Below are 57,671 nucleotides of genomic sequence, written 5' to 3' on the forward strand. Positions count from 1 at the left end.
AATGCTGCTACAGCTATCCGTTTTCTTCCCTGATCGTGTTGGGCAGCACCTTCGGTAGGGGGCGGAGCTCCCTTGCCTTGACAACATCAATAATACGTTTACACAAAATTCTTGACAGACCCTGAAAATAAGAGACAAAATGTAGATTTTTTATATAATCTACATTTTGCCTCTTATTGTATGGTAGACACTACAAAATTCAGGTAGATTACAAGAACATATAACCATTCCAGAACCGCGAAAAACACGGTTTTTTTGTTTGTTATATATAGGTGTAAGTTTTCAAATGAAAACAAGACGGTGTCTGTACCATAATGATATTACGCTCAGGCGACGAAGCAGCGATTATCCAAAAGCTACATTAATAGTCGTCCGCACTAACTTATAAATCAGGGTGAAATAAATGATCGTATAAGGTGTATGACACTATTGTGCAGCGACACAACAATGCTTAAATAAAATGAGCGACACAAGTCTGCTTAACTTTACTTTCTTAATCTAAAAACTTTATTTCCCTTAGCTTTATTCAAGTATAGTTGTGTCTCGGCTTAGGCTATATCTGCATTCTATTCTTACTTCATGTAAAGGAACCGTATACGATTCGCCTAAATCGCGTTCACTTGGTTTAAACCTTTAGCAGCAGATGATGATAACCAACTTCATATATTCAAGGTCATGATTTTCCAGCTTTTAGTTCAGATACAGGGTTTTAAACATAACTAGAAGTTATTTCTGATAACAACGGCTCCGATTGGAACTTCCCCAATTTGTCTTCCATACGGCAGGTATAACCAGTCTGTCTTTACAGCAGCGGCAGTAGCCGGCCATTCCCTCATGTACACCGCGAGACTCGCATCCGATTTGAAAAGAAGCAGCACATGCACAATTGTTATCATCGTGACGAAGGCATTATTCAGAAGGGAACAAATCCCTATCTGCAAGATTAACCGCTGGGAACCGTACCATAAATGACAGAGCGGATAGGATGGTTGATTGAATATTACCTTCACTTTTCGCCGAAAATAGAAAATAAAAACTTATTATCAAAAAGGAGGGAATCAATGAGACTCATTCTTATCTTGTTGATCGCGGCGATCTTCTCATCTCCCATACCAACATTAGCTGCCGCTGAGGATTTAACTGGTGCCGCGAAGAGGATTTTACAAAAGTTGGAAGAAGAAAGCGGGGATAAATTCTTAATCAATTGGAATCAAAATACGAACACCCCATCCTTGCTTACAGGCCATTTATCAAAACCGTCAAAGCATTCACCCCAGTGGATTGCTTTTGAGTTCTTGGATAAAACAAAGTCGCTATACGGCTTGAAGAATCCAAAAAACGTTATGCAAGTAACGGAGGTTAGCGAAAGCTCTGACAACACCATACAAGTAAGACTTCAACATTTTTTGTATAATACTCCTGTTTGGAAAGATGAGCTGGTTATTCAAATCAATAAACAGGGAATCATCCGCCGCGTCACGGGCAGTGTGTACCCTGATTTAGAGAAAAAGACGTTTAACCGTCCAAAGCACGCTATCTTCTCTAAAAAGAAAGCCATTCAAATTGCATTATCTTTCGCGGAAGCGGATAATGCGCAACTCGAAGAACCCGAAGTAGACATGTATTATTTACCCTCACGCCCGGGTATTCCTTTGATTTATGTGGTGAATTTGAAAAGCCGGGAATCAGATAAAGAATATCAAAAAATTTTTATCCACGCTCTTACTGGGCGGGTCTTGGAACAACAATAAAAGAAGAGGGAGAGCCGCGAAACCGGTTCTCCCTCTTTACATGTCCAAGCTAATGAAAAACGGCTACTCTACCCATTTTACACTCTGCAATAGGTGCTGCTTCATCAGTTCGAGTATAAAATCATAGTAGTAATCCCTGCGAACAATAACCCGATATTCATGATTGGCATAGATGTAAAACAAAACGTCTGTATACACTTGGTTATCTTCAAATACCCTCTGCACCTTCTTTATCCTGTCAAGGTAAGGCTCTTCCTGAAGAATGTGAATACGAAATTCCATGTCAATTCCATTCTCAATCTCATTAAATTGAATTACATTGTGGTCATATTCGTATTTGAGCATTTTGCCCCAATCCTTTCGAAATTTATATTAAATAACGCAAGTATACATAGATACTTGATAAAACGATTGAGAGCAGCATCAAAGGAAAGCCGTATTTTAAAAATTGGACGAATTTAATCGGATAACCTTCTTTTCCAGCCATGCCTGCTACAATGAGGTTGGCACTCGCTCCAATAAGCGTACCATTGCCCCCCAAGCATGCTCCAAGCGCTAGACTCCACCATAACGGCTCCAGATTGCTGACACCCATATTACCCATTTCTTGAATCATTGGAATCATCGTCGCTACAAACGGAATATTGTCTAAAAAGGCGGATGCAATGGCGCTTAACCACAGTATCAGCATGGAGGTCGCGACCGGCTCCCCTCCAGTCAGTTCGATAGCTTGCGCAGCCAGCTTGGCGATCACATCTGTTTCAATAAGTCCGGATACCAAGACGAACAAACCGACGAAGAAAAATATCGTTGTCCATTCAACCTTGGAGAAAGCCTCTTCCATCATATGCTCTCCGGTAAGCAGCAGCAGGAGAAAGGCGCCAGCCAATGCGACTGTTGCCGATTCCAGATGCAACAGCTGATGTGTAAAGAACCCTAAAATCGTCAATCCCAACACAATCAAGCACTTGCGCAAGAGCATACGATCCGTAATAAGTTGGCTTTCATCCATCTTCATAATGCTTTGTTTCAAATCATCCGTTGTTTGAATTTTTTTGCGGAATAGAAAAATGAAAATAGGCACATAAATGGCCATCACCAAAACCGCTAGCGGTGCTAAATTGATGATAAAATCCATAAAGGATAATTCTTTGACTGCGCTCCCGATCATGATATTCGGCGGGTCGCCAATCAGTGTTGCGGTACCCCCTACGTTAGAAGCAATGATCTGAGTAATAAGAAAAGGTATAGGATTCACACGAAGCTGCCGCGTAATGCTGAAGGTCACGGGTACCATGAGAAGTACGGTGGTGACATTATCCAGAAAAGCTGAACCCACAGCTGTAATGAGTGCTAATGAGATCAGAATTCGAGTAGGCTCTCCCTTAGCTCTCTTGGCTGCGACAATAGCAATGTATTTAAACAGTCCTGTTTCAGCCGTAATGCCTACTATAATCATCATGCCGACAAGAAGCCCAAGCGTATTAAAGTCAATGTGATGCAGTGCAGTCTCCTGGTCTACAATTCCGAGTACAACCATTAATGTCCCGCCGATCATGGCTACGATCGTACGGTGGATTTTCTCTGCAATGATAAACCCATAAATGACGAGAAAGATACCGATTGCTAAAATTGCCTGCTGTTCCATGAAACCCTCCTGAAAGTGAATATTATTTTATGATTCCCTAAAAATGCGGATTATTATGAAGTTATTCCTTTCGGAGGGCAAAAAAAGCAAAGAGAAGCCCACCGATGGCAGGCTCCTCCGATAATCCATTTATGTCATTTGATATAATTATACTTATATCTCTAGCAACTGTAAATGTCCTGGGGTGAACTGCATAAGTCATGCATGATCAAGAGAAGGAGAGCGGCGAACTGTTTTTATAATACACGTAGCCGCTCAAGGAACCTAAAGTATATATATACGCAGCTGAAAGCAAGTAAGTAGGATAGGGAGGTATAGCCGATATTCCAGCCGTTCCCGTACGATACTTTACCGACCAGTATTCCAATATACTCAAGTATCGTCGTACACAGAATGAATAAGAATAAAATGAGCGCTGTTTTTTTTCGATGTAAAAGGATCATCCAAATCATATAGCTTCCAAGTACCGGGTAAAGGCCGATGTTAAGCGGCAGCGCCGATACGTTTTCATCATCAGGTATAAGCGGCGTAAAGTCCCAAAATTTTAATTGAAAGCCGAATGCGTTAATGACAAAAGATAGAACAGCTCCGACCGGAGAGATCAGCAGCAATATTTTAGGGTTTTTTCGGGCCAGATAGAGCGCGAGGAGCCAAGGAATAATGAAACCGAAGAAAACATTTATTAGCATCTCAGGCATCTCAGAATCCTTTCCTATTCATTTTTTTATTAGGGTTCCCGTTGCTGCAAGCAGCATACGCTTTTCAAAATAAAACCAGGATGTTGTACGCAAAAAACGTCCTGGTTCTTTTTGCACGAAAAAAAAGAACGGCAACAGGCCGTCCTTTTTTTTGGGGATATATGAAAGTGAAAATATGAGCCGTTACACTGGTACGTAAAGTTTTAAAACCTATTTGCTTGCTGTTCCGACCAATCGCCGATAACAGGAAGCTTGGACAGCTTGCCTTGCAGCGTAAGCAGCATAAGCCCAATCCACAAAATGAAGCTGACTGGAGCAAGCAGCAAACCGAGGAGCCAGCCGATGAGGGGGATAAAGCCAAACAAAATATTCAGTACGATGAGCGCTACAGATACGACGACCGATTGAACGGCGTGCAGTTTAACGAAGCGGCTTCTTTTCTCCAATATAAGGAATATAATGCCAGTTACAAAACCTCCCAAGTAACAAAGCAAGCCTGCTACTTTAGGGTCTAAGCCGGTCGAAGAGCCGTCCGGCTGCAAGGATGGAGGTTGAATCACAAGTTTCACCCTTTCTATTTAACATATGCTTGCAATGATTGTATTCGTCATCAGATAGCAGTAGACCTTTTTCATTAATAATTAATATATCAAAAATTGGTATGAATAATTTGTAAGAGATTTGTAACCTGTTTCGACAAATGATCGTCTAAACTGTAAAGATATGATTATATTAGAATCGAGAAGCAATTGAAGCAAACTTATAACCCTATCGATGGACGGGAGCCTGTTCTGATTAGTACAATAGATAAGAAGCAGGATCCATTCTCCGTACTGCTTCTTGGTTTTGACCAGCGAGGTAAGGAAATTGCGCTCAGATACGATAATTTATACGGTCGTTCGTCCGAAAGACGGTGATCTTCTGATGGAGAAAGCGAAGCAAATGAATCAATGGTCCAAGATTCCGGAGCTTATAGATATTATGGGTGATAATTTTAGTTTTACAGCCACTCGCTGCTTGGCAATGGACATCGCTTGAAGAGCGGTGGCGCGTGGTACTATTTTGCCGATGAAGAGGATTTGGTGAAGGTGCAGACAATGATAAAGAGAAGCCAATAGGGAATGGAAAGAGCAAATGGAACGGAGTTGTTTGGGAAAAATGAATGTTGCGTTTTTTTTATTGCCGAAGCAGGATGTCATCTGTTTAACCCAGGATGCAACATTAAGACAGACGCTTGAACGAATGGAATACCATCGTTATACGGCAGTGCCTATCATAAATGATGATGGCGGTTATGCAGGCACCGTTACGGAAGGCGATTTGCTATGGTATATCAAAAATCATACTGACCTTACGCTTGAGCAGACCAATAAAGTGAAGCTTGCCGATGTGCCGCTGCGAATGAATAATAAGACGGTGCAAATCGATGCCAATATGGATGATCTGATTTCACTGGCGAAGGTGCAAAATTTCGTGCCCGTTGTCGACGATATGAACCGGTTTATCGGGATCGTACGCAGGAGTGAAATTATCGATTACTGCCAGAAAATCATTACAGAGCAGTATAATGTGCTGCAGGATAAATAACGAACGGAGGCGATGCCGGATCGGGACGTGGTATTATTTTCAAAGTGAGTGGGGCAACATAATAAAAAGTAAAGGCGGAATGGGCTTGTTGTTCCGTCTTTTTGTTTTTTGCAGAAGCCGTGAAGCGGGTGCTGCATCCTTAAGGGAGCCAATGGGAATATGAGTGATAAGTGCAGCTTTTATGCTATAATGAGTTGTAAAAGTTTCGTAAGAAACCAGATTAAATAATCAAGAGGTGAACGGTTTGAAAACCGGCTTGAAACCAGTGCTGTGGAGCTGTACGGCACTTCTTTTATTATTGTCCCTTCTAGTGCCGCTCTTGAACGTCATAACCATGCTGCTGATTATGGTGCCGTATGTCGTACTGTATGCGACCTTGCCGTCAAAGTCGTTTGTGCTGCATCTGCTTCCAGTATGGGTGCTGGCGTTCATTATCGGCGGGCCGGCCACGCTCATTATTGGGTTGTTTTTCTTAATACCTTCTATTGTGATGGGCCATTTGTACATGAAGCAAGCGACCGCCTCGAGGGTTATTCGGACGGTCGGCGTTGTGGTTCTCGCTCAATTGATGCTTGAGCTGCTTATTTTCGAGGTATTCTTGGATATTTCACTCATTAGAGAATTGAGTACATTTGTACGGTCAACGGTCGAGGAAATGATGGCACAGAGCTATCTTCCTGCGGAATGGGACTCGGGGCTAACGGATATGGTTATTCATACCATGATTAACTCAATCCCCGTTACCTTTATTTTGATTGCGTTTGGTCTTACGGTTATTACGCAATTCGTAGCCCGCAGAGCCGTTAAGTGGAGCGGGGGACCGGATGTGCCGAGGTTTACCCGTGCAAGGGAGTGGCGCCTGCCTCGTTTGCTCGTTATTTTGTACTTGATTGCTTATGTCATTGAGCTGTTTTCTTCGACAGCAACGAGCGATTCTTATTTTGCAGTGGCGTTAATGAACTTGGTTCCTCTGCTTAGTTTTGTTTTTGCGTTTCAGGCTGTCGGATTTTTCTACTTCCTTGCCCATCAGCGAGGGTGGAACAAAGCGGTGCCGGTTCTGATTGCGATTCCGGTGCTTTTGATCCCGCCGCTAAGCTTAATTGGCGTGCTGGATACCGCTTTCCCAATCCGCAAGTCGTTTACGAAACCATAGCACAGGAGCGGATCTGAAATGCCGAAGTTTTTGGTTACACGTTGGCACGGAATGCATCAGATATGGTCTTTCGTATTGATGGTGCTCATGTCGGTGGCGCTTGCCTGGTTCGAGTGGCTGCTCGGGCTGCTCGGGCTGCTGCTGACCGGCGGCGTTTTGTTTTATATGGTAATGGCGGAAAGAGCGTTCCGCAAAGACCTTAAATCGTATTTGGGCACGTTATCCTATCGGGTCAAAAAGGTTGGCAACGATGTCATAAGCGAGCTTCCTTTTGGAATTATTTTATATAATGAAGATCGAATAGTAGAGTGGCACAATCCTTATATTGCAGGCGTGGTGGAGCGGGAAACGGTTATCGGAGTGCCGCTTGCGGAGCTTTTTCCGTCTTTGCAGCAGGTGAAAGAACGGGAGGGTACCATCGAAGCGACGGTTGGTTCCCAAGTTTACCAGCTGATCTTCAAGCCGAAGGAACGGATTCTGTACGTCAAAAATATTACCGATCTCTGGCAGCTTGGCCGCAAATACGATGATGAGAAGCTCGTCCTTGGCGTCGTCATGATCGATAACCTTGAGGAAGTGACGCAAGGCTTGGACGATCACCAACGCAGTTCGATGCTGGCGAAGGTCACGACGGAAATTACCGAATGGGCGCAAAAATTTCATATTTATTTGAAGAGACTCACGTCTGACCGCTTTCTGCTGGTGACGGATCAGCGAACGCTGAAGCAGCTTGAGCAGTCCCGCTTTGTTGTGCTCGACGAGGTAAGGGAGATTACCGGCGATCACAAAATTCCGGTCACGCTCAGCATCGGCTTCGCAGCGGGGGCCGAGAACATTATCGAGCTTGGCCAATGGGCGCATACGAGCCTTGATATAGCGCTCGGACGAGGCGGCGACCAGGCATCCGTTAAGGTTGGCAGCCGGCAATCGTTCTACGGAGGCAAGTCGAATGCGGTGGAGAAGCGGACGCGCGTCCGTGCACGTGTTGTCGCTCATGCGCTGAGAGATCTGATACGCGAGAGCCATAATGTTGTTATTATGGGACACAAAATGCCCGACATGGATGCAATCGGGGCAGCTATCGGCGTGATGAAGGCAGCGCAGCTGTTTGGCAAAGAGGCCTATATCGTGCTCGAGGGCGTCAACCCGGCGATCCAGAAAATGATGGAGCTCATCCGGGAAGACGAAAGGCTGTCTAAGCGGTTTGTATCGCCTGAGCAGGCTTTGGCGCTAATAACGCCTCAGACGCTTGCCGTGGTCGTCGACACGCATAAGGTATCCATGGTGAAGGAGCCTAAGCTGCTTTCGCTAACGGATCGTATCGTCGTTGTCGATCATCATCGCCGCAGCGAGGAATTTATCGCGAATGCGATTTTGGTGTATATGGAGCCTTACGCCTCATCGACATGTGAGCTGGTAACCGAGCTGCTGCAATACATCCATGACCGCGTCGTTCTTGATGTAAGGGAATCAACGGCATTGCTTGCCGGCATCACAGTAGATACGAAGAGCTTCTCGCTTCGTACCGGAGCGCGGACGTTTGAGGCTGCATCGTTCCTCCGCCGCAACGGCGCAGATTCGATGATGATTCAGCGGATGCTGAAAGAGGATCTGGAGGAGTACGTGCGCAAAGCGGAAATTATTAAGCATGCCGAGGTGCTCCATGAGCATGTGGCCATTGCAGTAACCGAAAGCGGTCGTAAATATTCGCAGCTGCTTATCGCGCAGTCGGCGGATACGCTGCTGAATATGACGGATATACTCGCTTCCTTCGTTATTGGGGAGCGTTCTGACGGACTTATCGGCATTAGCGCTCGTTCGCTGGGCCATATGAACGTACAGGTAGTGATGGAGCGAATGGGCGGAGGCGGGCATTTGACGAATGCTGCCGCTCAGCTTGAAGGATCAGTAGTGGAAGTAGCGGAACGTCTGAAGCGGGTTTTGGACGAAATTGAAACGGAAGAGGGGTTATTTGAATGAAAGTAATCTTTTTGAAAGATGTTAAAGGACAAGGAAAGAAAGGTCAAGTGAAGGATCTTTCTGAAGGGTACGTACGTAATTTTCTATTGCCGCAAGGGCTGGCGAAGCTGGCATCGGACGGCAACCTGAAGACGCTTGAGGTTCAGAATGCATCTGAGCAGAAGCGCAAGGAGCAGGAAAAGGTGGATGCGCAGGAGCTCGGCAAGAAGCTGGAAGAGTTGACCGTCGTTATTAAGACAAAAGCGGGCGAAGGCGGAAGGCTGTTCGGCGCTATTACGAGCAAGCAAATCGGCGAGGCGCTGGCAGCGCAAGGCATTAAGATCGACAAACGCAAAATCGAGCTTGAAGATCCAATTCGCACTTTAGGTGTCACGCAGGTTGCCGTGAAGCTTCACCCTGAAGTAAAAGCGAAGCTGAGTGTACAGGCGTCTGAAGAATAGAAGACCGTTCTATGCTTACGAAGCAGAATTCTACGAAAACCTTATTATATGCTTAATACGAAAACCATTAAGGAGGGAGGACCCATGAGTACAGAGCTGATGTTTGACCGTGTTCCACCGCAAAACTTAGAAGCTGAACAGGCTGTCATCGGAGCGATATTGCTGCAAGCGGAAGCGCTTATTACAGCGATGGAGCGGGTGCGCAGCGAAGACTTCTATAGCGGCCCTCACAGACAAATTTACGAGGCGATGGTCGAGATCGCCGAGAACAACCAGCCGGTTGACCTCGTGACCTTAACCGCGCATTTGCAGGACCAGCAAGTACTTGAAGAAATAGGCGGCGTCAGTTATTTGGCGAGGCTGGCCAATTCGGTGCCGACAGCGGCAAACGTTGATTACTACGCGCAAATCGTTGAAGAGAAATCGATGCTGCGGCGACTTATCCGAACGGCAACCAACATCGTATCTGATGGTTATGCGAACTCGGAGGATGTTGGCGTCCTGCTCGGCGATGCGGAGAAAAAAATTCTCGAAATTTCGAATCGCCGCTCAGGCAGCGGGTTTATATCCATTCGGGACGTATTGATGGAGGTATTCGAGAAGGTCGAGCAACTGTATGCGGACAAGGGAGGCACGACGGGTATTCCGTCCGGCTTTACGGATCTGGACCGGATGACGGCCGGCTTCCAGCGGAGTGACCTTATCATCGTCGCAGCCCGTCCTTCGGTAGGTAAAACAGCGTTCGCGCTCAATATCGCACAAAATGTCGGCGTTCGCGCCCGCGAGACCGTCGCCATCTTCAGTCTGGAGATGTCAGCGGCGCAGCTGGTACAGCGTATGATCTGCGCTGAAGCTAATGTAGATGCGCAGCGCATGCGGACAGGCCATTTGGAGGGCGACGACTGGGAGAAGCTGACGATGGCGATTGGTTCATTGTCGGAAGCGCAAATCTTCATTGATGACACGCCAGGTATTACAGTGGCCGAGATTCGTGCCAAATGCCGTCGATTGAAAAAGGAAAAAGGTCTCGGCATGATTCTGATCGACTATTTGCAGCTGATTTCCGGCCGCGGCAAAGCAGGCGAGAACCGGCAGCAAGAGGTATCCGAAATTTCGCGGACTTTGAAGCAAATCGCGCGTGAGCTCGAGGTTCCGGTAATTGCGCTCTCGCAGCTCAGCCGGGGTGTTGAGCAGCGGCAGGACAAGCGGCCGATGATGTCCGACCTTAGGGAATCAGGCTCGATCGAGCAAGATGCCGATATCGTCTCGTTCTTGTACCGTGACGATTACTACGATAAAGAATCAGAGAAGAAAGATATTATCGAGATCATTATCGCCAAGCAGCGTAACGGACCGGTAGGTACGGTAGAGCTGGTCTTTCTGAAAAAATATAATAAATTCGTTAGTATCGACCGCACTCATCAGGATCCAATGCAGGCATCATGAATTCCCGAACAATTGCATGGGGAGCTATGCAATTGTTCGTTTTTAGTTTGACTTCTCAGGGATGGACTGATACACTATTAATGCTGTCTTTTGACTTGCATCACGAAGCCTCTAAATGAAGGTAATATCGTGCCGCAGCATCCAGACGGTAATTTTCGGTGCTTATAAACACCGGACGGGGGTATAATTATGTCTACGGTAGTTGTTGTTGGTACACAGTGGGGAGACGAAGGTAAAGGCAAAATCACTGATTACTTGGCAGAGGGAGCCGACGTCGTCGCTCGTTACCAAGGAGGAAACAATGCCGGACACACGATCCTTATTGATAACAAAAAATACAAATTAACGATGATTCCATCGGGTATTTTCAATCATAATAAAACCTGCGTCATCGGCAACGGAATGGTTATTAATCCGGAAGCGCTGATCGAGGAAATTAACTATATTCATGATAACGGCTTCTCGACTGCTAATTTGAAAATTAGCGATCGCGCGCACGTCATTATGCCGTACCACCTTGTGCTTGACGGTCTTGAGGAAGATCGTAAAGGCGATAACAAAATCGGTACAACACGTAAAGGGATCGGCCCTTGCTACATGGATAAAGCGGCACGTAACGGTATCCGCATCGCCGATTTGATGGATGCAGAGGGATTCGAAGCAAGAGTCCGCAGCATTATCGTCGAGAAAAACCAACTGATTGAGCAAGTATACGGCGGAGAGCATCTTGATGCTGACCAAATCGTCCGAGATTATCTTGGCTATGCAGAAACACTTCGTCCGTACGTAACCGATACGTCTGTTGTATTGAACGATGCAATCGATGCGGGTCAGAAGGTATTGTTCGAAGGCGCTCAAGGCGTTATGCTGGATATCGACCAAGGAACTTACCCGTATGTTACGTCCTCCAACCCGTCGGCTGGCGGCGTATGTATCGGTTCGGGCGTTGGTCCTTCAAAAATCAAACAGGTTATCGGCGTTGCTAAAGCGTACACGACCCGCGTAGGCGATGGTCCGTTCCCAACAGAGCAAGATAACGAAATCGGCCAATTGATTCGTGATAAAGGCCATGAATACGGAACGGTAACAGGCCGTCCGCGCCGCGTCGGCTGGTTCGATACGGTTGTAGTACGTCATGCGCGCCGCGTTAGCGGAATTACTGGTCTTTCCCTTAACTCGCTAGACGTTCTGACAGGCCTTGAAACGGTGAAGATTTGCACAGGCTACAAATTGCGCGGCGAGGTTATCGAAATTTACCCGGCAAGCTTGAAATTGGTATCCGAGTGCGAAGCGATCTACGAGGAGCTTCCAGGCTGGTCGGAGGACATCTCCGGCGCAAAAACGCTTGAGGATCTTCCAGTAAACACGCTTAATTACTTAAACCGCGTATCTGAGCTTACAGGCATTCCGATCGCGATTTTCTCGGTAGGCCGCAACCGCGAGCAAACGAATCCGGTTCGTCCTATCTACGAGTAAAATATTTCTTTAAGAAGGGTGGCCCCAGGCCATCCTTTTTTTGCGTTAAATCCGGTTCAAATATCTGATCTCGACCTAAATCTCTAACAAGCAGCTTGCGCATAGTAATCCTAAAACATGCGGAAATTGGGAATATAATGAAAATAAGAGAATGTCCGTCCCTAATGTTGACCATAATGATAGGTAACAGACGATGGATACCGCAGCTAATAGATAGAGTAATCTTTTAGCTGCTGTGCGAAGGGATGGTGCGATCATGTTAAAAAAGATCGGGTGGCTGGCAAAGCTGGTTGCGGCAGGGCTGATTTTAAGCTTTTTATCGATATGGACGACAGGGTATATTGTAACTAGCTATGTTGAGACTATATTAAAACAGTTCAATTTGCCGATTGAAGTACCGCCGATGGCGATGTCCGGCGTGTGGGGGAAGCTCTGGGGAGCAGATCCGCCGGTAACGACGGATACGGCAGGGAAAGAAGACACGGGCGGCTCTAGCGGGGAAGCGCCGGAGACCCCTGAGGGCGAGAATGGACAGGGAGAGCCTCCAGAATCGGTAGATGCCTTTAGTCAAGAAACCGATCCTCCGCTTACGGATATTGGAATTGGCGGCGGCACGCAGGCGAGCGGCGGCGCTGTGCAGGAAGGCGGAGAGGTGCAGGAGGGAACGGCCGGCGCGGATAATACCGAAACGGCGATGACGACAGAGGATTTGACTGAAGTAAAGGAGCAAATGAGTGACAAGGACAAGGATGAGCTGTTCGGTCTCTTAATGACCAAATTGCCCCAAGAATCATGGCAAACCATCTCTCAATATGTTGAAAACGGTCTGACGGAGCAAGAGCTGACAGCGATTCAACAAATCATGGCACAGCATCTCGACAAGACCGAATACGGGCAAATGATGAATATTCTGAAAAAATATTAATATAGTGAATGTAGTGTAAAGGTTGCCCCAATTGTTGGGCATATGTTAAAGTATTAGGCGAGTGATCCGACAGGATCATTCGTCTTTTTTCTACGTCGGAAGTAGGGAAAAATAATAGAATAAGCGCGAAAAGGAGACAATCATGACCGATTTCAGGGAAAAAGGTCGGATAAAGAAGGTATGGAATCAAGCGATTCAAAACTTTCGACATAGCCGATCGCAACACTTGAATGGCAAGACACAGCAACAATTCGCAAGTGAAAAGGCAAACACGCCATTTTGGCGGAAGAAGCCGGTTCAGCTAGCGGGCGGGGCGCTCGTACTCCTCACTGTAGCCGGATTTAGCGGAATCCAATATGTCCAAGCAAACACAGTCGAATTTTATAACGTATATATGAATGGAACAGCTGTTGGTACCGTAAGTAATCCAAATGATGTAGAGCAGCTTGTTCTGTTAAAGACAGAAGAAGTTCAACAAGCTAACCCGGGTATTAATATGGTGCTTGATACGGGAACGATTACATACGAAGCCGATACAGCTTTCAAAGGAACGCTTGAAACGGATGTTACTTTGGATAAGCTTGAAGGAATGTTTGTCTCTCATGCGGTTGGCGTCGAAGTGAAGGTTGACGGTAAAGTAATCGGCATCGTGAAAGACCAGAAGACGGCAGACGACATTTTATTGCGCGTACAAAGCAAGTTTGCGCCTAAGCTTGCAGCTGCAAAGAAGGATTCAAAGGAAGTAAAATCGCTTTCATTCGATGCAAGCGAGGCGGCTGCGCCGGAGCTTAAGCCTGAGGCGGCAACCAAGGTGCCCGGGCGTGAGGTGACGGAGGTGGCGTTCATCGAGGCCGTCATAACGGAGAATATTGATACCGATCCGCAGAAGATTATGGAAGCGGAAGCCATTTACAAGATGCTTGTTCAAGGCAGCATTCAACCGACGAAATATACGGTACATGAAGGCGATTGCGTAGGCTGTATCGCACAGAAATTTGATATTTCTCCTCAAGTTATCTATGAGAACAACAGATGGATTGAAGACGATAAGCTAACAATTGGTGATGTGCTTGATTTAACAGTGCTCCAACCGGAGTTGACGGTGAAGACGGTTGAGAACTTGGTTGAGGTCGAATCGATCGAGCCGCCAGTTGAAGTGAAGAAAAATGCAGACATGCGTGTCGGCGAGTCGAAGACGATCTCGGAAGGAACGGCAGGCTCTAAGCGTTTGACGTATCGGATTGTGAAGAAGAACGGTTACGTTGTTTCCGAGGAGCTCCTTACGAAGGAAGTCATTAAGGAAGCTGCTCCAAAAATCGTTGTGCGAGGCACCAAGGTTGTTTTGGGTGAAGGATCAGGCAACTTTGCAATGCCGGTTTCCGGAAGCACATTGACCAGCAAATTCGGCCCGCGCTGGGGCAGGATGCATACAGGCATTGACATGACAGGCAATAAAAGCATTCTTTCCTCAGATGCCGGCGTTGTTGAGTTTGTAGGCAACAGGAACGGAACGGGCAAAACCATTATTATTAATCATAAAAATGGATACAAAACGTTATACGGTCATCTGAACTCCTATAATGTAAGCGAGGGAGACATTGTGGAAAAAGGTGATAGAATAGGTATTATGGGCAACACTGGTCATTCGACAGGCGTTCATTTACATTTTGAAATACTTAAAAACGGCGTCGCTCAAAACCCGTTAAAGTACTTATAACTTATACCCAAATTAGTTCAAGGAGAACCACTCTCGCAATCGGCGGAGCGGTCCTCCTTTTTTATTTGCCGCATAGCTGAACGTTACAGGAAAATCCTTGCTAACATGAGTGAAGTTTCATTGTGAAGTCAGGGATAACGTGTGTTAAAATAGAAGTTATTACAAAGGACAAGCGACGGGCGGGTGTAGCGATGCACGGAAAAATATTAGTGGTCGATGACGAACAGCCGATAGCGGATATTATAAAGTTTAACTTGGAGAAGGAAGGGCATCAGGTTATATGCGCCTTTGATGGCGGCGAAGCGGTACGGCTGGCTTTCGAGGAGCAGCCGGATCTCATTTTGCTGGATTTGATGCTGCCCGTAAAAGATGGTATGGACGTATGCCGCGAGGTACGAACCAGGCTGCAAATGCCGATCATCATGCTTACAGCCAAGGATACCGAAATCGATAAGGTGCTTGGGCTGGAGCTTGGCGCCGATGATTATGTGACGAAGCCGTTCAGCACGCGGGAGCTGCTGGCGCGGGTGAAGGCGCATTTGCGGAGGCAGCAGAAGCCCGCAGAAGCAAGCGGCGGCGACAATGCCGGCGCTGCAGACGGATCGGCCGGACAGGAGCAGCAGGGATTCAAGCTGTTTAACTTATTTATTGATACGGATATGTACGTGGTATACAAGGATGGCGAACCGCTTGATCTGACGCATCGCGAATATGAGCTCGTCTATTATATGGCCCGCAACAGCGGCAAGGTGATGACGCGCGAGCATTTGCTGCAGGCGGTGTGGGGATTCGAATATTTCGGGGACGTGCGGACGGTCGACGTGACGATTCGCAGGCTTCGTGAGAAAATCGAGGATGATCCAAGCCGTCCCGAGTACATTATGACCCGGCGGGGACTCGGCTACATGATGCGCAACTCCAAGTCTGGGGGCTTCGGCCTAGGATGAAGGGCAAAAGCTTCTTTCGCACGATCCAGGTCAAGCTCGTCATTATTTATTTGCTGCTCATATTGGTGGCGATGCAGCTAATCGGCGTTTATTTTATAAGCACCGTCAAAAACTCGTTAATCGATAGCTTCACGAACAATTTGAAGGAGCAAGCCGATATTTTGTCCAAGTTTGCCGCTCCCAGCTTGGCAGCTAAGCCCGATACCGAGGGAGATTCCGCGGAGAGCACGACGGAGGACCTCAGTCTGGTCGTTCGCAACCTGTTCAGTATTAGCGGTGCCGAGGTGCAGGTGCTGGACTCGAACGGCAAGGTGGTAGCGACCTCTGTTCAGGGCAATCAGTCGTATATCGGCAAGAAGAACAAATCGCTTGCGGTAAGTAGGGCGCTTCAGAACATTACCGATAATGAACAAGAAATTATAGATGAAGACAATACGCGCAAAAAAATGATTGCGCAGCCGGTGACGATTAACGACAACAAGGTTGTTGGCGTCGTGTATGTCGTAGCTTCTATGAACGAGTTGTATGAGACGGTGAACCGGGTCAATCAGATCTTTTTCTCGGGGACATTAATCGCTCTGGGACTTACCGGAGTGCTCGGCATATTGCTAGCCCATACGATCACTAATCCGATACAGGGACTGACGAAGCAAGCAGAAGCAGTCGCGCAAGGAAAGTTTGATCTTCAGGTGCCGGTGCTTGGCGATGATGAGATTGGCAGCTTGAGCATGGCGTTCAACGATATGACGATCCGGCTCAAGGAAGCGTTATCGGTTAATGAGGAAGAGAATGAGAAGCTTGCCTCGATTCTCTCTAATATGAGCGACGGCGTAGTTGCGGCAGACGAGAACGGAAAGGTAATCGTATGGAACAGAAGGGCGCTTGAGCTGCTTGACGTACGCACCTGCGAAGGTTTCGTCTTGTCCGAGCTTTTCGATTTATCGGAGCAGCGTTTGGACGAACTGCAGCAAGGACGGGGACAGACCCTGCTCATTGAGCGCAATTTCGATGAGAACGAGATTAGCGATAGCAACGAAGGTCTCTTGCGGGCAACCTTTACGCCGATTCATCGCCGCGACAAGGGGATTACCGGCACGATTGCGGTGCTGCAGGATGTAACGGAACAGGAGAAGCTGGAGCAATCGCGTCGTCAGTTTGTCGCGAATGTTTCGCATGAGCTTCGGACGCCGCTTACGACAATTAAGAGTTATGCTGAAGCGCTTAATGACGGCGCGCTCGAAGAGCGGGAGCTGTCGGAGCGGTTTGTTGGCGTCATTCGAAATGAAACCGAGCGGATGATTAGGCTCGTTACCGATCTGCTGCATTTGTCGCGTCTGGATTCGAATCAAGCGCCGCTGCGGCGGCGGCAGACCAACGTGCACGACATGCTGGACGAGGTAGCCGACCGGTTTTCGTTCCAGCTTAGACAGAAGTCGATCAAGGCGTCGGTTTGGGTTGAGCACGGGCTTCAATCCGCTTGGCTCGACCGCGATCAAATCGATCAAGTGCTTGATAATTTATTCTCCAATGCAATCAAATATACGCTGGACGGCGGAAAGATTGAACTAACGGCGAGGAAGCCGGCCGATTCGGCATTGCTGGCGATCAGCGTAAAGGATACCGGAATCGGTATTCCGAAGAAGGATCTTAACCGTATTTTTGACCGCTTCTATCGGGTGGATAAGGCCCGCTCGCGCAATATGGGGGGCACGGGACTCGGGCTTTCGATTGCCCGGGAAATTGTAAAGGCGCATGGCGGCACGATTTCACTGCATTCGGAGCTCAATGAGGGAACGACTGTTACATTCACCCTCCCATTGCTGGAAGAGGGAGGTGAGTCGTGATGAAGGAAAAAATTAAAACGACTGCGCTTATCGTACTTGTGGCGCTCAGCCTTCTGCAAAGCTATTTGCTTGCCTACAGCATGCCGGGCCTTGGCGCAACGGTAAGAAGCGATCAGGATTATGTCAATGCAGAGCCGATGGGGCCTGCGACAAGCGTGGAGAGCGTTATTTTTCCGGAGGAGCTCATCATTCATATGGGCGGCAACAAGCATACCATTATTTATCCGGGCACGCAGTTCTATGAAATGATTCTGAATCAGCGCATTCAGGGCAGAGAGTTCAAAGGCTTCCAGCGGAGCCCGGCAGGCGTGCTGAATTGGGAGGAGATCCGGGAGAACGACATCGGGATCGAGCTGCGTTTCGAGAACGGCATTCCGGTGGAGCTGCTGCAAAAGCTGCTTAAGCTGGAAGGCGATCTGCTGTTTCTGAATGAGACGATAGATCGGATTTGGATATTTAAGACGTCGGGTACGGAGGAGATCCGAACCTTCTTCTTTAGTGCGGATGGCCAAATGGCGTATGAGTCGGTACGCGCGGATCTAACGGTTCGCGACGTGCAGGATTATGTAGGCTTCGGCCAATACCAGCCTGTATATACGATGACGGATGACGGTCTGTATATTCCGGCTGCACCGCTTCAGTCGACGGAAATGGTGTACTCCTATGAGACCTATTTGCCTGATTTGATGCAGCGGAGCTTGTTCTTCGATCCGAGCACGACAAGGGCATTTGAGGATCGAAGCGGCTCGCAAATTTTTACCGATGGCAAGCGGGGCTTGCAAGTGGAGCAAAACGGCAAGTGGATTAGCTATACCGATCCGAGCGCGCCGCAAATTACGGAAAACCTGCTTAGCGATAACGTGTACGCCTCGGTAGACTTTGTGAATCAGCATGGGGGCTGGGACGGCGTGCACCGGTTTGTGAACGATTTGCCGGGAGGCGAGGGCAAGTATTTAAGGTTTAAACAATACGTGGGTCAGTATCCCGTCATTGAGACGCCGCCGTTCCGGTACGGATATATGAAGCTGACGCTTCAGCAAGGTGTCGTAACCGAATATTCAAGATCGCTTATTACGTTAGGTCCAAAATCGGAATCACGTCGTGTAAGGTGGTTAACCGGCGGCGAGACGCTGCAGAAAAGTCTCAAAAAATATGCAAGACGCAGCGAAGTAAAGGCTTTGTTCCCGGCGCTGCAAGCAGTGCCGGTAGATGACAAGCTGCTGCGGTTCAATCCGGTATGGGCTGTCCGCCTGATGGATGGTACGGAAGAAATGCTGGCAGAAGCTTATCCTAGCGGATACGAGCCTCCCGAGCAGCAGACGAATGCTGAGGAGCAAGGAGCGGTTGAAGGCAATGTAACTGGGCCTTCTGCAACGGCAGCAGGCGGGGCAGGAGCAGCCAGCTTGGCTGCTGGCGGCTCGAATCAGCTGCCTATAGGCAATGTCTTGTAATATGCGATAGTATGGACGGTTGGAGGTGATGGCGAGTGGATTGGGGACGTGCGAAAAACGTACTTATTATTTCGTTTTTGCTGCTTAATATTTTGCTTGGGTATCAGCTATGGCTGGATATTAGGGAACAGCTGAATATTAACGTGAATACGGCAGAGCTGCCTCAGGATAAGGTGCTGCTCATGCAGCAGAAGCGTATTTCGTTAGAAGCCAATCTGCCGCTTGAAACGCCGGACCTAGGAGACTTGCAGTATTTGCTTCACTCCGACAGCCGTAAAAATGCGGAGCCTGTCACACTCGATAAACCGGTGGACAGTACCATCATCTATTCAAAAGCGCAATTAGTAAAGACGCTCGGGAGCCGAATACCCGAGCTTGATCAATATGAATTCGATTTGCTGAACAGCAGCGTGGACAAGTTCGTCTTATATCGTGTGGTAGAAGGACGCCCCATGTTCGATGTGAAGCTGACGCTGTATATTAGCAATCAAAAAATAACTTCCTTTCTGCAGGACCGGGTAGAACTGCTCGGGTCTGGCGAAGCGAAGCAGGTGCTGCCGGCTGCGAAGGCAGTGGCGAGCTTGATTGAGACCTATTTGCCGGATGGAGCCGTCATCTCCGATATTCAGCTTGGCTTCAAAGGTCAAATTTTCGATTCGGAGAAGCAAGTGTCGGCGCCGTCATGGCGTGTTATGCTGGAAAACGGCCAGCTGTTTTATGTGCATGCGATAAGCGGCGAGGTTGCAACGGATGAAAAGCAAGGGGAAGCGGCAGCGAACGGTTTACGTTAACGGGAGCGGGAGAAGGGACAGGAAAGAGCGATTATGGGACTGCGATTTACAGTATTGGGAAGCGGCTCGACCGGCAATGCGACGATCGTGCAGGGAAACGAGAAGACAGTGATTGTCGACGCGGGAATGAGCGCAAAGAAGCTGGATGAGCTAATGCGTGAGCGGGGAGTGTCGGGCCATCAATTGGATGCGCTGTTCGTCACGCATGAGCATTCCGATCATATTAAAGGCTTGGGCGCTTTCGCCCGCAAGTATGATTTGACTATTTATGCGAATGAGGCAACATGGGGCGCAATGGAAAGACATGTCGGCACGATTGCCGCAGAGAAGCGAGTGTTTATGGAAACAGGTGAAGAGGTCGCCTTCGGGTCATTGGTCGTACAATCGTACCCGATCTCGCACGATGCGGCGGAGCCGGTGGGATACTGCTTCGTAGAGAATGGCGAGAAGCTGAGTCTGGCCACAGATCTTGGGTATGTAAGCGAGAAGGTCAAGCGTCAAATCATTGATTCGGATGTGCTCGTGCTGGAAGCCAATCACGATACCGAGATGCTGCGCATGGGTCGATACCCGTGGAATACGAAGCGTCGTATCCTAAGCGATGTCGGCCATTTATCGAATGTGGCAGCGGGCGAAGCATTGATAGAGCTTATGACGGACCGAACGAAACGTGTCTATTTGGCTCATTTGAGCCTTGATCATAATCTTATGGATTTAGCGATGCTGACCGTAAACAGTATATTAGAGGATCACGGACTATTTTATAAGAAAGAGGAGCACCCGCTGCGTGCAACGTACCACGATAAGCCTACGCCATGGGATGAAGTGAAGCGGAAATAAGCGATTCCAGCTGGGCATCGAGCGCAACGGCTTTGGCGCTTAGCTCTTCTCTCGTTATGATGCCTTTATCTATTAAAATTTCTAACATGGCGCTTAAGGTAAGAACGGTACGGTAGTGGTCATCCTTCAAATCTGCCAGCTTAGCGGCAAGCTGTACATGCTCCCAAGCGGCGGACGTTTTGGCTTTCATAGCAGCATCTCTCCTTTGGCGGGACGGCTCATGAAAATAAATACTAATATTTCGTGTGCGCATCGACCGAATCTATTATTATTTTAGTCAATTCTTCCGAAAACATTCCTAGATTGAAAAAATAGTCTTGATGCCCATGGCATCGAGAGGAGCGACCGTAATGAGCCTATTCGACGACGATTTTTATTCGACCAAAGTATCCAAGCGCGCTGCTCGCGAGAGTAGAAAAGAAAACTATGCTTTTCCATATCGGAGCGGTGGACGAAAGTGGTCCAATGTCCGCATCGCATTCGTATCCTCTTTTACGAGCGCGGTTGCCGCAACGCTGTTGTTTGGCGTCGTTTTTGGCGTAGGCAGCGGTGTAGACGGTGGAGGAGGAGCCATAGCGACAGCAGGCGAAGTTCAGGCGGTTGACCCGCTCGAGCGTCCCATACAAGCTTCCGCGAAAGTAAGGCCGGCCGTCGTAAGCATTATTAATCAGCAGATGTTTTCACTCGGCATCGGCGGTGATAGTGAAGAAGCGCTGCCGGATGACGCGGAAGAAAAGGGGACGCTGCGTGAAGCGGGCGTCGGATCAGGCGTCATTATTAGCAAAAAGGACGGCAAAGCCATTATTGTTACGAATTATCATGTAATCGATCAGGCGCAAGCGGTGAAGGTCGTTCTGATGAACGGAGAGACGCGCGACGCCAGCGTTGTCGGTATGGATCAAATTACGGATCTTGCCGTGCTGGAGATCGATGCCAAAGGAATTGATGTTGTCGCGGAAATTGGCGATTCGTCTGCGCTTCGCCCCGCCGAATATATTATTGCGATCGGCAATCCGTTGGGGCTTGGAGAGTCCGTTACAACGGGAAGCGTGAGCAAAATAAAACAAATCGTGCCGGTATCGCTGAACCAGGATGGCGTGTACGATTGGGAGCAAGAGGTTATTCAGATCGATGCATCGATTAACCAAGGCAACAGCGGCGGACCGTTAATTGATTTGAACGGACGCGTCGTCGGCATTAACAGCATGAAAATTGCCGATCTCGGCGTTGAAGGGATTGGCTTTGCGATTCCGATCAACCTGGCCATGCCGATTGTGGAGAGCCTGATCAAGCTTGGCCATGTGCCGCGTCCTTATCTGGGCGTATACACGATGGACTTGGAGCAGTATTGGGAGCAGCAGGGCTTTGAGGATGCGTTCGGCAGTACTGGCGAAGGCGGAGCGCTGCCGGATGCAGAAGGCAATGCTTCTGGTGAAGACGCTGAGGCAGTAGTTCCTGAAGGCGGTGAGCCGCTTAAGCTGCCGGACGAGATTTATGACGGCGTAATCGTGCTGGAAGCGGCTGGTCCAGCTAAGGATGCGGGGCTGCTGTTCAACGATGTGATCGTTAAGCTTGACCGCCAGTCGATCGGCAGCACGATGGAGCTGCGTAAATACTTATACAGCCAGAAGAAGATCGGTGACGAGATTGAAATTAGCTATTACCGGGATGGGGAACTGAAGGTGGCGCATTTCGAGCTTGGCGAGAAGGAAGACGTGGAATAGCATTGATGAAACCGATGCGCTAAAATGGGGAATCATTTTAGAGCATCGGTTTTTTTGTTGGATTTTAGGGAGAGCTAAGTGTAGAGTTATGCGGAATTTGTCGGCTTCACATGGAGAGGCGTTTTCTGATATGCTGTGTATAGATAAATTGGACAGACTGGTAAGACGAATATAGAACGTAAGACAAGAGAGTGACGCAGCGAAGCAGAAAAGACGACCTGGAATACAATCAACTAGGGATAGGAAGCGTGCAGACGATGTATTGTGTGTGTAAAGAACATATGGAGACGGCATTGGACCGATTTGTGGATGAGTATGAAGATGCGCCGGATGTAGTGGATTTGAAAGAGACGCAATTTGCCGATTGGGATCCTCCGCGCAAATGCGATTTTTGTGATGAGCCGGCTACTTTTTTGGTTGTTTAGGGCGAAACGGAAGAACGGATATTTTTTTGGTAATGTTCAGTGAAACGAAGAACGAAGGTATTATTCAGTAGTGTACATTGAGACAAAAGAATGAAGGTATTATTCGGTAATGTAAAGTGAGACAAGAGAATGAAGATTTTATTCGGTAGTGTACAGTGAGACAAAAGAATGAAGATATTATCGGTAATGTGCAGTGAGACAAAAGAATGAAGATTTAGAGGGATATGTAGGGTGTTCATATCCGAAAAGCGGATCTGACTGAAGGAAATATCCGAGACTATAAAGGGACGTGTAAGGCATGCATATACAGATAGCTGCCGTAGGCAAGCTGAAGGAAAAGTATTTGGTGATGGGCATAGCGGAATATGCCAAGCGGTTAGGGCCTTACGTGAAGCTCACGCTCACGGAAGTGCCCGATGAGAAGGCGCCGGAGACGATGAGTCCGGCGGAGGAAGCGATTGTGCGCGAGCGAGAGGGCGAGAGGCTTCTGGCGCAGCTGAAGCCTGATGCGCACGTTGTCGCGCTCGCGCTGGAAGGCGAGCTCTGGTCAAGCGAGGATCTCGCGGGCCAGCTCGATAAATTAGCCACGTATGGGCGCAGCCACGTGGCTTTTGTTATTGGCGGGAGCACGGGTCTTGCTCCCGCTGTGCTTAAGCGCGCCCAGCAGAAGCTGAGCTTTGGGCGCATGACCTTGCCGCACCAGCTGATGCGTCTGGTGCTGGTGGAGCAGATTTATCGGGCTGTGAAGATAAATCGGGGGGAACCCTACCACAAGTAAAAACACAAACAACAACTATTCCACTTCGATCGCTTTTACTGTTTCCCCCTCAATTAATACGGGCTGGTAGTAGGTGTTGGTGGGTAAGTCTTTTTTGCCTTGTAAATTTTTAATGACCCAGTCCGCTGCATCGCGTCCCATTTGTTCTTGGGGGTGCGACAGCGTCGTTAGTTGGATATTCGCGTTTTTGGCGATATAGGAATTGTCCTGACCAATAATGGATAGCTCGTCCGGAATGGAGATTCCCAGTTTTCTGCATACATGTACGACTTCCAAGCCTACCTCGTCGTTGTAACACACAAGCGCAGTCAATTCATCCCGATTGTCGTTCAGATACACTTCCAAGTTAGCGGACATGTCCGGCTTCGTCTCCGTATCGAAAGAAAGCACATGCTCGTGCTGGAACCGTAATTTGGCTTCCCCAAGAGCCTTAATAAATCCTTTCATTCTAAACTTCCCTTGCAAATCATCCATCTTCGCGATGATGCCGATTTGGGTATGTCCTTTGGCAATTAGCTCCCGGGTTGCGAGATAGCTGGACTGCACGTCATCCAGACAGAAGAAAGGAACTTCCAACTCTTCATAATAGGCATTGATCATCGCGAAAGGAACTTCCTGCTCCTTAAAAGACAGGTAGTAGGCGATATTGGGGTTGTATACATTGCTTCTGGTAGGCTCTATAATCAGTCCATCCACGCCGTAGGATAGCATCATTTCCAACGCCTTTTTTTCCTGGGAGATATCATTATTTGTACTGGCTAACAGCAAGGAATAGTTATCTTCATTTAATCGGCTTTCAATGCCGCGGATAATGGAGGGGAAGATGTAATCCGAGATATAGGTCGTGATGACGCCGATCGTTTTATTCATGGTTTTTGCACCCGTTCTGGACCGATATTGGCTGCTGACGTAGGTGCCGGATCCCCTCTCGCTTCGCAGGAACCCCTCATTCGATAACTCCAGAATAGCCTTTCGAACCGTTTGCCGGCTAACGTTGTAGCTCTCCTGCAAAACGTACTCCGAAGGGATTTTCTCGCCTGCTTTGTACGTTCCAGAGAGGATATAACTTTTGATATCTTCAATAATGAGCCGATACTTTGGCTTCATGCAATCCACTTCTTTCATCGTTGTTCGAAAAAGTTGTACGTACACATTTTAGCATGAATTGCATGAAATGCAAATGTAATGACATCATTTGCGATTTCAACGGTACAAGTTTTATGCTTTTCCATAGGAAAATACCATGATCAGACGAATAAGGACGGTACAGTAACTTATGTTGGTATAACTATTAGACTATATTGACAAATGTACGTACAGAAAATATACTAAGGCTGTCAGTAAGAGAAAGCGCCTTCTTTCTACCACATCAGAAAGTTTAATTTCTTTGCAGCGATAAAACGCAAAGTAGATATTTCTGATTGGCTATAGAAACTTCCGCTTAAACGCGGTCGAACATCCTTGAAGTACTCCGATAGGAGTTTTTCTCATCGAAATTTTCCGGTTGTCTCATCAAGTGACCGATCCGATGGGAAGCAGCTAGTATAGGAATCGTAATCGGTTGGGTTAAATCACGAAATTATATCGCGATATGAGCGAATTAATTTCTGTGCAACCCGCGAACAGAGAGGGGATATATGTGATCATGAGTTATGTAGACTTGAAAGAAGCGATAACCAAGGGTGAAACTTCGCTGGGTATCGAATTCGGATCTACGCGGATCAAAGCGGTGTTGATCGATCGTCGTTTCGAGACCATCGCATCGGGAAGCTTTGAGTGGGAAAATCTGTTGAAAGACGGATATTGGACGTACAACCAGGAGGATATTATTAAAGGCCTCCAAACCGCTTATCGTGAAATGAAGCAGGAAGTGGAACGGAATTACGGAGTCACCCTCCGGACCGTCGGTTCGATCGGGTTTTCCGCTATGATGCACGGTTATATGGCATTCGACAGCACGGGTGAACTACTAGTTCCGTTTCGGACTTGGCGCAATGCAACGACCGGCGCGGCAGCAAGGGAATTAACGGACTTGTTCCAGTTTAATATTCCCGAGCGCTGGAGTATCGCCCATTTGTACCAAGCGATATTAAACCAAGAGGAGCATGTGCCTCGCATTGATTTCGTAACGACGCTGGCGGGATATATCCACTGGCTGCTGACCGGCAATAAAGTGATTGGCATCGGAGATGCTTCCGGCATCTTCCCTATAGATGAGTCAACCCATAATTACCATCCAACGATGGTCAAGCAATTCGATGAATTAATCGCGGCCAAAGGCTATCCGTGGAAGCTTGAGGATCTTCTTCCCAAAGTGCATCTCTCCGGCGTGCAAGCTAGCGAGCTAACGGTGGCGGGAGCCGCCATTCTGGACCCGGCTGGGGATCTGCAGTCCGGCATTCCGCTATGTCCTCCGGAAGGCGATGCCGGCACAGGTATGGTTGCCACGAATAGCGTCAGGAAGCGTACGGGAAACATTTCCGTGGGCACTTCCGTTTTTGCGATGATTGTATTGGAGAAAGAATTATCCAAGGTTTACCCAGAGATCGATATGGTCACGACGCCGAACGGCAGTCCGGTCGGCATGGTGCATGCCAACAACTGCTCCAGCGATCTTAACGCCTGGATGGGATTGTTCCGTGAATTCTCCGAAGCCTTGGGATACGGCGTAGATTCCGGCAAATTGTTCAGCGTGCTGTTGAATAAGGCATTGGAAGCCGACCCGGATGGAGGCGGATTGCTTAGCTACGGTTATCTCTCGGGCGAGAATATTACGGGAATCGACAAAGGGCGGCCGTTGTTCGTTCGCTCGCCTGAAAGCAACTTTAATCTGGCTAATTTCATGCGTACGCACTTATTCACTGCTTTCGGAGCATTGAAGCTCGGAATGGACATTTTGACCGAAAACGAACATGTAGCCATTGACAGCATTTTGGCTCATGGCGGCCTATTCAAGACTCCTGTCGTCGGACAAAAAATGTTAGCCGCCGCGCTGAACGTACCGATCTCGGTTATGTCCACGGCCGGCGAAGGCGGAGCATGGGGCATGGCGCTTCTGGCTTCTTACATGACGGGCAAGGATCAAGAACAGAGCTTGGAGGACTTCCTCGAGCAGAAAGTGTTTAAAGATGCCGAAGGACAGGAGATTGCTCCGGATGGAGCGGATGTCAAAGGGTTCCAAGCATTCATCAAACGATACCAAGCAGGGCTCGCTATCGAACAAGCCGCTGTAGACCATCTGCTAGAGAACGGGAGGGACTAACGTTGTTAGAACAACTGAAAGAAGAGGTATATCAAGCGAATCTGGATTTGCCGAAGCACGGACTCGTGAAATTCACTTGGGGCAATGCGAGTGCCATCGATCGGGAAAACGGCCTGTTCGTGATCAAACCGAGCGGAGTCAGCTATGAGAAGATGAAACCGAGCGACATGGTCGTTGTGGATCTTGACGGCAAGGTGGTCGAGGGAGAGATGAGACCTTCCTCCGATACCGCGACTCACGCCGTGTTGTACAAACACTATCCGCAAATCGGCGGCATCGTGCATACCCACTCGACCTGGGCAACCATCTGGGCGCAAGCGGGACTCGATGTACCCGTCATGGGAACGACGCATGCGGACACCTTCTATGGCGCCGTGCCTTGCGCACGGTTCTTGAACCAAGAGGAGGTTGACCGGGGATACGAAGCGGAGACGGGTCACGTTATTATCGAAACGTTCGAGAAGCTCGGATTGGATGTCATGGCGATCCCGGCCGTCCTGCTCCAGGGACATGCGCCTTTCACTTGGGGGAAAGACGTGAAGTCGGCGGTCGTGAACAGCGTCGTGCTGGAGGAAGTGTGCAAAATGAATCTATATGCGCGGCAATTGAACCATTTTGCCAAAGAACTGCCTCAAGGCATTCTGGATAAGCACTATCTTCGGAAGCACGGGAAAGATGCCTACTACGGGCAGAAGTAATAGCCTTACCTATTATTAATTACAGAAAAGAGGATGATCAAGATGTCAGTAACAGCAGCTAAACAGTTTTGGTTCGTCGTAGGTTCGCAACATCTGTACGGGGAAGAAGCGCTGGCTGAAGTGAAAGCTCACGCGCAGACGATGACCGATGCCTTGAATAATAGCGGTGTGCTCCCTTATCCGCTTGTCTTGCAGGACCTGGCTGTCAGCGCGGATAAAATTACAAGCATCATGAAAGAGGTCAACTATCGCGATGAAGTGGCGGGTGTCATCACGTGGATGCATACGTTCTCGCCTGCGAAAATGTGGATTCGCGGTACGAAATTGCTGCAGAAGCCTCTGCTTCATTTGGCAACCCAGTTCAATGAAAGCATTCCTTGGGCAACGATCGACATGGACTTCATGAACCTAAACCAAGCCGCTCACGGCGACCGCGAATACGGCTTCATCAATGCCCGTCTGAAAAAACAAAACAAAATCGTCGTAGGCTACTGGGAACGTCCGGAAGTGCAGCAGCAGATTGCGGATTGGATGGACGTAGCGGTTGCCTATAACGAAAGCTTCAATATCAAAGTCGCCCGTTTCGGCGACAACATGCGCAATGTTGGCGTAACGGAAGGGGACAAGGTCGAGGCCCAAATTCAATTCGGATGGACCGTGGACTACTTCGGCATCGGCGACCTTGTGCAATACGTGAATGCCGTTACGGAGCAGGAAATCGACGATCTGATGGGCCAGTATGCGGAGCTCTACGAATTCGATTACGGCACGAACAGCAAAGAAGCCTGGGAAGCCAGCGTCAGAGTACAAGCAAGCTATGAAATCGCCCTCAAACGTTTCTTCGACGAGAAAGGTTATAATGCCTTCACGACGAACTTCGAAGATTTGCATGGAATGAAACAGCTTCCTGGTCTTGCCGTACAACGTCTGATGGCGCAAGGCTACGGCTTTGCCGGCGAGGGCGACTGGAAGACGGCCGCACTCGATCGCTTGCTGAAAGTGATGAGCCGCAATCAAAACACGGGCTTTATGGAGGATTACACCTACGAGATGGCGGCTGGTCAGGAAGCCATTCTGCAATCCCATATGCTCGAGGTAGATCCGTCCTTGGCAAGCAACAAGCCGAAAATCATTGTTTCCCCGCTCGGAATCGGCGATCGCGAAGATCCGGCGCGTCTGGTATTCGACGGCAAAGCCGGCGAAGGCGTCGTCGTATCCATGGCTGATTTCGGCACTCATTATAAATTGCTGATCAACGAGGTTTCCGCATTCGAGCCGACGGTTCCGGCTCCTAATCTTCCTGTCGCTCGCGTGCTGTGGACGGTGAAGCCGAACTTCCAGGATGGAGTGAAAGCTTGGATCGAGAATGGCGGCGGCCATCATACCGTCGTTTCCTTGAACCTGACGACAGACCAAATCGTAACCTACGCCAAGCTGGTTAACTTGGAATACGTCGTCATTAAGTAATCCATAAATAAGGTAAAAAGAAGGCGGACTCGGGACAATCGTGGAGTTCAGCATCTGATGGCGGATCCCGAAAAGGAGAAGCTGAACAGGGGGACGTCGCCGCTTCCTTGAGCAAAATGTAAAAACCGTTTCTTTGGTAAATGGGTGATTCCGTTTACCAAGAAACGGTTTCTTTTTTTATACAGATGTAAATCCCTTTATCAAAATGTAATGTGTGACGAGTATAAACTTGGTACTACGTTACAACTTCTCTACTCGGCAACCGATAATCTGTCTGGTGTCGTCACTGAGAAAATGACTGTTACCGGTCCGAACGCAACCTCTGAAAACATAGTAGTAAACGGAACTGACTTTACGTTTGACAAGCCTGGTGTTTACAACGTTACCGTCATCGCAACAAATGCTGCGGGGCTAAGCACCACGATCCAAAAACAGTTCGTTGTCTACATCCCGGTTACCGTTGAAGTGAAACCCAACGTTATCAAAGGCAACAAGGGCGTGTTCACAGTCCATGTTGGTCTGCCGGAAGGTTTCAACAGCAAAGACTTCAACCTGAACACAGCAACACTTAATGGCGTGAAGGCGCTGACCAGCAACTCTGGATATTACAACCAAGCTAAACTTGGCCAGTTCAAGTTCGAACGTTCCGATTTTACTTGGACAACATCCGATGTGACAATTGAGTTCCGCTGCTACATCAACGGCTATCTGGTAGTCGGTCAAACCACCGTTAAAGTTCATCAATAAGGCTTCAATCAAAATCCCTCTGCAGTTTTGCAGAGGGATTTTGACTGTTCTGCTTCGTCCAATGGTTAATTATCCATATTCATCAGTTTTTTCTGGTCAACCGGACTTCCGCAAGCAAAAGCATTCACACAAATAGAATGGTTAAAAGTAATTATACGGAATTGAAATATTTTGCAATCGAAAAAACAACCTCGTAGCTGTAAAATATGGTAGAACAGACTCTCAGGTTAGTGTTCTTTGCGGAGCGGGCTGCAAACAAATCATATATTGGGGGATAAAATTGAATCTTTTAGCCGCTTATATCAAATTAAATATGAAAATCATGTTTCAATATCGAAAATCTTTTCTTCTGTCGGCGCTTATTCATCCTATGGAATTGATCGTAGGGGCCGTCATCTTTACGAGTGTATACGCTTTCGGCAATTTGGAGTCGATCCATGGGTACAGCCTTGCACAGATCGTGTGGTATATAGGCGGCATGCAAATTGTGGGTACTATTATATGGAATTTTGCGGCTGGAAGACTATCAAACCAAATTCTTGACGGTTCGTTATCTATTCACCTGTTGAAGCCTACCTCTGTTTTTATGTTCGAGCTGGCAAACGCCGTAGCCCTGAGAATAGTCGGCATTTTGTTTGAGTTTTTCCCGATACTGATTATTCAAATCCTATTATTTTATCCGAACTTCATCACGATTGGATCGACTTTGAAGTTTGTTCTTTGCGTGTTTCTTTCCTTCTTTCTTTTTTTTCTGCTGAATTTTTCCGTCGGTATGACGGCGTTCTATATGAAAAATAACAGCTCCATGATTGCTTTAATAACAATCTTGACCGCATTTGCCGGAGGAACCATTATTCCGATCGAATTTCTTCCGGACTGGCTGCAGCGGTTGTCGGAGTTTCTCCCGTTTCGATACTTGTACTACGAGCCGCTGCAATTTTTCCTGAACCGGGAGGCCGCAGGCGGGTGGGGATATTTCATAAATGTAATAGGAATGCAGCTGCTATGGATCGGTGTATTTTTCCTCGGCATCAAACTTGTCTGGCCGAAAGTCATTAAGCGCTATTGTGCTGTCGGGGGGTGAAAAAAATTGTTTAGCAAGCTGCCAGGACTACTCTATCTGTTCTATTGTAATTGCAAGCTTAGCCTCGATCGGGATATGGCGTACCGTGCCGATTTTTTTCTGAATCTGCTTATATCGCTCGTGTTTACCAGTATGGGCCCGATTGTGCAGTATTTGATTTTTACGCAAACGAACGGTTATCCCGGCTGGAATACGGATCAAATTCTTCTCTTTCAAGGGATTCTTCTTTTGTCGATGGGCTTTAATAATACCGTCCTGAGCGAAGTCAGGGGAAAAGCCGTTGATATTATGCGTAACGGCGACTTTGACCGCTATCTGATCAAGCCGTTTCCAGCTATCGGATTGCTGCTTGTCGGCGGTTTTTCATTAAAGCACGTTGGATCTTTGATTGCCGGAACAGTCATAACGACCTATATGCTCGTCAAAATGCATTTGACGCCGAGTTTTTTGGATATTGTTCTTTTTCTATGGTTCATCGCAGCCGCAGTATTTGTCTACATGGGATTGACGATTATCTTTTGCGGACTAGTTATCGTATTGATTCAGATGGGCAGGCTCGGTGATTTTTTCAACAATGTATTGCGGTTTGCCGGATATCCGACCGAAATATATTCCGGGTTGTTCCGAACCGCCTTCGTGACGCTACTGCCGCTGGCCGTTCTGGCTTATTTCCCCACGCAAGCATTGCTGCACCGGCTAGATTGGAACATGGTTTGGGGCAGTTTCGGAGCGTTGTTGATCTTCGTTCTGAGCCTTAAGTTTTGGAACCGCTGTATTCACAAGTATACAAGTGCAGGGGGGTAATAGGATGAGCGACCAAATCATCGAAGTATCAGGGCTGAACAAGATGTTCAAGGTCCCGCAAAAGGACGAAGAAGGGCTGTTATCCTCCGTCAAATCGTTATTTCATCGAAAGTATAAGCATATACAAGCGGTCAATGGGATCCATCTTCACGTCAAAAAAGGGGAAATCCGTGGTTTAATTGGACCGAACGGTGCGGGCAAATCGACAACCATCAAGGTGTTGACCGGAATTCTGCATCCCACTGGGGGCAGCGTTAACGTGATGGGGCATGTCCCGTGGCTTGAAAGAGAGACTTACGTTAAGAAGATCGGTGCATTATTTGGCCAGAAGACGCAGTTATGGTGGGACGTTCCGGCTTTTGATACATTTGCACTCCACAAAGTGATGTATAAAATCGACGATAGAACCTACCGCAAAACGATTGACGAATTCAAAGAAATTCTCGGGTTGGCCGACATTATCAACCGGCCGGTCCGGCAGTTATCACTGGGAGAAAGAATGAAGTGCGAGCTGGTCTGTGCGATGCTGCACGAGCCGGAACTGATATTCCTAGACGAACCGACGATCGGTCTCGATATTTTGGCCAAAGAGGCGATTCGAACGTTTATCAAACAGATCAATAAAGAAAGAGGAACGACGTTTATTGTAACAACTCATGACATGAGCGACATTGAAGATCTTTGTCATCGGGTCACGGTCATTAATCATGGAACCGTCGTATTTGATGATGCCATCGAACAGATGAAAATGTTTTTCTCCGATAGGAAAATCATCGACATCCGGTTATCCAGGATGATTGAAGAGCGGACACTGGCACAGTACCAAGTCAATTCATTTAACGGCATTACCGCCAGTTTAGAACTTGATCTGACGAAGAGTGATCTGCAGTCGGAAATCGCGGAAATATTCCGTCTCTTCCCGGTGCATGACATCAATGTCAACAACATCCCAATCGAGCAAGTGATAAAGGAGATCTACGGCAGAAAAGCTGTATGAAGTAATAAAAAGTGTTCCATTTTGATGAGATTCCCGGTTAACATCGTGATTTCGCAGGATGAAAATTTGTGCTTCGGGCATGTTAAGGAAAAGACATCGAGGGAGTGCATCATGATGGCAAGAAGAAAGAGAAGATATGCGGTGCCAGGGGTAGAACAGGGAATGCAGGCTTTCAAAGCAGATGTCATGAAGCGCGAAGGATATGCTGTTGATCCGAATCGACCGGATGATGTAAAATACGAAGTAGCTAAGGAGCTTGGTGTACCTTTGCAGCCAGGTGACAATGGCGGTCTGACGACGGAATCGGTGGGCCATGTCGGCGGAAAAATTGGCGGCACCATGGTTCGGGAAATGATCCGTCTCGCCCAAGAGCAAATAGCGAACAGGGAGCAACCATAAAGTCTTCTAAAATAGTGGTATCAGCTAGAAATTGAAGAAATTCAAGAAATGGATCACATTTCCCGCGTTTAATCGTAGAAATTTAAAGGGCACACTGAATGCACTTATTCAGTGTGTCTTTTAAATTTTGCGCAATAAATAGTGGTAAAGCGTAGATTTGAAATAACTTTCTATTCTACAATTTTTCATCAATCATTCAGAATAGATGAACAGCACTAAAAAGGGGGTAAATATATTGAAGCAATGGTCAAGCGAAATTGAGATAAACACTCCGATTGAACATGTATGGTCGTATTTTGATGGTTCGTTAGAACAGATGCAAAAGATTATGCCTCAAGTGGTGGAGAATAAACCTGTCACCATTACTAAAGAAGTTGTCGGCAGTATATACCGGCAAAAGTATAAAGAAGGCAAACGTATCGAGGAATATGATGTCCATACACTAGAATATTCAAATAACTTGAACGATAAGAAATTGAAGATTGGATTTACGTTGGCAAACTGCTTTGAGATCACAGCTTTATATGAATTGCATCGAGTAAATGATCAGAAAACAAAGCTAAGATACACAGCAACCAATAAAGCATTGAAGTGGTATGTGAAGCTGTTTATGATATTTGCTACTGAAAAGGTCGTTGTTACATTTCTAGAGAAAGTAAAGAAGGTCGCTGAATCAGAGGCTAAAACCGGCTTGTGAAAGCAGGAAATCCGTTCTGCTCAAGGCCACCCGAATGAGGGTGACCTTCCATTTTGCCCTAAAGAAATTACGCTGAACTAGATTATCAAGCGGAACTCTGGAATAAGATTCTATTGTTCTCGCACCAAATCTTCCATTCGGCACGCGGGTTATTTTGCAGGTCTTTCTGAATAGGGATGAATGGCTGCAGATTATTATAAGGATGCTTCTGCCTGATCGGTAAGGCGGTGGCTACCGTTTGTTTCCCAATCATACGCGCTACAAACGAATAGATTAAAACAAGACATGCTGTTACCTTATCAAGCTGTTTGATAGTGGCTCGTTTGATTCCCATTATAAAATTCCAGAATAAGAAGAAAATTGTTTTCATTTTTTCATTCCTCCCAATTGAATATTGGTTAACCGCGTTATACCAACAACAAATCACAATCTATGCCATGTTATATGACAATTAGAGCTATCTAACCCGTAAGAATAACGTTAAGCAGAGTTCTGGAATAACATTCTATTATTCTCGCACCAAATCTGCCATTCGGTACGCGGGTTACGGTTTGGGCTTTTCTGTATGGGGATGAATGGCTGCAGCGTCTCATTATTCTTTGGCATATCCGGCAAGACGGATAACGATTGCTTCTCAATCAAGTACGCTTCAAACGAATAGACTATGCCAAGACATGCTGGTTTACCTTTATCGGTCTGTTTTGCCATATCCCGTTTGACTACCATCATAAGATTTAATATGAAGAATAAAATAGCTTCCATTCTTCCATTCCCCCCAACTTAGTATTAAGAGTTAACTAGATTATAGCAAGCTTGTAATAGATTTTCTGTCGAGTTATAAACCAGGTACATAAAAATATTTAGACAAAAATCTTTGTCCGAATGTCGGCCCTGGAGCAAGTCTGATTCCTTTCAAAAGGTGACAGATAATAGGAGGAAACAGCTTGATATTATTGACTTTCAAATGTTTCGTGAACGGTAAACAATGATGCGCTGGACGTTAATAGCTTGGAATGGCTTGAAGCATTTAAAACAAAAATCGAGATCATGATGTAATAATGTGTTGTAGCATTATGTTGGAAAAAGAGTGCAGGAAATTCCGATGGTCGTTTGAAAATGGACTCTCCTCAGGTGAGCTCTTACGAGTTTCTTTGGTCAAAGAACGACGCGTTATTTGGAGGGGGGCTTTTGCTTACGAAAAGCAAAAGCCCCTCCGCCTGTTTGGCGGAAGGGGCAAGTTCAAAAAAATGCTTTTACCGGAGATGATAATAACGGTTTACAAATTTGGATGAATATTAAATACGAGGCTAAACGGGATGCAAGTGTGTTTATCTCAAGTCAAGCAATAAATAAGAATCTTATGGAGATCTACGTCCCGCGTTTGACGGACTTAAAGATCCTTTTTGCGGAAAGCGCGAACGCCAAGAAACAGGACGAGCAACAGGTAACCCAAAGCATAGAGCAAAAAAGCGTTGGACGGCATACCGGCGAATCCGAACGGGCCGAGTGACTCTGGTGCCAGATCGGTGAACGGCTGCATTTCCTGCAGCGAGAACATCTCCGCAAGCATGCGGCGCTGCAGCGCATCGGCGGGCATTGCCATGTCCATCAAGCCTCCGATCATGTGCAAGGTCTCCTCCGATTGCACGAACATTCCCATACTGGTGATTTTGTTCAGCATGCCGCCAAGCCAGCCTGCACCGAACAGCATGGTCATGAACACGCCATTGCCCATCGCGGACATATAGCAGGAACCGAGCATGGCAATCGAGACCAGCAGCGGGACGACGGATGCGAATAGCAGGAACGCCTTGGCGAGCGACACCCAACTGCCCGGCACGCTGGAATGGTATTCGGTCACGCCTAAAATTGTGAGGAATAGGAGGAAGGCGTAACCGACGCCCAGACTGACGTAGCCGATCCAACGGCCTAGGTAAAAATGTTTACGCGTAAGCGGACGCGGAATCAGCGCCTGCAGCACGCCTTGTTCGGCTTCGCCCGCAATCACGGAGACGGAGCTGAAGATCGCGAGAAAGGCGACCACGAAGGAAGCGAAGAAAAATCCGAGGATCAGTGTTATGGCGCCTTGCATATAATGATCGATTAGTTGCTCCATGGATCCCGGATCCAGATTGGGATTGCCGAACTCCATGCCGATGGTCCTCGCCACAAACCAGAAAGCGAGCAAGAATATCAGTGTCATGATTAGCGTCAGCAGCATGACGCGTTTACGCAGCATTTCTTTCCAGGTCATGATGATGATCGTGCTCATTCCCGTTCCCCTCTCTGGTCCAAACCTGAAAGGGTCTGCATAAACCATTCGTCCAGCCGGTTTTTCATGCGCTGCACCTCGTACAAGGTTAAGCCTCGTTCCACAATCACGGTATTCAGCCACCCCAGTTGTTCTTCTTCCGCCACTTCGACTTCGATCCAGACCGCGCCCGCCGCGTCGGGATTCGGATCCGGGCAGGTGATCGATAAAGCGGTCGTCTCGATCAGCTTGTCCAAATCACCCGGCAGCATACCACCCACCCGCAGTGTCCACCGCGTCTTTTCCTGCAGCACATCCCGGACAGAGCCCTGGGTCAGGATACGGCCGTTGTTCAACAATGCGACACGGTCGCATACCATCTCTACATCTTCCAGCAAGTGAGAGTTGAGAAAAATCGTTTTGCCGGCCCTGCGCAGCTGCTGCAGCATGTTGCGTACCTCGTACCGGCCGATCGGGTCGAGCGCGGAAGCCGGCTCATCCAGGAACAGCAGCTTCGGGTCGTGCAGCAACGCGCAAGCAAGTCCTAGCCGCTGCTGCATGCCCTTGGAATACTGCTTCACCCGGTCGCGCCCACGCTTGCCGATGCCGACGTCCATCAACAGGGCATTGATGCGTTTGCGCGCATAGGCTTTATTGAGTTTGCACAGTCGGGCGTGCAGCCACAGCACTTCCTCACCAGTGAGCCACTCCTGGTACCGATACAGCTCGGGCAAGTAGCCGATTTGTCTGCGCGCTTCCAGTGAGCCGATCGGGGCGCCGAAGAGGGTGCCCTTTCCGGAAGTCGGGAAGATCAGCCCGACGAGCGATTTCACAAAAGTGCTCTTGCCAGCGCCGTTAGGCCCGAGGAAGCCAAAAGCTTCCCCGGACCCGACGGTCAGTGTAATGTCGTGGCAGCCGCGCCCGCCGCCGTAATGCTTCGTTAACCGATCGGTCTGGATGACAATTTCGCGTGCCGTCTCTGTCACGAACCGATCATCTCCTTCAGCATGGAAGTAAAGGCGTCCCGGTCAGGGAACGTGCCGCTGAAGGTGAACAGCTGGCCGTCATTCGCCCACACAGCGGAGTAACTCCCATTGGCCGTATTCAGGTCGGTCAACAGCACTTCGATGTTTGCGATCTGAATTTGTTCATACCCGTCCGGCATGACGATCGGCAGGGGGGCGGAGCCGCTGTCCAGGACGTGCGATTGTTTCAGTTCTTGCTTCAGATGCGTCGGAATCAACGGGAACTGCAGCACGGCCTCCAGCGCTTCCGCCATCGGCACGCCTGCTTCTACGGTTATAGACGGGGTCGGCTGCTGGGAAAGGTTATAAGAGGTCTGCGTCTTGTTAGGATACAGATCGAAGCTTACCGCTTTTCCCATGGTCAATGTGATTTGCTTGCCGTCAATCGACAGCGGAAGCAATTTGTCGGCTCCCAGCTTGCGCATGGTATCGTTAATTTCGTTCACATTCACTTTCATCGTGATCGTTCGCGAAGGGGAAACGCCGATGCGGAGGTTCTGAGGCTCCTCGGACCGGAAGATTTCCGGTATCACTAACTCGCGCCCCACATTTTCCTGCAATACCTCAATCGTCGAATAGGACACATAATCGCCTTCCGAGAAGTGCGCGAACTCGCCGTATTGATTCATCGTACTCTCCGATGCTCCCTCGATCGAGTTGAACAGATTCTCCAAATCCTGCTCCTTCACGACCGTAAGCTGCTCCATGCGGAACTGGTTCAGCAGAGAAGCGAACACTTGATTGCCGGCGGGGGTAGCCAGCGCTACGCCGAGCACAATGGCGGCGGCGGTTCCGGCGATCCAGCGCTTGCGCTGCTGCAGCCATTCCGACCATGCTCGCTTGGCCTTGTTCTGCTCGGCCGAGGGAGCGGACAGGTGGATAGAAGCTTTCCCGGTTTCCTTCTGCGCAAGATTCGATTCCTGAAGCCGCTCGGCCGGGGATTCATTTTCTTGCCGACTCCGTTCCGAGAACGCCGTCCATTTTGCACTTTCGGGTTCCTGCTTTAAACGGTCTTGCATTTTCAACCAAGCATCGTCCAGTTGTTGCTTTTTCATAGGATGGGACCTCCTTTTTATTCAATCGATCGGTGCGAGTCTACACCGACTTCGGCCGAGCTTCCGCCCGCCGTTTCAGTTTAATCTGGGCCCGATGAATCAAGGTGCCGACGAGCGGCGGATTGACCTTCATCTGCTCGGCAATCTCGGCATAGCTGTAACCGGAATACCGCAGCATCAGCACTTGGCGGTCGCGATCGGGGAGCGCGTCAAGCCATTCGCGAACTTCTTCGTGGTTCATGCGTCTGAGCATCTCATCGTCCACTGCGAATTCGCCATTCCCTTCCAGCTGCACCTGGCGGCCCTGCTTCTCGAGCAGTCGCCGTTCGCGCTGTTTGCGGTCGATTGCGTCGTAAGCGATGCGGGTCAGCACACGCTGCAGCCAAGCGCCGACGACTTCCGGCCGATCGGGAGGGTTGCGGTACAGGCGCAGGAACACTTCCTGCGCCATATCCTCGGCGGCGGCTTCGTCACGCAGCAACGCTGTTAATTTGCGATGGACAACTGGGTAATACGTATAGAAAAGGTTTCGAAACGCTTCGTTTTCAGTTGGGTTCAATGGGCGACTCCTCCTTTCGGGCTGCAGCTATGTATAAGACGATCATACTTTGGTTTTTATTGCAGGCGGAACAAACTTTTTTTCGGGCTGGGGCGCTTTCCTGGCAGGAGGGAATAATGTGGCTACCGATTTATTGTGGTGAATCCATATTTGGTATTCTACAGGATTATTGATGATATAGTAATCATTCATCGAATTTTGCATGGGCGTAGAGATTATACCGTGAACCGTATCATAAGTAATGGCAAGTTTTATTGAACCTATTTTTAGTCAATGTTGAGGCTTATTAATAAATTTATTAATTAGTATACGTAATACAATTGTAACAAAGTATTTGTTGAGGATTTACAATACTTATAGTATTGTTAATATGTTGATAAATACATTAATAATATCGTGATGTGTAAGCGCTTTATCAACTATAAGTAAAACCATAAATAGAAGAGGTGATGATCTAACCTACATACTTCGGGAAAGAGAAGGACAATCTTCGATAAAATGGATACGCTTTCATTAAAGGTTAGAAGCGAGAGGAGAACACTGGAATGAGTAAAAGTTTGGTACGGACATTTACACTCCTTTTCTTAATGCTTGTATTACTGGTACCTAGTATTGTTTTTGGCGAGGGTACAGACCAACCAGATAGCCTGCCTAGCGAAAATAGTAACAAGCCTCATCTTGATTACCAAGGTGAAGCTCCAGTTTTTCAAAATGTGTCTGTTCACGACCCTTCGATCATAAAAGATGGTGATACGTATTATGTATTCGGTTCTCATATTGATGCTGCCAAGTCAACGGATTTGATAAATTGGACTAGATTTACAAATGGGTATACTACGCCCGGCAATGCATTATATGGAGATTTATCAGAGAATCTAGCAGGCTCTTTTGCTTGGGCTGGGGAGAATGATTCTGATAGCAAAGGCGGGTATTCCATTTGGGCTCCTGATGTTTTCTGGAATGAAGACTATATAAATGAGGATGGAACAACCGGTGCTTATCTGATGTATTATAGCGCATCCTCTACTTATATACGTTCCGCGATTGGTTTTGCGGTATCTAAAAATATAGAAGGACCGTATAAGTATGGGGATACCGTTGTATATTCCGGATTTACCAGAGATGATGCGTATGATAACAATAGTGTGATTAATAAGAAATGGACGAATACAAATATTAAAAAGCTTATCGAAAACGGTACGTTAACAGGAGCAAGATCTGAGTGGTTTAATGCAAATGGATCTTATGCGAATGGTATTTATCCAAATGCGATAGATTCTACTTTGTTTTATGATGAGAATGGAAAACTATGGATGACGTACGGATCTTGGTCCGGCGGTATTTTTATGCTTGAAATCGACAAAACCACAGGTAAAGCCATCTATCCAGGCCAAGATGGAACGACAGCCGACGGCAGACTTGTTGATCGGTATTTCGGAACAAAAATTGCAGGCGGATATTTCAAATCAGGCGAAGGTCCTTATGTCGTATATGATAAGAATACGGACTATTACTACTTGTATGTAACCTATGGGTGGTTAGGTGCAGACGGCGGCTATAATATGAGACAATTCAGGTCGACGACGCCTGATGGTCCTTATGTAGATGCACAAGGACAAAATGCTGTTTTACCAGGCAATACAGATAATGCTCCCTATGGCAACAAACTAATGGGCAACTTCTTATTTGAAAGAAAAGTTGGAGATCCAGGAACAGGAATTGGCTCCGGTTATGTTTCTCCAGGACATAATTCCGTTTACTATGATGCTGAAACAGGCCAGCAGTTCTTGATTTTTCATTCACGCTTCCCACAAACAGGTGAGATGCATGAGGTTCGGGTTCACCAAATGTTTATGAATAAAGATGGCTGGCCAGTGGTTGCGCCATACCGCTATACGGGTGAAACGCTTGATAAAGTGAACACACAGGATTTGATTGGTGAATACAAATTCATTACTCATGTAAAAGATAATTCCGCAACGATCAGAAGCTCTGTATTCATTCGTTTAAACGACGACTATACCATTTCTGGTGATGTTAATGGCGAATGGAAAAAGACTAGCCATAACCAAGCGGAATTAACCGTGGATGGAGTCACCTATAACGGAGTATTTGTACGTCTATGGGATCCCACTTCGGAAATTTATGTGATGTCATTTACGGCGATGTCCGAAGAAGGAGTATCCGTCTGGGGAAGTAAACTGCCAGATAAAACCGATGAGGAAATTGTAGCCGATGTTTTGAAAGATCTGGATCTTGGCGATACAGCGAACGTCATTTCCAATCTGGCACTTCCTACAGAAGGTACCAGACATACAGAAATTACTTGGGAGACTTCAGATTCCAGCGTTGTCACGGAGACAGGAGTCATCAATCGGCCGGAGGCAGGCTCTGACCCTGTGACGGTTACACTTACTGCTACTATTTCAAAAGGTAACGTAAATGCAACTAAAAGCTTTACAATTACTGTGCTGCCATACAAAGCTGCCGGTTTAGTGGCTCATTATGCATTTGAAGATAACCTGAGTGACACTACGGGTAAATTTAGCACAGGAACTGTAACTGGTAATCGAATTGATAATTCAGGCGGCACAATTACTTATGTTGACGGTAAGAATGGTAAAGCTTCCGTGTTTAATGGAGCATCTGGTGTACGCTTACCGAACGGGCTAATCTCAAGCAACACGTACTCTGTATCGTTGTGGTTAAAGCCTGAGGAATTAACAACTTTTACAACGACTTTCTTCGGCGCTAGAGACAGCAATAACTGGGTAAGTCTCGTTCCGAATGGTCCAGCAGGCGGAAACACCATGGTCTGGTCCGGCAGTAGTTGGTATGATGCTGTCACAGGTATGACAATCAATAAAGGGGAATGGACACATTTGGCTTTCTCCGTTGATAACGGTGCTATTCATGTCTATGTTAACGGTGTAGAGAAGTTTACAGGAATGAACTTCCCTAATATATTTACTACTACCGATGCCAGCTTCAGCTTAGGTGTTAATTGGTGGGATACTCCGTACAAAGGCTCGATGGATGAATTGCGTATTTATGAAGGAGCGCTTTCACCATCAGAAATCATAAACTTAGCACAGATCATGGAGTAACAGCTTATAAAAGTGAAAAATCGAAAAAATCGTACGGTTATCCGTACGATTTTTTCAATTCAACCTAATTTTGTACACTTGTCTCTTATTTATCTGGGCTACAGGATGATCTCGCCGCTTACGGAAGCACATTACCTGCCGCACGGTAGATCGCATACCATTCTTCGCGAGTCAGATGGACATGGGTTGCCTTGCAGCAATCCTTTAAGCGGTCGATATTCATCGTGCCGATGACCGGCTGCATGTGTGCGGGATGGCGCAAAAGCCACGCAATGGCGATCGTGGTGTTGCTAACTTCATATTTGCTTGCGATTTCATCGATTTTTTGGTTCAATTCCGGGAACTTGTCGTTTCCGAGGAATACGCCCTCAAAAAATCCGAATTGGAAAGGCGACCAAGGCTGAATAGTGATATCGTTCAGTCTGCAATAATCAAGCACGCTGCCGTCGCGGTTCACAGCGGCTTCATTTTCCATATTCACATTAAATCCGTTCGAGATCATGTTGGCGTTGGTGATGCTTAATTGTAGTTGGTTCGCAACGATCGGCTGCTTCACCGATTTCTTCAGCAGCTGGATCTGCATTGGAGTTTGATTGGAGACGCCGAAATACCGCACTTTTCCCGAGCTTTCAAGAATATCGAAGGCTTCCGCCACCTCTTCCGGTTCTACCAGCGTATCCGGACGGTGCAGCAGCAGAATGTCCAAATAGTCGGTTCTCAGCCGCTTCAAGATGCCGTCTACCGATTCTAAAATATGTTCTTTGGAAAAGTCGAACATTCCCTTCCGGATGCCGCACTTCGATTGCAGGATAATCTTCTCACGAATATTCTCATCCATATGGATGGCATCTGCGAATATTTCCTCACAGGCTCCAGCGCCGTATATATCTGCATGGTCGAAGAAATTAGCGCCTTCCTCTAGCGCAGATTGTACAAATTTCTCAGCCCCGGCTTTGTCCAGCGAATTAATTCGCATGCAGCCGACTGAAACGACAGGCACCTCTAAGGTGCTGCTTCCTAGTTTCATTGTCTTCATGATATATAACCTCCTTAAGTAGCTCAAAAAAAGTATAGCTGAATATACAGCCAAGCGTAAGAGCTGAAATTTTATATAGTAAGTAAAAGTATTGTAACTAAGAGATGATCATGAGCCGGCTTTGATTTGCATTCTATTTTAGCACTACCAAATATGGAAGAGAGTTGCTAAACTAAGAGAGCCATCAATCAAACAATCAAAAAATGGGGGAGAAAAATGAGTCATCCATATCAAAACTATAAAAATCATCGAAGGATACATCCTCTTTTTCACGTTGTGCTTACCCTTTTGACAGCAGGTTTGTTTATCTCAGCTATAGTAGAGCTGGTAAGATCATTGAATGCAGGCAATCAGATTTTTCCCGCAGTCCTTTTTCTAATGAGTTCTATCATGTTTATCGTTATTTTTCTGTTAGTCCGCTCTTATCCTTTAAAAGCACAGGACCGGGCGATACGAGCCGAAGAAAATCTCCGGCACTTTGTATTAACTCAAAAGCTGCTGGATCCGAGACTTAGCACAAAGCAAATTGTAGCCTTGCGATTTGCCTCCGATGACGAATTTCCTTCTCTTTGCAATAAAGCAGCTGCAGATCAATTGTCACCTGATGCCATTAAAAAGTCCATCCAGAAGTGGAGAGACGACGACTACAGAATCTAGAGGTAAATGATGAACAATGACATGAATTTTCAAGTGAATTTGCAAGGGATAATCGATCTGCTATCGAATCATTTATATTCTGATCCAGGCGTCTTTATAAGAGAGCTGCTTCAGAACGGAGCAGATGCAATTACTGCTAGAAAGCAACTGGGCCATTGTTTTGACGATAAGGTTAAGGTCGAGTTATTTTCTAACCATACATTATCCTTTCAGGACAATGGGTGCGGATTAACGCAATCTGAAATCGAACAGTTCCTCGCTAGAATCGGAAGCACGACCAAGAAGGACAACATGGATTCGTCAGATGACTTTATCGGTCAATTCGGTGTTGGACTTTTATCCTGTTTCGTGGTTAGCGATGAGATCGTATTGATTACCCGCTCTGCTCTGGAAGGTGATTCATTGGAGTGGCGGGGAAAGCCGGATGGCACCTATCATATTAAAAAATTAAAAAAACAAGTTGCAATCGGAACGACCGTATATATTAAAGCGAAACCAGAGTACGAAGAATATTTCGAGTTTTATCGGGTGCAGGAGCTGCTTGAAAAATACGGAGAGTTTCTGGCTGCTCCCATTTATCTTGCTGAAGAGAAATACGAACGGAGGATTAACGAATCGTTACCCCCGTGGCGAATGGACAAACAAGCCGCATTGGAGTTTTTAGAGCGATCGACCTATAACAAACCGATGGATATCATTCATCTACATTCTGCTATAGGCGGAATAGAAGGGATTGCTTATATTCTTCCATACTCCGTTAGCTTGCAAGAAGAGAAGAAGCATAAAGTTTATTTGAAAAATATGCTGCTCTCCGACAAAATGAATAACATTTTGCCCCAGTGGGCATTTTTCGTTAATGGAATAATCAACACGGAGAACTTGAAGCCAACCGCATCACGTGAATCTTTTCAAGAAAATGATTTGTTCTTCTCGGTTAGAGATGAATTAGGAGAAGGCATCAAACAACATCTGGTTGCATTAGCAGAGCAGAATCCGGAGTTGTTCAAACGGGTCATTCTTGTTCACTATGCCTCAATTAAAGCAATGGCTGTTGAAGATGACGATCTGTACGAATTATTTATTCCTCATCTGAGGTTCGAGACTTCCTTTGGTGAAATGGATATGACGGCTATTGTGAAAAGTCATTCTTCGGTAATGTTGACTTCAACGATAGACGAATTCAGGCAAATAGCTAGAGTGGCTAAATCTCAAAATGTAATGGTCATTAATGGAGGTTATGTCCACGACTTTGAACTTGTTCGCAAGATTACTAGCGTGATGGAGCATATTAATCTCACTATTTTAGATATTCTTGAGTTCTCTAATCGGTTCGAACAATTGGATCAAGAGGAGCAGCAAGAAGTTCAGCCGTTCCTGGATCTATCTGATAGGCTGCTTCAAAATTTTCAGTGCCGATGCTTAGTACGATGGTTTGAGCCCGCAGATCTTCCCGTGCTCTATAATACGAATCAGGAAGTAAACTTCTTTAAGCTGGCGGAAGAAAGCGAAGAGGAATCGAATCCGCTATTCGCTAATATTGTGCATGTGATAAGAACGGAGTTATATGAGGAATCGTTCGCACGGCTTTGTTATAACTATAACAATCCGATCGTTCGGAAGGCCATCGCCTCGGATGATCCCAAGCTTCAAAAGGTTTGTATCGAATTGTTCTATACGCAAGCGCTGCTGATGGGCAACCATACCATGAGCTCCGAAGAATTAAAGCTGATGAACGAATCTTTATTGCATTTCATGAACATGGGTTTAGCCCAGGCGGGTGAGTAAGCGAATGAAAAACCGTTATGACGGCTTAAAGAGCGAGACGTGGAGAATGCCAAATGGAAAACAGAAGCTAGCCTTAATGGAAGAAGCCATTCGTATCGCTGATAAGTATCTGACAGAAGAAGATGCATACGACGCCAGAATGGATTATTCCTCGGCTTCACTAGAATGCGGTTGCCCGGAGAGAATATTTATATCATTCTCTTGGTGCTTATCCAAATTTGAGAAACAGCCTAGCGAGTATTCCAGCTTTATGATTATGTGGCATTATAAGTGGGTATTAAACCAGATTTGGCGCTTGCCGCAATTTAGTTTGGAGCAGATTGAATCCGTTTTTGATGATTTTAGAGAGAAGTGCTTAAAGTACGACTATTCCTTAAGGGCTTATTATCAGCAAAAAGTAAACCTCATGCTGTCGCAAGGGAAAACGCAGGAAGCGGCTCTTTATTATCAGAAATGGAGGGCTGCGCCGAGAGATCAATTATCCGACTGCAAAGCCTGTGAGCAGAATTTGTTCGGCAAATATTATTTTACGATTAATCATAACAAAAAAGGGATGCAGGCCGTTAAACCCATATTAGAAGGTAAAATAAAATGCCGTACCGTTCCACAAAATACGTACAGTCATATTATTAGTCCTCTGCTGAAATTAGGCGAATATGATCGGGCAATCAGTACAGCGAATAAAGCATTCCGCTCGATGCAGGGGGTAGAATATCTACAGGAATATGGTGTGTTTATGGAATTTTTCACGGTAACGGATATGAAGAAGGCTGTAAAACTATATGAACGAACGATTCGATTAGGATTAGAGAGTAAAATGCCGTGGGATAGATTTCAATATTTACTTTCCGTTCGTCTATTTCTTCAGCAATGGAGCAAGGCAAAGCGGAGGAAAAAACTTTTGGAATCCGAAACAGTCACATTGGAATGGTTGGAAAAAGAAATCAATTCTATAGCTGCAGCCTTTAATACAAGGAATGAAAATGATTATTTAAATAGATATATTGCAGATAAAGAAGCGAACATTCAACGTTTAGTTTCCGCTTATCATGATGCACAATAGGTAGTCTTATCACGAAATTTGTGATAACATGTAGACTGACGAGTAGAACGTGAACGAGGAAAACCCATTCCGTTCGTGCCAGTACAACTGCAGCTTTTGAACACTATTTTTAAACTGCAGCTGAATTGGGTATGATTGAAAGGTCGAGTCATTAAATTGCTATTATTTTGAAGGAGGATTTAACATGGCATTAGTTTCAATGAAAGAAATGTTGAACAAAGCATTAAAAGAAGGTTACGCTGTTGGTCAATACAACATCAATAACCTGGAGTGGACGCAAGCAATCCTGGGCGCTGCTCAAGAAGAGCAATCACCTGTTATTCTTGGCGTTTCTGAAGGTGCTGCCCGTTACATGGGAGGCTTTACGGTTGTAACTTCCATCGTAAAATCCCTTATTGAAGAAATGAAAATCACGGTTCCGGTTGCTATTCACTTAGACCACGGTTCCAGCTTTGAAAAATGTAAAGCAGCGATTGAAGCTGGTTTTACTTCCGTTATGATAGATGCATCGCACTCGCCATTCGAAGAAAACGTAAAAACAACTCAAGAAGTTGTTGCATACGCGCATGAGCGCGGCGTTTCCGTTGAAGCTGAACTCGGAACAGTTGGCGGACAAGAGGATGATGTAATCGCTGACGGCGTTATCTATGCAGATCCTAAAGAATGTAAAGAGCTTGTTGAACGTACAGGAATCGACTGCCTTGCTCCTGCACTAGGCTCTGTACATGGTCCTTACAAAGGCGAACCAAACCTGGGCTTCAAAGAAATGGAAGAAATTTGCCAAACAATCAAGCTTCCATTGGTATTGCACGGTGGTACAGGCATCCCAACTGCTGATATTAAGAAATCAATCTCGCTGGGAACTGCAAAAATCAACGTAAACACAGAAAACCAAATCGCTTTTACAAAAATCGCTCGTGAAATCTTGACTTCTGATTCAGAAGTATACGATCCGCGTAAATTTTTGGCACCAGGCCGTGATGCGATTAAACAAACGGTTCAAGGCAAAATGCGTGAGTTTGGTTCTTCGAACAAAGCTTAATAAACAAAAAAACGAAAATGGTTGGGCCGGCTGCAAATTGCATCCGGACCAACCATTTTTTTTATTTATGCAGTACGCTGGTGCTATAAAAGTGACTCATGTACATATATTTAGTGATTGCATCTAATCTGAAGAGTTCAATTAGTAAGGATGTGTAAGCATGAGGATCTACGTCTCTAAAGAGGGAGATACTTTAAGCGGGATTTCAAAAAAATATGGTTTTGAACTAAATGACCTGCTCACTTTAAATCCTCATATTCCAAGTCCCGAAATAAATATCCCCGGCATCAATGTTAATTTTCCTCCTTTTAAAAGGCCAATCGCGGATCAGATCTCTGTTCCAGTATGTCCCTTCGATCCTTCATCAGAAGAAATGCTCGAACATTGGATTCCGCTTACGTCTTTGGAGCAGATGGCTGAAACGGACTATGATGTGATTATTGTCGGAACTGGAGCAGGGGGAGGAGCCGTCCTCCGAAGGTTATGTGAGCGGTGGAGAAATAACGGGAAACGAATCGGCATCATTGAAAGAGGAAGCCTCCTGCTGCCTACGCATGTACGGAATATTCCAACGATGAATAATGCGCGTTTTGGTCCCTATTTTCGAGGGGTATCCAAATGGATTGGTAAATCGCTTCCTGAATTTCCAGGTGCAAGAGAGCTGTTTGCATTAGGGGGAAGAACTTTATTTTGGGGAATGTCCGCCCCCCGGATGGATGTTTCTGAAATGACGGGATGGCCGGTAACGGAGAAAGAAATGGATTTTTACTACAAAATCGCCGAACAGGTTATGGACGTTTCAAACGGGTATACGAAGGGATCATCCTTTCAAGAGAACATATTAAACAGACTTCGGTATAATGGATTTCCTGAAGCTGCAGATGTTCCTACGCCTGCTGATCTTGTACCAACCAATTATGGACAAATTCATTCGGACGTATTTTGGAGCTCCATCTCTGCGCTCGCTTACGGCTTGAATCGAAAGTCCTTTGATTTAGCTGTAAATGCCCGTGCTGTCGAAGTGCTTGTCGAAAAAGGAAAAACGGCCGGTATTAAAGTGATGTCGCTCGATAAAAAACCATACTTTCTAAAAGCAAAGACCGTTGTTTTGTCGGGAAACACGTTTGAAACCCCTCGTCTTTTACTTCACTCAGGCATACAAGGAAGAGCGATCGGCCATTATTTAACGAATCATTCTTTTCTCTTATCTACAGTGAAAGTGAGCCGCAAGCAATTTCCAGAGGTTTTAGGACCAATGAGTGTGATGATTCCGCAAACACAAAGCCGTCCTTATCAAATTCAAATGGGTGGCCCGGAGGGATACCTTTGGTATCAACGTTATGAACAAGAGCCTTTGCAGGATGAGCTGTCTATTGGCATCAGTGCCTTCGGAAAGGTTGAATCGCGGTTTGAAAACCAGGTTTACCTGGATCCCTATAAACGGGATGAGTACGGTGTACCGGAAATACAAGTTCAGTTTTCCTATAGTGAAAAAGACAAAGCAATTATTAATCAGATGGCATCTGCGTTAACTCAGGTTGTTTCAGCCATGGGAGCTTCTTTTCATACTACAGATAGTCACCCCCCCATATGCCTCATGCCTCCTGGGAGCGACTACCATGAGTCAGTTACCTGCCGGATGGGTGACGATCCCTCTACTTCAGCAACGAACCGGTATGGTCAAATCCATGGTGTATCCGGTCTTTATGCAGCCGATAACAGCATCTTACCTTCGATTGGAGCAGCTAATCCAACACTTACAACTGTCGCCTTATCTGTAAGAGTAGCAGATTATATTAGTAATCAATTGAAATGAAAAGTAGAGTCTGATCATAAGTGTGATTAAGAAACGTGGAGGTTATTCTTATGAGGCTTGGGGTGTTTGTATCGGGCGTATTCTATAGTCTGCCTTTCGATGAGATGCTTGATTTTGTCCGGTCCAAAGGAGTCGAGGCATTGGAATTTGGAACGGGGAATTATCCCGGAGATGTCTTTGTCAAGCCTGCTCAGTTCCTCGCGGATGAGCGAGAGCGCAACACCTTCCTCGAAGCCGTTGAGTCGAGAGGTATGTATATTAGCGCGTTTAGCGCTCACGGCAATCCGCTTCATCCTAATAAAAGCATCGCCCACCAGCATCATTACACATTAACCCTAACGATAGATTTGGCGCAAAAAATGGGGGTACCCGTCGTGAATTGTTTTTCCGGTAATCCGGGTGCCCCTGACAGCACGTTATATCCAAACTTTTCCTATGTATATTGGCCGCCGGAATACCCGGAGATTCTTGAATGGCAGTGGGAACAAAAAGTGATCCCTTATTGGAGGGAGATGGGAAAATACGCAGCGAGCCGAGGGGTGAAAATTGGAATAGAAATGCATGAAGGTTTTACCGTACATGCTCCGGCAGATGTTTTAAGACTCCGCCAAGCTGTAGGTGAGGTAATCGGATGCAGCTTTGATGCAAGCCATCAGTGGACGCAGTTAATCAATCCGGTGGGAGCAATAAAAATTCTCGGATTTGCCGGAGCGATCTATCATGTATCAACCAAGGATATGATTTTTTCCGAGGATAACCTCAATTTATATGGACTTCTCGATCCCAAGCCCCAGGAACAGCCACAATACCGTTCGTGGTACTACCGGACCATCGGATACGGCCACGACTTAAAAACCTGGTCCGACATTATAAGCGCCCTCCAATTGGTCGGATATAACGGTGGTTTTCACATAGAACAACATGATCCGCTGATTGACGGATTGGAGGGTTTCACCAAAGCGGCGAGGAACTTGCGGAGACTGATTATCCGCGGCCCTATGAAACCACGCTAATTAAATCGGCAGTAGTTTTTTTTTCTGATTTGAGATAAAATGAAACTGGTTTCACAATTTAAGTTTTATTGGAGTGACTAACAAGTGGCGAACATCTCGGATGTAGTACGATTATCGGGCGTGTCGAAATCGACCGTTTCCCGCGTAATAAATAATTATCCCCATATTTCAAATGAAAAAAAAGAATTGGTGTTGAAAGCCATGGAAGAGCTTAATTACACACCGAACCTTTCAGCTAGAAGGCTGAGAGGGCAAGCGACGACAACCATCGGCATTATTGTGCCGAGAATTGTTAACCCGTTTTTCTCGTATTTGGTCGATGCGATCGAAAAGGCCGGCTATCAGCAAGGTTACCAAACCTTATTTTGCCAAAGCAATGAGGATAAAGAGAAAGAATTAACGTTTTTAAACCTGTTGAAAACGAAACAAGCGGATGGCATTATTATGACGTCCATTGAGAATGACTGGGAGGTCATTAAGCCGTATACTGAGCATGGGCCTATTGTGTTTTGCAATGAATATGTCAGTGAAGCCAATGTTTCCATGATTCGTTTGGATCAATATCAAGGGGCATATATGGGGGTAAAGCATTTAATTGAAAGAGGCCACCGGAAAATAGCCTACTGTACCGGGGGATTGTTTACCGAATTCGGGAAAGATAAAGACCGTAATCGGGGTTATCAAAGAGCGCTGGAAGAGGCGGGAATAACGGTAAACCCGAGCTGGGTTTTGGTCAATCAGCACACGATAGAAGACGGAAAACGCGTCATGAAGCAGATTCTTGAGATGAATGACCGTCCGACGGCTGTCTTTACGGGAAGCGATGAGATTGCCGGAGGCCTAATGATAGCTGCAAAGGAGCATGGTATTTCGATTCCCGGCGATTTGGCCATTATCGGCTTTGATGATCAGCCTGTTGCCGAAATGCTGGATCCCGGCCTAACGACCATTCGCCAGCCTGTTGACCAAATAGGCAAAAAGGCGATGGAAGTGCTGGTTGAGCATCTAAATAATCCCGATTTGGTTCCGGCCACTTATGAACTTCCGGTTGAATTGATCATTCGAAAATCGACGTAATTGTAGGGTATATTATACTGCCATGAATAATTGGAAGCGGATTTGCGATAATAAGCAGATCACGCTTTTTTTATATGTTTGTGATAACAGATGACTACTTTTCTGCTTTAAAAGTTTGAAACCGATCCCAACATATATTTTTCAATATCGTTGTGTTCTTTTCACAAGAACCTACTGTAAATATTAAGTTATTGGGGTATTTGGTGAAAAATTCATGGAGTCAAAATAATAATTATGTTGAAACCGGTCTCAAACTATGATAAATTACAATTATGATTTATGAGTGAGGTGCAATATTGCTGTTTGTGTCAGGAAGAATGATTTTTTTTGGTTCTGATTGAAACCGGTCTCAAGTTTTTGGTGTTAAGGCCTTAACTGGTCTTTTCATAAATAAAACACAAAAAAATGGAGGGGTTTTATTTGAAAAAAACGTTTGCTTTAATTCTAGCCGTCGTGCTTGCTATCGGAATGACAGCTTGCGGCCAATCATCTTCAGACACTGCCAACACGACAAACTCTGCAGCCCAGTCAGAATCAAACAGCGGGGGAGCGGGTTCCAATCAAGAAAAAGTTACGATTATTATAACCAATGGCAAAGGTGAAATCGCTTCCCAAAATGAACAAGCGGCTAAAGATTTTATGGCGGCGAACCCGAACATTATTGTTGAGGCCTACACAGGAGCGGTTGGAGATTCAGTCAATATTTTCGATAAGCTTACTGCGTCCGGAAATACCGTAACCATAGCCATGATGGAGCCGGGGGCGGCGCTCGATAAATACAAAGACTGGGGTATCGATCTTTCAAAGGAAAAATGGAACGAAGAAACGAAAGACGGATTTAAAAACCCTAAAGGTGAAATTGTCGGTTTCCCGTTTTCAATCGAAGGTTTTGGTCTCGTATATAACAAAAAAGTTGTCGAGAAAGCGGTTGGCGGTTCTTTCGATCCATTTTCCATTAATACACGCGACAAATTAAAACAATTGCTTGATAAAATTCAAGCTTCAGGAGCGAAATACCCTGTAGCTTACCAAACGGAGCATTGGTCTGTAAGCAACCACTTCAGCACACAATTTTTGAACCAAGCTGATGATCCGAATACGGTTGTAACACAATTGAAAGAGGGTAAATTCGATTTAGCCGGCAATGCGGTATGGAATGGTTACTACGATACGATGGACTTGTTAGTATCCGAGAAATACAACAAATATGGCGAGCGTCCTCTGGGAAAATATTATGATGATGCGCATTTGTCAGTAGGTAAAGGCGAATCTGCTATTTTATTCAACGGAAACTGGGCATTCGATTCGCTCAAGGCAGTTGCAGGCGACTCTTTTGGATTCATTCCTCTTCCTGTCGACAACAACCCTGACAATCCGTTGAACAACAAAATTGTTGCCGGTCCTACAAATATCTACATGATAAACAAAGATGCGACTCCAGCTCAGCAAGAGGCAGCCAAAAAATATTTGAACTGGCTTGTATACGACGAAGCAGGCCAAGATTTCTTAGTGAATAAAGCTCAAGTCATCTCTGCATTCAAGAACAATCCATACCGAGTTACGAACCCGCTCGGTGTAGCGATTGCAGATGCGGTCGAGCAAGGTAAAACGATACCGTTCAGCACAAACTATGCGAATGCCGGCGACTGGGGCAGCATAATTGCACCGGATGTTCAAAAGTATATTGTCAAAAAGGAATCCCGTGCAGATCTTGCCAAGGCTATTGAAACCTACTACAAAAATAAAAAATAAGTTTGATTAATCTAAATGATCAAATGGGTGAGGATTAAGTTCATCCATTTGATCGTTAAAATCGTTTTAGGATGTGATGAAGCTTATGTTAAAAGAAAAAAGTTTAATCAAACGAATAGGAAACCAGTTGTTTTTCACAGGCCCCACCATGATTGTGTTTATGATTGCCTTGTTGGTTCCATTCGCATACGGATTTTATCTTACTCTGATGAACATGACATCTCCGGTGAGTCCTTTGGAATTTTCCGGAATCGAAAATTATATAACGGCTTTTAAAGATTCGCAGTTTTGGGACTCGCTGTGGTTAACGGTAAAGTACGTTGGAGCAACTATTGTATTGGTAAATGTGATTGGGTTTGTTATGGCTTATTTAGTTACTTCCGGCATTAAAAGTCAAAACTTTTTTAGAACCGCCCTCTTTACGCCAAACCTTATCGGGGGATTGGTGCTCGGTTACATTTGGCAGTTTGTTTTTGTTCAATCGCTGCCGGCAATTGGGGAAAAACTAGGAATCGAGCTGCTGCGCCTAGGCTGGCTCGGCGATGAGCATTTGGCTTTTTGGGCGCTTGTCATTGTAACGATCTGGCAATCCGCCGGATATATGATGATCATTTTTATTGCAGGACTAATTAGTGTTCCGAAAGATGTCATTGAAGCTTCAACCATTGATGGCGCCAACTTATGGCAGCGGTTAATTAAAATGACACTGCCGCTTATGATCCCTTCGTTCGTCGTTACCGTATTTTTGACCTTGAAAAGCGCCTTTATGGTTTACGATATAAACTTCTCGTTGACGGAAGGCGGTCCTTTCAACAGCACGATGATGGTCTCCATGCACGTCGTGCAAAAAGCATTTTTGGAAACTAACTACGGCGTCGGACAAGCGGAAGCGATCATCCTGTTTGTCATAGTTGCCGCTGTAACCGGAGTGCAGGTTTATTTCAGCAAGAAAATGGAGGTGCAGTCCTAATGGCTATTCAAAGCCGTTTATCCCTAATCATGACCTATTTGCTGCTGATCGTAGCGTTAGTGTCCTTTACTTTCCCGTTTTTCCTCCTCATTGTGAACTCATTTAAGAGTAACGGAGAAATACTTGAGGATCCTTTTTCCTTGCCTAAAAGCTTGAATATCAGCCATTTCGGGGATGTCATCGAGAAAATGAATTTCTTGGTTACGTTTAAAAACACCTTCCTCATTACCGCAGTGAGCGTCATTTTTATACTGCTTTTCTCGGCAATGGCGGCTCATTTCTTTGTAAGAAATACAACCAAATTCAATAATACTTTTTTCTCCGTTATGGTTGCATCCATGATCATTCCGTTTCAATCGATCATGATTCCGCTTATTTATATTTACGGGGCAAAATTGAATTTAATTGAAACGGTGCCGGTCATATTATTGATCGTTTTGTACGTCGGATTTGGCAGCGCATTTTCGGTATTCATTTATCACGGGTTTATCAAATCGATTCCCTATGAATTGGAGGAAGCCTCTTTAATAGACGGATGTACCCGCAGACAGACCTTCTTTAAAATTGTTCTGCCTATGCTCGCACCGACATCGATGACGATCGCCATTTTGAACGTGCTGTGGATATGGAACGATTATCTGCTGCCGTCGCTGATCTTAAGCGAAGAAAAAAATTATACGATGCCGATCAAAATGAAAGTTTTCAACGGAACGTACATGAATAACTGGGAATTGCTAATACCGGCAATCCTGATGACCATCCTGCCTATTCTCATTACGTACTTGATCGGTCAAAGGTTTATCATCAAAGGCGTTAGTCAGGGGGCAATTAAATAATAAACGAGCTCGCCTTACTATTACATTACTGGTTGGAGGGGAAGAAATGAATCAGCATCAGGCACTCGCCGATAAAGCTACCCGTTCGGTTATGGAAGCAGGCAAGCAAATAACCGATGATTATTGGCGTCTGCGTTACCATGTTGCACCGCCCGCTCATTGGATGAACGATCCTAACGGATTTTGTTACTTTAATGGGGAATATCATCTTTTTTATCAGCATCATCCTTATTCGTCCATCTGGGATGACATGCATTGGGGTCATGCGAAAAGCGCAGACCTCGTTCATTGGACCGATTTGCCGGTTGCTTTGGCTCCATCGGAAGCGTATGACCGGGACGGTTGTTTCTCCGGCAGCGCGATTGAAAAGGACGGAAGGCTGTATTTGATGTATACCGGAAACATATGGACAGGCAGTAACCGGGATACCGATTTGGAGCAGGCGCAGTGCTTGGCCTCCAGCCCCGATGGCATCCATTTTGATAAATGTATAGAGAACCCGGTCATTCGGAAAGCACCGGAAGGGAATATTCATCCGCATCATTTCCGCGATCCGAAGATATGGAAGAAAGACGATTACTATTACTGCATTCTTGGTTCCCGGACGCAGGAGCATGTCGGCCAAATTCTTCTTTACCGTTCGGAAAGCCTGCTGGACTGGGAATTTATCGGCATAGCTGCAAAGGGCGGCGGTAAAGAAACCGACGGGTTTATGTGGGAATGTCCAGATCTTTTCCTGCTGGAGGGGCAGGATGTGCTCGTCATGTCGCCGCAGGGCATGAAACCGGAAGGGGACAAATATCACAATTTGCACCAAGCCGGCTATATGCTCGGAAAGCTCGATTATGTTACTGGAAAGTTCGAGCACGGACCTTTTGAAATGTTAGATTACGGGTTTGATTTCTATGCCCCGCAGACGATGGAAGACGGGCAAGGCAGACGCATCCTGATCGGTTGGATGGCGATGTGGGAAAGCCGGATGCCTGAGCAAGCAAGGCAGTGGGCTGGAGCCATGACACTGCCGCGTCAGCTGTTTCTGGAAAACGGCAGTATCCGCTGCAGGCCGATTCCGGAGCTGGCGAAGCTTCGAGGCGGCATGACGGCATACGTCAATGTAGATGTTACGGGCGAATTTCATTTGGTCGGTCTATCCGGCGATTGCTATGAAATGGAAATGCTGATTGATTTGTCAGAGGCTGTCCATGCGGGAATCAAATTGAGAGTTAATGAAGCGATGAATGAGCAGACGGTTTTGCTCTTTAACCGGGAAGAGAATACAGTGACGCTTGATCGAAACTGCTCCGGGAAAGGACCGGGCGGCATTCGGAAAGCGCCTATTGACTTGTCCAATAATACCTTGCACCTTCGTCTATTCATGGATCGGTCTTCTGTAGAGGTGTTTATACAAGACGGAGAAAAAGTAATGACGGCGAGAATCTATCCGGATGAAAAGTCGACGGGGATTTCTTTTTTTGCCGATGGCTCTATGAAACTAGTCCGTCTATTCAAATGGGAGTTGAACAAAAGCGTAGGATTGCTAGAGGCGGACTGAATGGTTGGCAGCAATAGAAAGAGGATAGGAAACTATACAGAGGAGTCGAATGCAGTGGGGAGCAATTGGTGGAAAGAAGCAATCGCTTATCAAATTTATCCGCGCAGTTTTATGGATAGCAATGGGGATGGCATCGGCGATTTGCAAGGGGTCAATTCCAAGCTGGATTATTTAAAGGAGCTCGGAATTGACGTCATCTGGATCTGTCCGATGTACAAATCTCCAAATGACGATAACGGGTATGATATATCGGATTTTCAGGACATTATGGACGAGTTCGGTACCATGTACGATTTCGACCGGCTTCTTCATGAGGTCCATCAGCGGGGGATGAAGCTGATTTTAGATTTAGTGATTAACCATACTTCAGACGAACACCCTTGGTTCATCGAATCCCGTTCCAGTAAACATAATCCCAAAAGGGACTACTACATTTGGAGCGACGAGAAGGACGGTGCCGAGCCAAACAACTGGGAGAGCATATTTGGCGGTTCGGCCTGGGAATACGACTCGCATACCGAGCAATATTTTATGCATATTTTCTCCAAGAAGCAGCCCGATTTAAATTGGGAAAATCCAAAGGTCCGTCAAGAGCTGTATGAGATGGTCAACTGGTGGTTTGGTAAAGGAATAGACGGCTTCCGTATCGATGCGATTACTCATATCAAGAAAGTACCGGGCTTTCCCGACCTGCCTAACCCGAACAAGCTTAGCTTTGTACCTTCGTTCGAGGGGCACAGAAACCGTGAAGGTATTCATGAATTTCTCGAAGAGCTAAAGCGGGAGACCTTTGATAAATATGATTGTATGACCGTTGGAGAAGCAGGTGGGGTAAGTATTGAGGATGCTGAGCAATGGGTCGGAGAACAAAATGGAAAATTCAATATGATTTTTCAATTTGAAACAAATGGACTTTGGGAGAAAAGCGTAGACGGTGGTTTGGATCTCCATACGCTTAAGAAAACACTTTCCAGGTGGCAAAAAGGGCTGGAGGGAAGCGGTTGGAATGCGTTGTTTATGGAAAACCATGACCTGCCCCGTTCCGTTTCCACTTGGGGTGACGATCGCACCAATTGGGACAAGTCTGCCAAAGCGCTTGCTACCATGTATTTTCTGATGCAGGGAACCCCGTTTATTTACCAGGGCCAGGAAATCGGGATGACCAACGTACAATTTGAATCGATTGAAGAATACAACGATGTCTCGGCGAAAAATATGTATCGGATCGAAATGGAAAACGGAAAAAGCCATGATGACATTATGCAGATCATTTGGAAAAATGGCCGGGATAATTCCCGA

54 protein-coding genes (1 of these 54 running past the window's edge) are annotated in these 57,671 nt (G+C 46.5%); 41 read left to right on the forward strand and 13 right to left on the reverse strand.

Features of this window, described 5'->3' with window-relative positions:
* Positions 1-1,061: 1,061 nt before the first annotated feature.
* On the forward strand, positions 1,062-1,751 hold the full coding sequence (locus ASG81_RS01835; RefSeq protein ID WP_056628344.1) for a hypothetical protein: 690 nt from the start codon (positions 1,062-1,064) through the stop codon (positions 1,749-1,751).
* A 63-nt stretch (positions 1,752-1,814) separates the two neighbouring features.
* Here the strand turns inward: ASG81_RS01835 and ASG81_RS01840 are convergent, their stop codons facing one another.
* From ASG81_RS01840 to ASG81_RS01855, 4 genes are all read right to left on the reverse strand, one after another.
* Positions 1,815-2,033, reverse strand: coding sequence for a hypothetical protein (locus tag ASG81_RS01840; protein ID WP_155971105.1), 219 nt, complete (start codon positions 2,031-2,033; stop codon positions 1,815-1,817).
* A gap of 85 nt (positions 2,034-2,118) precedes the next feature.
* Positions 2,119-3,399, reverse strand: coding sequence for an SLC13 family permease (locus ASG81_RS01845; protein ID WP_056628350.1), 1,281 nt, complete (start codon positions 3,397-3,399; stop codon positions 2,119-2,121).
* Between the two features lie 236 nt (positions 3,400-3,635).
* Positions 3,636-4,097, reverse strand: a complete 462-nt coding sequence (locus ASG81_RS01850; protein WP_081417067.1) for a CBO0543 family protein — start codon at positions 4,095-4,097, stop codon at positions 3,636-3,638.
* 203 nt (positions 4,098-4,300) lie between these two features.
* Entirely contained in the window at positions 4,301-4,657 is a 357-nt protein-coding gene (locus ASG81_RS01855; RefSeq protein ID WP_327205136.1) for a DUF4870 domain-containing protein, read from the reverse strand.
* Positions 4,658-4,964: 307 nt separating this feature from the next.
* Here ASG81_RS01855 and ASG81_RS31805 point away from each other — a divergent pair, with 307 nt between their 5' ends.
* The 14 genes from ASG81_RS31805 to ASG81_RS01920 all read left to right on the forward strand — a co-directional run bounded on the left by ASG81_RS31805 (position 4,965) and on the right by ASG81_RS01920 (position 20,694).
* On the forward strand, positions 4,965-5,135 hold the full coding sequence (locus ASG81_RS31805; protein WP_235548697.1) for a hypothetical protein: 171 nt from the start codon (positions 4,965-4,967) through the stop codon (positions 5,133-5,135).
* Between the two features lie 120 nt (positions 5,136-5,255).
* Positions 5,256-5,684 carry a CBS domain-containing protein gene (locus ASG81_RS01860; protein ID WP_056628352.1) on the forward strand — a complete coding sequence of 143 codons (429 nt, stop codon included), beginning with the start codon at positions 5,256-5,258 and terminating at the stop codon, positions 5,682-5,684.
* Positions 5,685-5,928: 244 nt separating this feature from the next.
* Positions 5,929-6,837 (forward strand): DUF2232 domain-containing protein, encoded by a 909-nt coding sequence (locus ASG81_RS01865; RefSeq protein WP_442952797.1) that lies wholly within the window; start codon positions 5,929-5,931, stop codon positions 6,835-6,837.
* An 18-nt stretch (positions 6,838-6,855) separates the two neighbouring features.
* Positions 6,856-8,817: a DHH family phosphoesterase gene (locus ASG81_RS01870; protein ID WP_056628359.1), complete on the forward strand. Its 1,962-nt coding sequence runs from the start codon at positions 6,856-6,858 to the stop codon at positions 8,815-8,817.
* Complete coding sequence (gene rplI / locus ASG81_RS01875; RefSeq protein ID WP_056628362.1) at positions 8,814-9,257, forward strand: 50S ribosomal protein L9; 444 nt, start codon at positions 8,814-8,816, stop codon at positions 9,255-9,257. Before ASG81_RS01870 ends, rplI begins: the two co-directional genes overlap by 4 nt.
* An 84-nt stretch (positions 9,258-9,341) precedes the next feature.
* Entirely contained in the window at positions 9,342-10,703 is a 1,362-nt protein-coding gene (gene dnaB, locus ASG81_RS01880) for a replicative DNA helicase (RefSeq protein WP_056628364.1), read from the forward strand.
* Positions 10,704-10,892: 189 nt separating this feature from the next.
* Positions 10,893-12,179: an adenylosuccinate synthase gene (locus tag ASG81_RS01885; protein WP_056628367.1), complete on the forward strand. Its 1,287-nt coding sequence runs from the start codon at positions 10,893-10,895 to the stop codon at positions 12,177-12,179.
* 256 nt (positions 12,180-12,435) lie between these two features.
* Positions 12,436-13,104: a hypothetical protein gene (locus ASG81_RS01890; protein ID WP_056628370.1), complete on the forward strand. Its 669-nt coding sequence runs from the start codon at positions 12,436-12,438 to the stop codon at positions 13,102-13,104.
* 142 nt (positions 13,105-13,246) lie between these two features.
* The gene (locus tag ASG81_RS01895) at positions 13,247-14,821 is read left to right on the forward strand and encodes a M23 family metallopeptidase (protein WP_056628373.1); all 1,575 of its coding nucleotides are present in this window, start codon (positions 13,247-13,249) and stop codon (positions 14,819-14,821) included.
* 191 nt (positions 14,822-15,012) lie between these two features.
* Positions 15,013-15,768 (forward strand): response regulator YycF, encoded by a 756-nt coding sequence (gene yycF, locus ASG81_RS01900; protein WP_056628375.1) that lies wholly within the window; start codon positions 15,013-15,015, stop codon positions 15,766-15,768.
* Positions 15,765-17,612 carry a cell wall metabolism sensor histidine kinase WalK gene (gene walK, locus ASG81_RS01905; protein ID WP_056628378.1) on the forward strand — a complete coding sequence of 616 codons (1,848 nt, stop codon included), beginning with the start codon at positions 15,765-15,767 and terminating at the stop codon, positions 17,610-17,612. Before yycF ends, walK begins: the two co-directional genes overlap by 4 nt.
* Positions 17,612-19,063 carry a YycH family regulatory protein gene (locus ASG81_RS01910; protein ID WP_056628381.1) on the forward strand — a complete coding sequence of 484 codons (1,452 nt, stop codon included), beginning with the start codon at positions 17,612-17,614 and terminating at the stop codon, positions 19,061-19,063. The genes walK and ASG81_RS01910 overlap by 1 nt, the downstream gene beginning before the upstream one ends.
* 35 nt (positions 19,064-19,098) lie before the next feature.
* Complete coding sequence (gene yycI, locus ASG81_RS01915; protein WP_056628384.1) at positions 19,099-19,854, forward strand: two-component system regulatory protein YycI; 756 nt, start codon at positions 19,099-19,101, stop codon at positions 19,852-19,854.
* Between the two features lie 33 nt (positions 19,855-19,887).
* Positions 19,888-20,694: an MBL fold metallo-hydrolase gene (locus tag ASG81_RS01920; RefSeq protein WP_056628386.1), complete on the forward strand. Its 807-nt coding sequence runs from the start codon at positions 19,888-19,890 to the stop codon at positions 20,692-20,694.
* Here ASG81_RS01920 and ASG81_RS01925 read toward each other — a convergent pair.
* Positions 20,663-20,884 (reverse strand): hypothetical protein, encoded by a 222-nt coding sequence (locus ASG81_RS01925; protein ID WP_056628389.1) that lies wholly within the window; start codon positions 20,882-20,884, stop codon positions 20,663-20,665. The genes ASG81_RS01920 and ASG81_RS01925 overlap by 32 nt on opposite strands.
* 160 nt (positions 20,885-21,044) lie before the next feature.
* Here ASG81_RS01925 and ASG81_RS01930 point away from each other — a divergent pair, with 160 nt between their 5' ends.
* From ASG81_RS01930 to rlmH, 3 genes are all read left to right on the forward strand, one after another.
* Positions 21,045-22,418, forward strand: a complete 1,374-nt coding sequence (locus tag ASG81_RS01930; protein ID WP_056628392.1) for a S1C family serine protease — start codon at positions 21,045-21,047, stop codon at positions 22,416-22,418.
* 257 nt (positions 22,419-22,675) lie between these two features.
* Positions 22,676-22,843 (forward strand): CxxH/CxxC protein, encoded by a 168-nt coding sequence (locus tag ASG81_RS29545; RefSeq protein WP_063845975.1) that lies wholly within the window; start codon positions 22,676-22,678, stop codon positions 22,841-22,843.
* Between the two features lie 298 nt (positions 22,844-23,141).
* Positions 23,142-23,621, forward strand: a complete 480-nt coding sequence (gene rlmH / locus ASG81_RS01935; protein ID WP_056628395.1) for a 23S rRNA (pseudouridine(1915)-N(3))-methyltransferase RlmH — start codon at positions 23,142-23,144, stop codon at positions 23,619-23,621.
* Positions 23,622-23,636: 15 nt separating this feature from the next.
* Here rlmH and ASG81_RS01940 read toward each other — a convergent pair whose 3' ends face one another.
* On the reverse strand, positions 23,637-24,728 hold the full coding sequence (locus ASG81_RS01940) for a GntR family transcriptional regulator (RefSeq protein ID WP_056628398.1): 1,092 nt from the start codon (positions 24,726-24,728) through the stop codon (positions 23,637-23,639).
* 538 nt (positions 24,729-25,266) lie between these two features.
* On the opposite strand from ASG81_RS01940, the gene ASG81_RS01945 reads away from it, so the two are divergent.
* From ASG81_RS01945 to ASG81_RS01985, 9 genes are all read left to right on the forward strand, one after another.
* The gene (locus tag ASG81_RS01945; protein WP_056628401.1) at positions 25,267-26,883 is read left to right on the forward strand and encodes a xylulokinase; all 1,617 of its coding nucleotides are present in this window, start codon (positions 25,267-25,269) and stop codon (positions 26,881-26,883) included.
* Between the two features lie 2 nt (positions 26,884-26,885).
* Positions 26,886-27,581 carry an L-ribulose-5-phosphate 4-epimerase gene (locus tag ASG81_RS01950; RefSeq protein WP_056628405.1) on the forward strand — a complete coding sequence of 232 codons (696 nt, stop codon included), beginning with the start codon at positions 26,886-26,888 and terminating at the stop codon, positions 27,579-27,581.
* A gap of 42 nt (positions 27,582-27,623) precedes the next feature.
* Positions 27,624-29,048, forward strand: coding sequence for an L-arabinose isomerase (gene araA, locus ASG81_RS01955; protein ID WP_056628410.1), 1,425 nt, complete (start codon positions 27,624-27,626; stop codon positions 29,046-29,048).
* Between the two features lie 294 nt (positions 29,049-29,342).
* Complete coding sequence (locus ASG81_RS01960; protein ID WP_056628414.1) at positions 29,343-29,795, forward strand: hypothetical protein; 453 nt, start codon at positions 29,343-29,345, stop codon at positions 29,793-29,795.
* A gap of 280 nt (positions 29,796-30,075) precedes the next feature.
* Entirely contained in the window at positions 30,076-30,879 is an 804-nt protein-coding gene (locus ASG81_RS01965; protein ID WP_056628417.1) for an ABC transporter permease, read from the forward strand.
* A gap of 6 nt (positions 30,880-30,885) precedes the next feature.
* Complete coding sequence (locus tag ASG81_RS01970) at positions 30,886-31,683, forward strand: ABC transporter permease (protein ID WP_056628420.1); 798 nt, start codon at positions 30,886-30,888, stop codon at positions 31,681-31,683.
* Between the two features lie 4 nt (positions 31,684-31,687).
* The gene (locus ASG81_RS01975; RefSeq protein WP_056628424.1) at positions 31,688-32,680 is read left to right on the forward strand and encodes an ABC transporter ATP-binding protein; all 993 of its coding nucleotides are present in this window, start codon (positions 31,688-31,690) and stop codon (positions 32,678-32,680) included.
* Positions 32,681-32,791: 111 nt separating this feature from the next.
* Positions 32,792-33,079, forward strand: a complete 288-nt coding sequence (locus tag ASG81_RS01980) for an alpha/beta-type small acid-soluble spore protein (protein ID WP_056628835.1) — start codon at positions 32,792-32,794, stop codon at positions 33,077-33,079.
* 235 nt (positions 33,080-33,314) lie between these two features.
* On the forward strand, positions 33,315-33,776 hold the full coding sequence (locus ASG81_RS01985; protein WP_056628426.1) for a hypothetical protein: 462 nt from the start codon (positions 33,315-33,317) through the stop codon (positions 33,774-33,776).
* 85 nt (positions 33,777-33,861) lie between these two features.
* Here ASG81_RS01985 and ASG81_RS01990 read toward each other — a convergent pair whose 3' ends face one another.
* The 6 genes from ASG81_RS01990 to ASG81_RS02020 form a co-directional block, all read right to left on the reverse strand.
* Positions 33,862-34,146: a hypothetical protein gene (locus ASG81_RS01990; protein WP_056628428.1), complete on the reverse strand. Its 285-nt coding sequence runs from the start codon at positions 34,144-34,146 to the stop codon at positions 33,862-33,864.
* Positions 34,147-34,256: 110 nt separating this feature from the next.
* Positions 34,257-34,538: a hypothetical protein gene (locus ASG81_RS01995; protein WP_056628431.1), complete on the reverse strand. Its 282-nt coding sequence runs from the start codon at positions 34,536-34,538 to the stop codon at positions 34,257-34,259.
* Between the two features lie 628 nt (positions 34,539-35,166).
* Positions 35,167-36,096: an ABC transporter permease subunit gene (locus ASG81_RS02005; RefSeq protein ID WP_235548705.1), complete on the reverse strand. Its 930-nt coding sequence runs from the start codon at positions 36,094-36,096 to the stop codon at positions 35,167-35,169.
* A complete protein-coding gene (locus tag ASG81_RS02010) occupies positions 36,045-37,013 on the reverse strand; it encodes an ABC transporter ATP-binding protein (RefSeq protein ID WP_235548698.1) in 969 nt (322 codons plus the stop codon). Before ASG81_RS02010 ends, ASG81_RS02005 begins: the two co-directional genes overlap by 52 nt.
* Positions 37,010-38,107 (reverse strand): hypothetical protein, encoded by a 1,098-nt coding sequence (locus ASG81_RS02015; RefSeq protein WP_056628439.1) that lies wholly within the window; start codon positions 38,105-38,107, stop codon positions 37,010-37,012. The genes ASG81_RS02010 and ASG81_RS02015 overlap by 4 nt, the downstream gene beginning before the upstream one ends.
* 40 nt (positions 38,108-38,147) lie before the next feature.
* Positions 38,148-38,666 carry a sigma-70 family RNA polymerase sigma factor gene (locus ASG81_RS02020; protein ID WP_056628442.1) on the reverse strand — a complete coding sequence of 173 codons (519 nt, stop codon included), beginning with the start codon at positions 38,664-38,666 and terminating at the stop codon, positions 38,148-38,150.
* Positions 38,667-38,798: 132 nt separating this feature from the next.
* Here ASG81_RS02020 and ASG81_RS30555 point away from each other — a divergent pair, with 132 nt between their 5' ends.
* Entirely contained in the window at positions 38,799-38,924 is a 126-nt protein-coding gene (locus tag ASG81_RS30555; RefSeq protein WP_327205139.1) for a type II toxin-antitoxin system RelE/ParE family toxin, read from the forward strand.
* 287 nt (positions 38,925-39,211) lie between these two features.
* Positions 39,212-41,773: a LamG-like jellyroll fold domain-containing protein gene (locus ASG81_RS02025; RefSeq protein ID WP_081417069.1), complete on the forward strand. Its 2,562-nt coding sequence runs from the start codon at positions 39,212-39,214 to the stop codon at positions 41,771-41,773.
* Between the two features lie 118 nt (positions 41,774-41,891).
* Here ASG81_RS02025 and ASG81_RS02030 read toward each other — a convergent pair whose 3' ends face one another.
* The gene (locus ASG81_RS02030; RefSeq protein WP_056628445.1) at positions 41,892-42,809 is read right to left on the reverse strand and encodes an aldo/keto reductase; all 918 of its coding nucleotides are present in this window, start codon (positions 42,807-42,809) and stop codon (positions 41,892-41,894) included.
* A 216-nt stretch (positions 42,810-43,025) separates the two neighbouring features.
* Between ASG81_RS02030 and ASG81_RS02035 the strand changes: the two genes are divergently transcribed.
* The 12 genes from ASG81_RS02035 to ASG81_RS02090 form a co-directional block, all read left to right on the forward strand.
* On the forward strand, positions 43,026-43,466 hold the full coding sequence (locus ASG81_RS02035; RefSeq protein WP_056628448.1) for a DUF6526 family protein: 441 nt from the start codon (positions 43,026-43,028) through the stop codon (positions 43,464-43,466).
* A 21-nt stretch (positions 43,467-43,487) separates the two neighbouring features.
* Positions 43,488-45,251, forward strand: coding sequence for an HSP90 family protein (locus ASG81_RS02040; RefSeq protein ID WP_235548699.1), 1,764 nt, complete (start codon positions 43,488-43,490; stop codon positions 45,249-45,251).
* Between the two features lie 76 nt (positions 45,252-45,327).
* Positions 45,328-46,314, forward strand: coding sequence for a hypothetical protein (locus ASG81_RS02045; RefSeq protein ID WP_235548700.1), 987 nt, complete (start codon positions 45,328-45,330; stop codon positions 46,312-46,314).
* Positions 46,315-46,498: 184 nt separating this feature from the next.
* Positions 46,499-47,356 (forward strand): class II fructose-bisphosphate aldolase, encoded by an 858-nt coding sequence (locus tag ASG81_RS02050; protein ID WP_056628457.1) that lies wholly within the window; start codon positions 46,499-46,501, stop codon positions 47,354-47,356.
* Between the two features lie 574 nt (positions 47,357-47,930).
* Positions 47,931-49,172 carry a GMC oxidoreductase gene (locus tag ASG81_RS02055; protein WP_327205140.1) on the forward strand — a complete coding sequence of 414 codons (1,242 nt, stop codon included), beginning with the start codon at positions 47,931-47,933 and terminating at the stop codon, positions 49,170-49,172.
* Between the two features lie 50 nt (positions 49,173-49,222).
* On the forward strand, positions 49,223-50,185 hold the full coding sequence (locus ASG81_RS02060; protein WP_056628463.1) for a sugar phosphate isomerase/epimerase family protein: 963 nt from the start codon (positions 49,223-49,225) through the stop codon (positions 50,183-50,185).
* Positions 50,186-50,269: 84 nt separating this feature from the next.
* Complete coding sequence (locus ASG81_RS02065; RefSeq protein ID WP_056628466.1) at positions 50,270-51,262, forward strand: LacI family DNA-binding transcriptional regulator; 993 nt, start codon at positions 50,270-50,272, stop codon at positions 51,260-51,262.
* Positions 51,263-51,682: 420 nt separating this feature from the next.
* Positions 51,683-53,014 carry an ABC transporter substrate-binding protein gene (locus ASG81_RS02070; protein ID WP_056628469.1) on the forward strand — a complete coding sequence of 444 codons (1,332 nt, stop codon included), beginning with the start codon at positions 51,683-51,685 and terminating at the stop codon, positions 53,012-53,014.
* Between the two features lie 85 nt (positions 53,015-53,099).
* Positions 53,100-53,984, forward strand: a complete 885-nt coding sequence (locus ASG81_RS02075) for a carbohydrate ABC transporter permease (RefSeq protein ID WP_056628471.1) — start codon at positions 53,100-53,102, stop codon at positions 53,982-53,984.
* Complete coding sequence (locus ASG81_RS02080) at positions 53,984-54,820, forward strand: carbohydrate ABC transporter permease (protein ID WP_056628475.1); 837 nt, start codon at positions 53,984-53,986, stop codon at positions 54,818-54,820. The genes ASG81_RS02075 and ASG81_RS02080 overlap by 1 nt, the downstream gene beginning before the upstream one ends.
* 46 nt (positions 54,821-54,866) lie before the next feature.
* Positions 54,867-56,372 carry a glycoside hydrolase family 32 protein gene (locus ASG81_RS02085; protein ID WP_056628477.1) on the forward strand — a complete coding sequence of 502 codons (1,506 nt, stop codon included), beginning with the start codon at positions 54,867-54,869 and terminating at the stop codon, positions 56,370-56,372.
* 54 nt (positions 56,373-56,426) lie between these two features.
* Positions 56,427-57,671 carry the 5' portion of a glycoside hydrolase family 13 protein gene (locus tag ASG81_RS02090; protein WP_155971111.1) on the forward strand. The gene runs 426 nt beyond the window's last position, so only the first 1,245 of its 1,671 coding nucleotides appear in the window; the start codon lies at positions 56,427-56,429; the stop codon falls past the right edge of the window.

The sequence above is a fragment of the Paenibacillus sp. Soil522 genome, from assembly GCF_001428245.1.
Classification (GTDB): Bacteria; Bacillota; Bacilli; order Paenibacillales; family Paenibacillaceae; genus Pristimantibacillus.

Excerpts from the sequence above, each read along its gene's own strand:
- ASG81_RS02055 (WP_327205140.1), top strand. The coding sequence starts at position 47,931 with ATGAATAATGCGCGTTTTGGTCCCTATTTTCGAGGGGTATCCAAATGG.
- ASG81_RS01945 (WP_056628401.1), top strand. The coding sequence starts at position 25,267 with ATGAGTTATGTAGACTTGAAAGAAGCGATAACCAAGGGTGAAACTTCG.
- ASG81_RS01925 (WP_056628389.1), bottom strand. The coding sequence starts at position 20,884 with ATGAAAGCCAAAACGTCCGCCGCTTGGGAGCATGTACAGCTTGCCGCT.
- ASG81_RS01910 (WP_056628381.1), top strand. The coding sequence starts at position 17,612 with ATGAAGGAAAAAATTAAAACGACTGCGCTTATCGTACTTGTGGCGCTC.
- ASG81_RS01995 (WP_056628431.1), bottom strand. The coding sequence starts at position 34,538 with ATGGAAGCTATTTTATTCTTCATATTAAATCTTATGATGGTAGTCAAA.
- walK (WP_056628378.1), top strand. The coding sequence starts at position 15,765 with ATGAAGGGCAAAAGCTTCTTTCGCACGATCCAGGTCAAGCTCGTCATT.
- ASG81_RS02030 (WP_056628445.1), bottom strand. The coding sequence starts at position 42,809 with ATGAAGACAATGAAACTAGGAAGCAGCACCTTAGAGGTGCCTGTCGTT.
- araA (WP_056628410.1), top strand. The coding sequence starts at position 27,624 with ATGTCAGTAACAGCAGCTAAACAGTTTTGGTTCGTCGTAGGTTCGCAA.
- rplI (WP_056628362.1), top strand. The coding sequence starts at position 8,814 with ATGAAAGTAATCTTTTTGAAAGATGTTAAAGGACAAGGAAAGAAAGGT.
- ASG81_RS01930 (WP_056628392.1), top strand. The coding sequence starts at position 21,045 with ATGAGCCTATTCGACGACGATTTTTATTCGACCAAAGTATCCAAGCGC.
- ASG81_RS01860 (WP_056628352.1), top strand. The coding sequence starts at position 5,256 with ATGAATGTTGCGTTTTTTTTATTGCCGAAGCAGGATGTCATCTGTTTA.
- rlmH (WP_056628395.1), top strand. The coding sequence starts at position 23,142 with ATGCATATACAGATAGCTGCCGTAGGCAAGCTGAAGGAAAAGTATTTG.
- ASG81_RS02005 (WP_235548705.1), bottom strand. The coding sequence starts at position 36,096 with ATGGTTTATGCAGACCCTTTCAGGTTTGGACCAGAGAGGGGAACGGGA.
- ASG81_RS01890 (WP_056628370.1), top strand. The coding sequence starts at position 12,436 with ATGTTAAAAAAGATCGGGTGGCTGGCAAAGCTGGTTGCGGCAGGGCTG.
- ASG81_RS01975 (WP_056628424.1), top strand. The coding sequence starts at position 31,688 with ATGAGCGACCAAATCATCGAAGTATCAGGGCTGAACAAGATGTTCAAG.
- ASG81_RS01885 (WP_056628367.1), top strand. The coding sequence starts at position 10,893 with ATGTCTACGGTAGTTGTTGTTGGTACACAGTGGGGAGACGAAGGTAAA.
- ASG81_RS01920 (WP_056628386.1), top strand. The coding sequence starts at position 19,888 with ATGGGACTGCGATTTACAGTATTGGGAAGCGGCTCGACCGGCAATGCG.
- ASG81_RS02025 (WP_081417069.1), top strand. The coding sequence starts at position 39,212 with ATGAGTAAAAGTTTGGTACGGACATTTACACTCCTTTTCTTAATGCTT.
- ASG81_RS02045 (WP_235548700.1), top strand. The coding sequence starts at position 45,328 with ATGGAAGAAGCCATTCGTATCGCTGATAAGTATCTGACAGAAGAAGAT.
- ASG81_RS01845 (WP_056628350.1), bottom strand. The coding sequence starts at position 3,399 with ATGGAACAGCAGGCAATTTTAGCAATCGGTATCTTTCTCGTCATTTAT.
- dnaB (WP_056628364.1), top strand. The coding sequence starts at position 9,342 with ATGAGTACAGAGCTGATGTTTGACCGTGTTCCACCGCAAAACTTAGAA.
- ASG81_RS02040 (WP_235548699.1), top strand. The coding sequence starts at position 43,488 with ATGAATTTTCAAGTGAATTTGCAAGGGATAATCGATCTGCTATCGAAT.
- ASG81_RS01960 (WP_056628414.1), top strand. The coding sequence starts at position 29,343 with ATGACTGTTACCGGTCCGAACGCAACCTCTGAAAACATAGTAGTAAAC.
- ASG81_RS01835 (WP_056628344.1), top strand. The coding sequence starts at position 1,062 with ATGAGACTCATTCTTATCTTGTTGATCGCGGCGATCTTCTCATCTCCC.
- ASG81_RS01870 (WP_056628359.1), top strand. The coding sequence starts at position 6,856 with ATGCCGAAGTTTTTGGTTACACGTTGGCACGGAATGCATCAGATATGG.
- ASG81_RS01980 (WP_056628835.1), top strand. The coding sequence starts at position 32,792 with ATGATGGCAAGAAGAAAGAGAAGATATGCGGTGCCAGGGGTAGAACAG.
- ASG81_RS29545 (WP_063845975.1), top strand. The coding sequence starts at position 22,676 with ATGTATTGTGTGTGTAAAGAACATATGGAGACGGCATTGGACCGATTT.
- ASG81_RS01850 (WP_081417067.1), bottom strand. The coding sequence starts at position 4,097 with ATGCCTGAGATGCTAATAAATGTTTTCTTCGGTTTCATTATTCCTTGG.
- ASG81_RS02035 (WP_056628448.1), top strand. The coding sequence starts at position 43,026 with ATGAGTCATCCATATCAAAACTATAAAAATCATCGAAGGATACATCCT.
- ASG81_RS02015 (WP_056628439.1), bottom strand. The coding sequence starts at position 38,107 with ATGAAAAAGCAACAACTGGACGATGCTTGGTTGAAAATGCAAGACCGT.
- ASG81_RS01990 (WP_056628428.1), bottom strand. The coding sequence starts at position 34,146 with ATGAAAACAATTTTCTTCTTATTCTGGAATTTTATAATGGGAATCAAA.
- ASG81_RS02050 (WP_056628457.1), top strand. The coding sequence starts at position 46,499 with ATGGCATTAGTTTCAATGAAAGAAATGTTGAACAAAGCATTAAAAGAA.
- ASG81_RS02060 (WP_056628463.1), top strand. The coding sequence starts at position 49,223 with ATGAGGCTTGGGGTGTTTGTATCGGGCGTATTCTATAGTCTGCCTTTC.
- ASG81_RS02075 (WP_056628471.1), top strand. The coding sequence starts at position 53,100 with ATGTTAAAAGAAAAAAGTTTAATCAAACGAATAGGAAACCAGTTGTTT.
- yycF (WP_056628375.1), top strand. The coding sequence starts at position 15,013 with ATGCACGGAAAAATATTAGTGGTCGATGACGAACAGCCGATAGCGGAT.
- ASG81_RS01940 (WP_056628398.1), bottom strand. The coding sequence starts at position 24,728 with ATGAAGCCAAAGTATCGGCTCATTATTGAAGATATCAAAAGTTATATC.
- ASG81_RS02080 (WP_056628475.1), top strand. The coding sequence starts at position 53,984 with ATGGCTATTCAAAGCCGTTTATCCCTAATCATGACCTATTTGCTGCTG.
- ASG81_RS02085 (WP_056628477.1), top strand. The coding sequence starts at position 54,867 with ATGAATCAGCATCAGGCACTCGCCGATAAAGCTACCCGTTCGGTTATG.
- ASG81_RS01895 (WP_056628373.1), top strand. The coding sequence starts at position 13,247 with ATGACCGATTTCAGGGAAAAAGGTCGGATAAAGAAGGTATGGAATCAA.
- ASG81_RS01840 (WP_155971105.1), bottom strand. The coding sequence starts at position 2,033 with ATGGAATTTCGTATTCACATTCTTCAGGAAGAGCCTTACCTTGACAGG.